General features: G+C 61.5%; 40 protein-coding genes, 2 tRNA genes and 1 other RNA gene (1 of these 43 running past the window's edge). 36 read left to right on the plus strand and 7 right to left on the minus strand.

The window, feature by feature from the left end:
* The 5 genes in view from DKW65_RS14240 to DKW65_RS14260 are tightly spaced (at most 1 nt apart) and all read left to right on the plus strand, a layout consistent with a single transcriptional unit that may run on beyond the window.
* Positions 1-252: the 3' portion of a response regulator gene (locus DKW65_RS14240; protein ID WP_111658086.1), read on the plus strand. Its footprint begins 141 nt before the window's first position; the window shows 252 of its 393 coding nt (coding positions 142-393); its start codon lies off the left edge, out of view; it ends in the stop codon at positions 250-252.
* Between the two features lies 1 nt (position 253).
* Positions 254-655, plus strand: a complete 402-nt coding sequence (locus DKW65_RS14245; protein ID WP_245932525.1) for a response regulator transcription factor — start codon at positions 254-256, stop codon at positions 653-655.
* Positions 652-1,863: a YaiO family outer membrane beta-barrel protein gene (locus DKW65_RS14250; protein WP_111658088.1), complete on the plus strand. Its 1,212-nt coding sequence runs from the start codon at positions 652-654 to the stop codon at positions 1,861-1,863. The genes DKW65_RS14245 and DKW65_RS14250 overlap by 4 nt, the downstream gene beginning before the upstream one ends.
* Positions 1,820-2,902 carry a HEAT repeat domain-containing protein gene (locus tag DKW65_RS14255; protein WP_111658089.1) on the plus strand — a complete coding sequence of 361 codons (1,083 nt, stop codon included), beginning with the start codon at positions 1,820-1,822 and terminating at the stop codon, positions 2,900-2,902. Before DKW65_RS14250 ends, DKW65_RS14255 begins: the two co-directional genes overlap by 44 nt.
* Positions 2,902-4,371 (plus strand): glycosyltransferase family 2 protein, encoded by a 1,470-nt coding sequence (locus DKW65_RS14260; protein WP_111658090.1) that lies wholly within the window; start codon positions 2,902-2,904, stop codon positions 4,369-4,371. The genes DKW65_RS14255 and DKW65_RS14260 overlap by 1 nt, the downstream gene beginning before the upstream one ends.
* Here the strand turns inward: DKW65_RS14260 and DKW65_RS14265 are convergent.
* From DKW65_RS14265 to ssrA, 3 genes are all read right to left on the minus strand, one after another.
* A complete protein-coding gene (locus DKW65_RS14265) occupies positions 4,326-5,309 on the minus strand; it encodes an LLM class flavin-dependent oxidoreductase (RefSeq protein WP_111658091.1) in 984 nt (327 codons plus the stop codon). The two genes, DKW65_RS14260 and DKW65_RS14265, sit on opposite strands and share 46 nt — an antisense overlap.
* 40 nt (positions 5,310-5,349) lie before the next feature.
* Positions 5,350-6,492: a Fic family protein gene (locus DKW65_RS14270; RefSeq protein WP_245932526.1), complete on the minus strand. Its 1,143-nt coding sequence runs from the start codon at positions 6,490-6,492 to the stop codon at positions 5,350-5,352.
* 305 nt (positions 6,493-6,797) lie between these two features.
* Positions 6,798-7,154, minus strand: a transfer-messenger RNA (tmRNA) gene (gene ssrA, locus DKW65_RS14275).
* Between the two features lie 240 nt (positions 7,155-7,394).
* Between ssrA and DKW65_RS14280 the strand changes: the two genes are divergently transcribed.
* On the plus strand, positions 7,395-7,655 hold the full coding sequence (locus DKW65_RS14280) for a hypothetical protein (RefSeq protein ID WP_111658093.1): 261 nt from the start codon (positions 7,395-7,397) through the stop codon (positions 7,653-7,655).
* Between the two features lie 60 nt (positions 7,656-7,715).
* Here DKW65_RS14280 and smpB read toward each other — a convergent pair whose 3' ends face one another.
* The gene (smpB, locus tag DKW65_RS14285; protein WP_111658094.1) at positions 7,716-8,192 is read right to left on the minus strand and encodes an SsrA-binding protein SmpB; all 477 of its coding nucleotides are present in this window, start codon (positions 8,190-8,192) and stop codon (positions 7,716-7,718) included.
* 146 nt (positions 8,193-8,338) lie between these two features.
* Between smpB and DKW65_RS14290 the strand changes: the two genes are divergently transcribed.
* Positions 8,339-9,832 (plus strand): sodium-dependent transporter, encoded by a 1,494-nt coding sequence (locus DKW65_RS14290; protein WP_111658095.1) that lies wholly within the window; start codon positions 8,339-8,341, stop codon positions 9,830-9,832.
* A complete protein-coding gene (locus DKW65_RS14295; RefSeq protein ID WP_111658096.1) occupies positions 9,825-10,121 on the plus strand; it encodes an RnfH family protein in 297 nt (98 codons plus the stop codon). The genes DKW65_RS14290 and DKW65_RS14295 overlap by 8 nt, the downstream gene beginning before the upstream one ends.
* Before the next feature lie 23 nt (positions 10,122-10,144).
* Here DKW65_RS14295 and DKW65_RS14300 read toward each other — a convergent pair whose 3' ends face one another.
* On the minus strand, positions 10,145-10,639 hold the full coding sequence (locus DKW65_RS14300; protein ID WP_162925889.1) for an outer membrane protein assembly factor BamE: 495 nt from the start codon (positions 10,637-10,639) through the stop codon (positions 10,145-10,147).
* A 101-nt stretch (positions 10,640-10,740) separates the two neighbouring features.
* On the opposite strand from DKW65_RS14300, the gene fur reads away from it, so the two are divergent.
* Positions 10,741-11,148, plus strand: a complete 408-nt coding sequence (gene fur, locus DKW65_RS14305; RefSeq protein ID WP_111658098.1) for a ferric iron uptake transcriptional regulator — start codon at positions 10,741-10,743, stop codon at positions 11,146-11,148.
* A 12-nt stretch (positions 11,149-11,160) separates the two neighbouring features.
* On the opposite strand, the gene recN is transcribed toward fur, so the two are convergent.
* Positions 11,161-12,840 (minus strand): DNA repair protein RecN, encoded by a 1,680-nt coding sequence (gene recN, locus DKW65_RS14310; protein ID WP_111658099.1) that lies wholly within the window; start codon positions 12,838-12,840, stop codon positions 11,161-11,163.
* Positions 12,841-12,966: 126 nt separating this feature from the next.
* Here recN and hrcA point away from each other — a divergent pair, with 126 nt between their 5' ends.
* The 8 genes from hrcA (at position 12,967) to greA (ending at position 23,954) form a co-directional block, all read left to right on the plus strand.
* Positions 12,967-14,019, plus strand: coding sequence for a heat-inducible transcriptional repressor HrcA (hrcA, locus tag DKW65_RS14315; RefSeq protein WP_111658100.1), 1,053 nt, complete (start codon positions 12,967-12,969; stop codon positions 14,017-14,019).
* A 97-nt stretch (positions 14,020-14,116) separates the two neighbouring features.
* Positions 14,117-14,728, plus strand: coding sequence for a nucleotide exchange factor GrpE (gene grpE / locus DKW65_RS14320; protein ID WP_111658101.1), 612 nt, complete (start codon positions 14,117-14,119; stop codon positions 14,726-14,728).
* A 132-nt stretch (positions 14,729-14,860) separates the two neighbouring features.
* Positions 14,861-16,783 (plus strand): molecular chaperone DnaK, encoded by a 1,923-nt coding sequence (dnaK, locus tag DKW65_RS14325; protein WP_111658102.1) that lies wholly within the window; start codon positions 14,861-14,863, stop codon positions 16,781-16,783.
* 98 nt (positions 16,784-16,881) lie between these two features.
* Positions 16,882-18,015 (plus strand): molecular chaperone DnaJ, encoded by a 1,134-nt coding sequence (dnaJ, locus tag DKW65_RS14330; protein ID WP_111658103.1) that lies wholly within the window; start codon positions 16,882-16,884, stop codon positions 18,013-18,015.
* Between the two features lie 26 nt (positions 18,016-18,041).
* The gene (gene dapB, locus DKW65_RS14335; protein WP_111658104.1) at positions 18,042-18,845 is read left to right on the plus strand and encodes a 4-hydroxy-tetrahydrodipicolinate reductase; all 804 of its coding nucleotides are present in this window, start codon (positions 18,042-18,044) and stop codon (positions 18,843-18,845) included.
* A gap of 217 nt (positions 18,846-19,062) precedes the next feature.
* Positions 19,063-20,193, plus strand: coding sequence for a glutamine-hydrolyzing carbamoyl-phosphate synthase small subunit (gene carA / locus DKW65_RS14340; protein ID WP_111658105.1), 1,131 nt, complete (start codon positions 19,063-19,065; stop codon positions 20,191-20,193).
* A 42-nt stretch (positions 20,194-20,235) separates the two neighbouring features.
* Positions 20,236-23,478, plus strand: a complete 3,243-nt coding sequence (gene carB / locus DKW65_RS14345; protein WP_111658106.1) for a carbamoyl-phosphate synthase large subunit — start codon at positions 20,236-20,238, stop codon at positions 23,476-23,478.
* Positions 23,478-23,954, plus strand: a complete 477-nt coding sequence (gene greA / locus DKW65_RS14350; protein WP_111658107.1) for a transcription elongation factor GreA — start codon at positions 23,478-23,480, stop codon at positions 23,952-23,954. Before carB ends, greA begins: the two co-directional genes overlap by 1 nt.
* Before the next feature lie 17 nt (positions 23,955-23,971).
* Here greA and yhbY read toward each other — a convergent pair whose 3' ends face one another.
* Positions 23,972-24,286: a ribosome assembly RNA-binding protein YhbY gene (yhbY, locus tag DKW65_RS14355; protein WP_111658108.1), complete on the minus strand. Its 315-nt coding sequence runs from the start codon at positions 24,284-24,286 to the stop codon at positions 23,972-23,974.
* Positions 24,287-24,333: 47 nt separating this feature from the next.
* On the opposite strand from yhbY, the gene rlmE reads away from it, so the two are divergent.
* From rlmE to DKW65_RS14450, 19 genes are all read left to right on the plus strand, one after another.
* Positions 24,334-24,957, plus strand: a complete 624-nt coding sequence (gene rlmE, locus DKW65_RS14360) for a 23S rRNA (uridine(2552)-2'-O)-methyltransferase RlmE (protein ID WP_111658109.1) — start codon at positions 24,334-24,336, stop codon at positions 24,955-24,957.
* 59 nt (positions 24,958-25,016) lie between these two features.
* The gene (ftsH, locus tag DKW65_RS14365; RefSeq protein ID WP_111658142.1) at positions 25,017-26,969 is read left to right on the plus strand and encodes an ATP-dependent zinc metalloprotease FtsH; all 1,953 of its coding nucleotides are present in this window, start codon (positions 25,017-25,019) and stop codon (positions 26,967-26,969) included.
* 16 nt (positions 26,970-26,985) lie between these two features.
* Positions 26,986-27,840, plus strand: coding sequence for a dihydropteroate synthase (folP, locus tag DKW65_RS14370; protein WP_245932527.1), 855 nt, complete (start codon positions 26,986-26,988; stop codon positions 27,838-27,840).
* A gap of 5 nt (positions 27,841-27,845) precedes the next feature.
* Complete coding sequence (gene glmM, locus DKW65_RS14375) at positions 27,846-29,183, plus strand: phosphoglucosamine mutase (protein ID WP_111658110.1); 1,338 nt, start codon at positions 27,846-27,848, stop codon at positions 29,181-29,183.
* 48 nt (positions 29,184-29,231) lie between these two features.
* Complete coding sequence (tpiA, locus tag DKW65_RS14380) at positions 29,232-29,981, plus strand: triose-phosphate isomerase (protein WP_111658111.1); 750 nt, start codon at positions 29,232-29,234, stop codon at positions 29,979-29,981.
* An 18-nt stretch (positions 29,982-29,999) separates the two neighbouring features.
* Complete coding sequence (gene secG, locus DKW65_RS14385; RefSeq protein ID WP_111658112.1) at positions 30,000-30,428, plus strand: preprotein translocase subunit SecG; 429 nt, start codon at positions 30,000-30,002, stop codon at positions 30,426-30,428.
* 14 nt (positions 30,429-30,442) lie between these two features.
* Positions 30,443-30,528 (plus strand) — tRNA-Leu (locus DKW65_RS14390).
* Between the two features lie 132 nt (positions 30,529-30,660).
* Positions 30,661-30,737, plus strand: a tRNA-Met gene (locus DKW65_RS14395).
* A 106-nt stretch (positions 30,738-30,843) separates the two neighbouring features.
* On the plus strand, positions 30,844-31,314 hold the full coding sequence (rimP, locus tag DKW65_RS14400; RefSeq protein ID WP_111658113.1) for a ribosome maturation factor RimP: 471 nt from the start codon (positions 30,844-30,846) through the stop codon (positions 31,312-31,314).
* Between the two features lie 28 nt (positions 31,315-31,342).
* Positions 31,343-32,848, plus strand: coding sequence for a transcription termination factor NusA (gene nusA / locus DKW65_RS14405; protein ID WP_111658114.1), 1,506 nt, complete (start codon positions 31,343-31,345; stop codon positions 32,846-32,848).
* Between the two features lie 177 nt (positions 32,849-33,025).
* Positions 33,026-35,761 (plus strand): translation initiation factor IF-2, encoded by a 2,736-nt coding sequence (gene infB, locus DKW65_RS14410; protein ID WP_111658115.1) that lies wholly within the window; start codon positions 33,026-33,028, stop codon positions 35,759-35,761.
* 13 nt (positions 35,762-35,774) lie between these two features.
* A complete protein-coding gene (rbfA, locus tag DKW65_RS14415; protein WP_111658116.1) occupies positions 35,775-36,212 on the plus strand; it encodes a 30S ribosome-binding factor RbfA in 438 nt (145 codons plus the stop codon).
* Positions 36,213-36,252: 40 nt separating this feature from the next.
* The gene (truB, locus tag DKW65_RS14420; RefSeq protein WP_111658117.1) at positions 36,253-37,173 is read left to right on the plus strand and encodes a tRNA pseudouridine(55) synthase TruB; all 921 of its coding nucleotides are present in this window, start codon (positions 36,253-36,255) and stop codon (positions 37,171-37,173) included.
* 66 nt (positions 37,174-37,239) lie between these two features.
* Positions 37,240-37,509, plus strand: a complete 270-nt coding sequence (gene rpsO, locus DKW65_RS14425) for a 30S ribosomal protein S15 (RefSeq protein WP_111658118.1) — start codon at positions 37,240-37,242, stop codon at positions 37,507-37,509.
* 138 nt (positions 37,510-37,647) lie between these two features.
* The gene (pnp, locus tag DKW65_RS14430) at positions 37,648-39,741 is read left to right on the plus strand and encodes a polyribonucleotide nucleotidyltransferase (protein WP_111658119.1); all 2,094 of its coding nucleotides are present in this window, start codon (positions 37,648-37,650) and stop codon (positions 39,739-39,741) included.
* Between the two features lie 716 nt (positions 39,742-40,457).
* Positions 40,458-41,240: a hypothetical protein gene (locus tag DKW65_RS14435; protein ID WP_162925890.1), complete on the plus strand. Its 783-nt coding sequence runs from the start codon at positions 40,458-40,460 to the stop codon at positions 41,238-41,240.
* 67 nt (positions 41,241-41,307) lie between these two features.
* A complete protein-coding gene (locus tag DKW65_RS15965) occupies positions 41,308-43,920 on the plus strand; it encodes an NB-ARC domain-containing protein (RefSeq protein ID WP_162925891.1) in 2,613 nt (870 codons plus the stop codon).
* A 616-nt stretch (positions 43,921-44,536) separates the two neighbouring features.
* A complete protein-coding gene (locus DKW65_RS15970; RefSeq protein ID WP_162925892.1) occupies positions 44,537-45,256 on the plus strand; it encodes a hypothetical protein in 720 nt (239 codons plus the stop codon).
* Positions 45,257-45,575: 319 nt separating this feature from the next.
* Positions 45,576-45,818, plus strand: a 243-nt coding sequence (locus DKW65_RS14450) for a transposase (RefSeq protein WP_111658123.1), incomplete at its 3' end; no start/stop codon positions are given.

Raw genomic sequence — 45,818 nt, forward strand, 5'->3', positions numbered from 1 at the left:
TTTGCGCCGCAGTTGATGATTCTGGACGTGATGATGCCCGGCATGGATGGGCCGACCACGCTGGCGGCGTTGCATGAAGTGCCTGCGCTGGCGACGGTGCCCGCCGTGTTCATGACGGCCAAGGTGCAACCCGATGAAGTGAGCCAGTTGCTGGCGCTGGGGGCGCTGGAAGTGATTGCCAAACCGTTTGATCCCATGCAGCTGGCCCAGCGCGTACGCATTATCTGGGATGCGCATCAGTTGGGGAGATAACGTGACGGAACCGTTGGTATTGCTGGTGGAAGATGACCCGCTGGTAGGCGAGCTGCTGGAGTATCTGCTCGGGCGTGAGGGGTTTGCTGTCCACTGGTCGCGGGATGGGCGCGCGGCCCATGAGCAGATTGCCTCGGGCCGGGCATTCGCCGGCGCCGTCCTGGATGTCATGTTGCCCTACGTGGATGGCTACTCGCTGGTGCGTCAGTTGCGTGACAGCGAGGCGCACGCGGGCATACCGATCCTGATGCTGACAGCCCGTGCCCAGGAACAGGATGTGGTACGGGCACTGGATCTCGGCGCGGACGATTATCTGGTCAAGCCGTTCCAGCCCGGCGAGCTGACCGCACGACTCAGGCGCCTGATGAAGCGCCGTGACACGCCAGGGAGACACGCCACATGAAACAGTGTCTGGCAGTGTTGCTGCTGTGTGGGTGGTCGGCGCTGGCGCAGGCGGCCTGGCAGGCGCAGGTGCGTGACACGGTCGCCGATCATGATCTGCATCGGGCGCGCGCTCAGGTGGAAGCGGTGTTGCGGGCGCGGCCGGACGACCCGGCAGCGCGTCTGTGGCAGGCGCGCATCGATGCCCTGCTCAACGATCATGCGCTGTCGCGCGCCCGCTTTGACGCCCTGCTCGCGGACTATCCCGAGGATGTGGATATCCGCTTTGCTTCCGCGCAGCAGTATGCCTGGCAGGGCAATACCGACGCGGCGCTGGACGAGTTGGCCGTGGCCCGTTCGCTGGCGCCGGATTACGCCAGTGTCTGGGCGTTCGAACTGCAGGTGTTGCAGGCGCGTGCCCGTGACACGCGCGATCCGGCCCATGTCAGCGCCTACGCCCGGCGACATCGCGAGGCCCGCGAGCGGGTGCCGGAAGTGGCCGAGGCCTGGCCCGAAGAGGCGCTGCCGCCCTTCAGCTGGCGCCGCCGCCGGGTGCTGGATATCGGCTATGAAGAAGATTACCTCAGCGGCGACCGTGATGACTGGCGTGGTGCGGACATCGGCCTGCAATGGCAGGACAGCCGTGATCGGCTCTGGTACACCCGGGCGCGGCACACACGGCGTTTTGATCAGGACGACATGGAGGGCAACCTGGGGGTCTATCTGCCCATGGGGCGCCAGCGCCAGTTGCAACTGGATGCCACCTACAGCGACACAGCCCGCATCCGCCCGCAATGGTCTGCCTACGCTGGCTTCTACTGGATGCCACATCCGCGCTGGGGAGTGCAGCCGGGCATGCGGCGCACCCATTACGAGGACAGCGACAGCACCACGGCCAGCCTGCTGACCGAGCATTACCGGGGACAATGGCGTTACGCCTACACTTTTTTCTTCACCCGGCTGGATGGCGGCGGCACGGCGCCCGCGCACGTACTGGATGCGCGGCGTTATTACCGTGATACCAGCCATGTGGGGGCCGCCGTGGGCATCGGCAAGGACATCGAATCCCTGCCAACCGGGGAGCTGGTCACCGATGTGCTCGGCGTCTCTGTCTTCGGTGAGCATTTTCTTGACCCGGACTGGAGCGTGACCTGGCGCCTGGGCTGGACAGAACAGGGAGATCTGTATGAGCGCAGCGGCTGGCGGCTGGGGCTCCGCTATCGGTTCTGACCCGGCATTGCTGGCCGTGCTGCTGGCCGGGGCGGGGTTGCTGTCCAGTACCCTGCTGATGCTGCTGGCGACGGTCTGGTTGCACTGGCGGCACGGCCGCCAGGATGCCCGCACCGCCGCCCTGCGCCGTGACTGGACCCCTCGTCTGTTCAACCTGTTGACGGCCGCCCCTGGTCAGCGTCAGGCGCCGTTGCCATCCGTGGCCAGGCGTGATTTGCCCTTGCTGGTTGGTCTGTGCAATGCCCTTCAGGACACGGTGCGCGGCGTGTCCCTCGATCCGCTGCATGATCTGGCCCGTCAGCTTGATCTGCTGCCGCACCTGCGCCGCTGGCTGCGCAGCGGCAACACGGATCGTCGTCTGGATGCCCTGACCTGTCTGGGTCATCTGCGCATTCATGACGCCTGGCCCGATGTGCTGCAATATCTCGATGACCGGGACAGCGTCATGAGCCTGACCGCCGCGCGGGCGCTGGTCGCCATCGACGCCGAGCGCGGGCTGCCGGAAATCCTCCAGCGACTCAATCGCCCCGACTGGTCCAAGAGCCGGGTCAGCGCACTGTTGAAAGAAGTGCCCGCCAATGTTCTGGCACGTCACCTGGGCGCGCGGTTCGAGCGCCTTGATGCGGTGGCACTGCGCAAGCTGATTCGCATTGCCGACAGCCTGCAGCCCGGCCAGGTCGACAGCCTGTTGCGCCAGGCCTGTGAACGCTTTCCCGAGGACCCGGAGCTGCGCAGCGCCGTATGCGCCTGCGCGGACGGCCCGCAGTGGCTGGGCATGATTCGCGCCGCCGTGACCGACCCGGTATGGATCGTGCGCGTGCAGGCGGTGCAGGCGCTTGGCCGTCTTGGCGATACCCGCGACCGGGCCCTGCTGGCGACGCGCCTGAGCGATCCGGTCTGGTGGGTGCGTTACCGCGCCGCCCAGGCCCTGCTGGCGCTGCCGGGGGCCGAGCGCCGTGATCTGGAAACCCTGGCCGCGGCGCATGACCAGCCGCAGGTGCGCGAGATACTCGCCCATGTCCTGTCGGAGCCCGACTGATGAGCCTGTTTGAAGACCTGCTTGCCGCACTGCCGGGGGACCGCCTCATCGTCTGGGCGCAGTGGTTCTTTCTGAGCTACTTCATCGCGCTGGCACTGGGCTACCTGATGCTCAACCTGATGGCGCTGTCGGCCATCGGCAAGCACACCCGCGCGGCCCGCGCCGAGTACCTGCCACGCCCCTATCATGCCTTCCTGCCACCGATATCGGTGCTGGTGCCCGCCTATAACGAAGAGGCCAACATCACCTCGTCCGTGCAGGCCATGCTGCAACTGGCCTATCCCGAGCACGAAGTGGTGGTGATCAACGACGGCTCGCGGGACAACACCCTGGCGGTCCTGCAGCGGGACTTTGATCTGTACAAGGTGCCGGAAACCGCCGATGCGTCGTTGCAGACCGCTATGGTGCGCGGCGTCTACCGTTCACGAAGCCAGCCCCTGCTGCGCGTGATCGACAAGGAGAACGGCGGCAAGGCCGATGCCCTGAATGCCGGCATCAATTACAGCCGTTACCCGCTGTTCTGCGGCGTGGATGCCGACTCCATCATCCAGCGCGACAGCCTGCTGCGCATCGTTCGCATGTTTGTCGATGATCCCGACACGATCGCGGCCGGTGGCACCGTGCGCATTGCCAACGGCAGCGAGGTGGACGCCGGCAACCTGTTGCAGGCGCGGCTGCCGAAGCGCTGGTTGCCGCTGATGCAGATCATCGAGTACCTGCGCGCCTTCATGTTTGGCCGCCTGGGCTGGGAGCCCCTGAATGCCCTGCTGATTATCAGCGGGGCCTTTGGCGTGTTCCGCAAAAGCGTGGTGGTGGAAGTGGGTGGCTACCGGCACAAGTCCATCGGCGAAGACATGGAGCTGGTGGTGCGCCTGCACCGGCACATGCGCCTCAACCGGCGCCGCTACCGGATTCATTTTCTGCCCGACCCGGTGTGCTGGACCGAAGCCCCCGAAGACCTGGCGACATTGCGTTCGCAGCGCATTCGCTGGCAACGCGGCTTGCTGGAAAGCCTGTCCGCCAACAGCACGCTGTGCTGCCATCCCCGTGGCGGCACCGTGGGCTGGCTGGCCTTTCCGTTCATGCTGATCTTCGAGGCCATCGGCCCGTTACTCGAGCTGGGCGGCTATCTGTTTGTGATCGTCATGGCATTGACCGGCGCCTTGAGCCCGGCCTGGATCATTGCCTTTTTACTGGTGGCTATCGGCCTGGGCATCCTGATGTCCGTGCTGGCCCTGCTGCTGGAAGAGCTGTCATTCCGCATCTATCCCGGCAAGCGCTCCATCCTGCGATTGTTCGGGGCTGCCCTGGCGGAGAATCTCGGCTATCGCCAGCTCAACACCTGGTGGCGCGTGCGCGGCACCTGGCAATGGCTGCGCGGCAAGCAGGCCAAATGGGGCGACATGAAACGCAGCGGCAGCCTTCAGCGCGCTGCGATCAACTCGAAAGAGCGCAACCGCGACGCATGATCGTAAATGTCGGACACGATCATCAATTCATCGGCCTGCGTTTCCGCGGCCAATGCATCGAGCCCGGCATGCACGGTCTCCGGCGTGCCAATGATCGAGCGCGCCAGCATCTGGGCGGCCTGCATTCTTTCCCGCGGTGACCAGTACTGATCGATGTCATCAATGGGCGGCTGACTCAGCAAGCGCGCACCGCGCAACAGGTTGGTGAACGACATCTGCTGCGTGGTGGCCAGCCGACGTGCTTGCTGCTCCGAATCCGCCGCAATCACATTGACGCCGACAATGGCGTAAGGCTCGGACAACTGCGCGGAGGGCTTGAAGCGGTGGCGATACAACGCCAGCGCCTCCATCAGCTGCTGCGGCGCAAAATGCGACGCGAAGGCATAAGGCAAACCGAACTCCGCCGCCAGCGCCGCACCAAAGGTGCTGGAGCCGAGAATCCACAGCGGCACCTGCGTGCCCGCGCCCGGCACCGCCTGAATCGCTTGCCCGGGTTGCGTCGGCCCGAGCAATGCCTGCAGCGCCTGCACATCCTCCGGAAAACGGTCCGACGCGGCCGGCGTGCGGCGCAACGCATGCAGCGTATTCTGGTCCGTCCCCGGCGCCCGCCCCAGCCCCAGATCAATCCGGTCCGGGTAGAGGTGCGCCAGGGTGCCGAACTGCTCCGCAATCACCAGCGGCGAATGATTGGGCAGCATGATGCCGCCCGCACCGACACGAATATGCCGGGTGCCCGCCGCCACATGACTGATCACCAGCGACGTCGCCGCACTGGCGATACTCTCCATATTGTGATGCTCGGCCACCCAGAAACGCTGGTAGCCCCATTGCTCCGCATGAGCCGCCAGATCCCGGGCATTGTCCAGCGCCTGCCGCACGCTGCCGTCTTCGGTGACGCGGACCAGGTCGAGGATGGAAAGGCGGGCAGGGTGGGGCATTGGAGTCTCCGTCAATTCAGTGAACCAGCTTGCGGGGGCATCAGCGTTCCGGCAGTTCCGTTCCCCGGTTCATGATGTCCACGTACTCATGGTAGCTGAACAATCGGTTGCGCTTCTGCGCAGTGAGTTCACGTACCACACCCAGCCTTTCGAGGTTGGCCAGCGACTTGTTGACGGTGGCAGGCGTCAGGCCGGTTTTCTCTACCAGCGAGTTCGAGGTGGCGAGCGGATGCTCCATCAAGGCCCGGTGGATCTGCAGGGCAGAAGATGCGGCGCGGCCCAGTGTGTTGATCCGGTCGCGGTCCTGCTTCGACAGGGCCACGAGTTGTTGCGCGGTCTCTACGGCCTGCGTGGCGGTGACGATCACTGCCTCAGCGAAGAAATCGAGCCAGGCTTCCCAATCGCCCGTCTCGCGAACCTTGTTAAGCAGTTCGTAGTAGTAGCGGCGGTGTGTCTTGAAGTAGAGACTCAGGTAGAGCATCGGCTCGCGCAGCACCTGCTGCTCGCACAGCAGCAACGTGATCAGCAGACGTCCCACACGACCGTTGCCGTCCAGGAAAGGGTGGATGGTCTCGAACTGGACATGGGCCAGCGCCGCCTTGAGCAGCACCGGGGTGGGTTCCGGCTGATCATTCAGGAATCGTTCGAGTTGGCTCATGCATTCCAGTACCGCCTCAGCTGGCGGCGGCACGAAGGCCGCGTTGCCGGGTCGGGTGCCGCCGATCCAGTTCTGACTGCGCCGGAACGCCCCCGGCGTCAATGTGCTGCCGCGGCCCCTGGCCAGCAGGGTGCCATGCACTTCCCGGATCAATCGCAGTGATAGTGGCAGCCCGTCCTTCAGCAGTTGAAGGCCGTGGTTGAGGGCGGCCACGTAGTTGCTTACTTCGCGCACGTCATCCAGCGGTGCGCCGGGAGCTTCGTCCAGTTCGAACAGCAGAAGGTCGGACAGTGAGGATTGGGTGCCTTCGATCATTGACGACAGCACCGCCTCCTTGCGCACGTACATGTAAATGAACAGCGAGGTATCAGGCAGCAGCACGGATACGCTGTCCAGTCGGCCCAGTGCCAACAGCGCCTGATCGAACTTGTTGCGCAGTTCCGGCGTCCAGTCGACAGGCGGGGCAGGAGGCAACGGAGCAGGCACGAAGGCCCGCGCCCTCTCACCCACCGTCGAAATGGTCACGTATTGTCCCTGGATATCCCGTCTCATCTGCGTAGTGGCAACCTAAAATAGGGGTGTTTTTAATTATACCATAACCCAATAAGGTAAAATAAGGTGCGCTCTGGATGCAAGGCAAACCCGTATGCGTTCCAGCTTCATGCGTGGGTAGATGCCCCGTTTATCTCCATCATCAAGAACACGGGCGAGGGCATCTCGCGCTTCCTCTGGTGCCGAGAAGTCATCGGTGACGTGATCCGTCATTGAATAGGTGCGGCCTGTTTTCAGGCAACAAAAAAGCCGTCTTGCGACGGCTTTTTTGTTTGGTTTGGTGGAGCCGGCGGGAATCGAACCCGCGTCCGTCAGCAATCCACCTGCAGGTCTACATGCTTATCCCAGTTTATTGATTTGAGTGACTGCAGCCCAACGGGCAGGACGCAGACACCGAGCCCCTAAAGGTTTTAACAGCGCAATCCGGGGCGGACGTTGCTGCGATCCCGTGTAGCTATGCCGGTCGCGCTTCCCCACGGGCTGGGTCGCTTGACCGTTGGCAGGCCTTAGGCCGCCAGTGCGTAAGTATCGTCGTTTGCGATTACTTTAGTTTGTCACTAAGGATTTACGAGAATCGTGACCTTCTCGGCATGCACCACAGGATTCATAACCGGCGTCGAAACCTTGTCGGCCCCTGTAAGCGTCATTGTACAGGAATATGGGGCCATGGCTCGGGATTTCCAGCCCCGTGGCCCGGGATATTTTGACCTGGATCATCGTGTCATCAACGACTGTAAATTTGGCCCGATATGTTGTCGGACAATCTGACCGAAAAAAGGTGACAAAGTCGATTTCTATCAGATGATACCTTTCGTAACACGCCGGGTAACACCGGACGTAACAGGCAAACGCCATCCTCAATGGAGGAAACAACGATGAAAGCGTATGACAATGTAGAACGTGTGATGAACCGCTGGCCGCTGCTGAGCCGCACCCTGGGCCTGATGCTGGCTCTGGTGGCCTACGCGGCGGGTCTGCTGGCTGTGGATGCCGCCACCGGCGATGCGCGCATGCCGATCGTCCTGTTCGCGGTCTTCTTCCTGCCTGCGGTACTGCGGGCCTGGTTGCTGGTGTACTGGCAAGTGCGGGACGACCTGCGCGGGCGCTTCAGCCGCCTGGATCGCGGCAACGCCTGAAGGCGGGTAGCGCCTGAAGTGAGCTGAGCAGACGGCAGTGCTGTGGTCTCTTGCAGTGACCTAGCGCTGCCGCATGATCCGCTGCTTCTGGCGGTTCCAGTCGCGCTCTTTCTCGGTGGCGCGCTTGTCGAACTTCTGCTTGCCCTTCGCCAGGGCAATTTCCAGCTTGGCGCGGCCCCGGCTCCAGTACAGGCTCAGGGGCACGCAGGTATAACCTTCCTTTTGCACGCCGGCAAAGATGCGGCCCAGTTCGCGCTGGTGCAGCAGCAGCTTGCGCAGGCGCAGCGGGTCCGGGTTGATGTGCGTGCTGGCGGTGCCCAGCGGCTCGATCCGGCAGCCGAACAGCCACGCTTCCCCGTCTTTCAGGGTGATATACGCCTCTGACAGGTTACAGCGGCCGTCACGCAGGGATTTTACTTCCCAGCCTTCCAGCACCAGTCCTGCCTCGAAGCGGTCATCCAGATGATAGTCGTGGCGCGCCTTGCGGTTGACCGCAATATTGGCAATGCCCGACTTGGCTTTTTTCGGTGTCGTCATGGGGGCGGCAGTATACCTGATTGACACGGAAATGCTGCTCCCCTCTCGGGTGGGCAGGGGGTTGGCCTGGTGTTTGCTTGGTGTTTGCTTGAGCCGCCGGGGTAAAGTCGGGAAAATGGCCGCTTTCGCGCAAGCAGGAACAGGGCATGACGAAGGACTACAAGCCAGTGCACGGCATCTGGGCCAGCCGCTGGGTATTCATTCTGGCGGCCACCGGTTCGGCGGTGGGGTTGGGGAATATCTGGAAATTTCCCTATATGGCCGGAGATAACGGTGGCGCGGCCTTTGTACTGATCTACCTGGTCTGTATCGCGCTGGTCGGTGTGCCGATCATGATTGCCGAGGTCATGCTGGGGCGCCGTGGCGGGCTCAGCCCCATTCACTCCATGGCCAAACTGGCCCGCGACGCGGGGGTCAGCCAGCGCTGGAGCGCGGTGGGCGGCCTGGGCGCGCTGGCCGGTTTCTTCCTGTTGTCCCTGTACACGGTGATCGCGGGCTGGGCGCTGTTCTATATCTGGGAAATGGCCAGTGGCGCGTTGCAAGGCGCAGACGCCGCCCGGGTGACGGACACCTATGACGGGCTCAAGGCCAATGTCTGGGTCATGGTGGGCTGCCACACGGCGTTCATGTTCATGACCATGGCGGTGGTCGCGCGCGGGGTGAACAAGGGGCTGGAGGCGGCGGTGCGCATCCTCATGCCGCTGTTGTTCGTGCTGCTGCTGGTCCTGCTGGTCTACTCCGCCACCACCGATGGCTTCATGCCAGCAGTGAACTTCCTGTTCCGGTTCGATGCGTCCGCGTTTTCGGTGACCGCCATACTGCTGGCGCTGGGGCATGCGTTCTTCACGCTCAGCCTGGGGCTGGGCGCCATCATGGCCTACGGTGCCTACATGCCCCGCGAGGTGACCGACAAGCGCACGGGCCAGCGCAAGCCGGTTTCCATCGGCTCCACGGTCTTTACCATCGCCGGGCTGGATACGCTGATTGCGCTGGTCGCCGGTCTGGTGATCTTCCCGATCGTGTTCGCCAACGGCCTGGCGCCGGATGAAGGGCCGGGGCTGATGTTTGTGACCCTGCCGCTGGCGTTCGCCAATATCCCGTTCGGCATGTTGCTGGGCACCGTGTTCTTTGTGTTGCTGGTGTGCGCGGCCTGGACGTCATCGATCTCCCTGGGGGAGCCGCTGGTGGCCTGGATGGTCGAGAACGGCTGGAAGCGCTGGACCGCCAGCCTGACCATCGGTGCCTCGGCCTGGTTCCTGGGGCTGGGCACGGTGCTGTCGTTCAATCACTGGGCCGAGGTCACGCTGTTCGGGCGCACCTTCTTCGGCAATCTGGAATTCCTCACCATCAATATCATGCTGCCGCTGGGCGGCCTGCTGATTGCCATCTTTGCGGGCTGGATCATGAAGGAGACCCATGCGCGCAAGGAGCTGGCCATGAAGCGCTTCGGCCTCTATATGGCCTGGCGCGCCATGATCCGGATCTTCGCGCCGCTGGCGGTGATCGCGATCTTCATCTTCGTGGCGCTGGTGCAGGACGACGACAGCGACGAGACCGAGGGCGATCCGGTGGTCGAATCGGTCGAGGTGGTGGAGATCATCGAGCCCCCGGAGCAACAGGAGGGCGCTGCCGATGAGTGAAGCGCTGATACAGGTCGAAGTGGCCTATGCGCTGCCGCACAAGCAGCGCCTGATCAGCCTGCGGGTGCCGGCGGGCACCACGGTCTATGATGCTGCGCGCCAGTCCGGTATCGCTGAGGACTTCGAGGCGCTGGATCTGGAGCGGGCGCAGATGGGCATCTTCGGCAAGGTCGAGCCGAACCCGCGCAAGCGGGTGCTGCAGGAGGGCGAGCGGGTGGAGATCTACCGGCCGCTGACGGCGGACCCGAAAGAAACCCGCAAGGCGCGGGCAAAAAAAACGGCCCGTTAAGGGCCGTTTTCGGTATGTGCTGATCAGATGGGCGGCATGCCCGGATCAGTGGGTATCGGGCCAGGCCCTTGCTCAGGCGGCTGGCCGGGCACGGTTTGTGGTCCGTCCTGTTGGGCTTCGCGTTCCTGTTCGCGCAGCTGCTGTTCCAGGTCGCGGTCCTGCTGGCCGGTGACCTTGCTGCGAAAATCCTCGATCACGGCGCCTTCGTGGCGAACATACTGGTCATTCTCGAAGTGCACCACGATCCGCTGGCTGACCTTTTCACCCCGGCCCGGCCGGTACACCATCGGGTAGTACCAGGTGTCCGCCGTAAAGGGGTCACGCAGCGTGGGCTGGCCGAGCACATAGCGCACCTGGTCTGGCGTCATGCCAGGCTCCAGTTGGGCCAGCATGTCCTCGGTCACGAAATTGCCCTGCGGGATATCAATGCGGTAAACCCCGGGAAAACGCAGGGTTTCGCAGGCGCTGAGCAGCAGGGTGCCCGCGAGCAACAGGGTGAAGACAGTTTTATTTCGCATGCTTTTTGGATTTCCCATAAGTTCGGGCGATAATACAGACTTGTTTCGGGGACACAAGGTTCCTGCCCGCGCCCCGGCGCTTCGCACCAAGGAGAAAGACGTTGGACAATCATGATCTGCGAAAGGCCGGCCTGAAGGTCACTCTGCCCCGGGTAAAGATCCTGCAGCAGCTCGAAGGGTCGGCAGAGCGCCATATGAGCGCCGAAGACATCTACAAGGCACTGATGGAAGCCGGTGAGGATGTTGGCCTGGCCACGGTCTACCGGGTGCTGACCCAGTTCGAGCAGGCCGGTATTGTCATGCGCCACAACTTCGAGGGCGGTTCGGCCGTATTCGAGCTGGCCGACGAGGGCCACCACGATCACATGGTCTGCCTGGATACCGGCACGGTCATCGAGTTCCTGGACCCGGAGATCGAGAAGCGCCAGAAAATCATCGCCGAGGAACAGGGCTATGATCTGGTCGATCACTCCCTGGTGCTTTACGTTCGCCCGAAAAAGAAGCAGTAGCCCCGTCCCGGGTCAGGCGTCGTGACTGGCGCGCTGGCCGTTCTCCAGCATTTCGCGGGCATGTGCCAGCGTCGAATCCGTGATCTCCACACCGCCGAGCATCCGCGCCAGTTCGCTGGTGCGGTCATCGTGCGCCAGTGACTGGATGCGCGTGCGGGTGTCCTTGCGGGTCTGTTGCTTGTGCACATGCCAGTGCTGGTGCCCCAGTGCCGCTACCTGCGGCTGGTGGGTAATGCACAGCACCTGGGCATGGCTGCCGAGTTCACGCAGCAGGCGGCCGACGATTTCGGCCACACCGCCACCCACTCCGACATCCACTTCATCGAACACCAGGCTGGGCACGGTCAGCGCGCGGGCACAGATCACCTGAATGGCCAGGCTGATGCGCGACAGTTCCCCGCCCGAGGCCACCTTGGCGAGCGGGCGCAGCGGTTGCCCCGTGTTGGCGGTAAACACGAACTCGACCGTCTCGTTGCCGTCCGGCCCCGGCTCGCCCGGGGTCAGCGGGATCTCCAGACGCGCGCCGCGCATGCCCAGCGCTTTCAGGTGGCTGATCACACCGGTGGCCAGTTCCGGGCCTTTGCTGCGGCGCAGGTCGCTGAGCTGACGCGCGGCCGCATCGTAGTGGCTGCGCGCCTGCTGTTCGGCCTGTTCCAGAGCGGCCAGGTGATCGTCGTAGTGCGCCAGCGTATGCGCTTCCTCGCGCAACTGCTGGTGCCGCTGCCAGAGTTCTTCCGGCCGCACGCGGTGCTTGCGCGCCAGGGTGTAGACCTGGCTCAGGCGCTCTTCGACCTGCGCCAGACGCTCCGGGTCTACATCCAGCCGGTCCAGATAATGACGCAGGTCGTCGGCGGCGGCTTCCACTTGCAAGCGCGCCGATTCCACGGTGCTGAGCACCGTCGCCAGGCTGCTGTCTTCATGGCTGGCGTCGCCCAGCCAGCCCAGGGCCTGGCCAAGCTGGTCGTTGATGGTGCCTTCGTCGTGTTCATACAGCAGCGCCAGGCTCTGCTGGCACAGGCGAATGAGTTCGTCTGCACTGCCCAGGCGCTTCTGTTCGGCTTCCAGTTCGCCCAGTTCCTGCTCGCCCAGAGAGAGCGCCTCAAGTTCTTCCAGTTGGAAGCGCAGCAGTTCCTCGCGTTCGTGCTGCTCACGGGACTGGCCCAGCGCCTCCTCATGGGCGCGGCGCGCCTTCTGCCAGTGGCGCCAGCTGCGGCGCACGTCGCTGGCGGCCTCGCTGGCGCCGGCATAGCTGTCCAGCAGGTCGCGCTGGGCCTCACGGCGCAACAGGGCCTGGTGCTCGTGCTGGCTGTGAATGCTGATCAGCAGATCGCCCAGGGCGCGCACTTCCTGCAAGGGCATGGCGCTACCGTTGATGAAAGCGCGCGAGCGGCCATCAGGGCGCACAGTACGGCGCAGCAGGCAGTCGTCGCCGTCGTCCAGTTCACGTTCCGCCAGCCAGGCGCGGGCAGCCGGGTTGTCGCGCAGGTCGAAGGTGGCCTGCACCTCGGCGCGCTCGGCGTCGGGGCGCACCACGGCGCTGTCGGCGCGTTCACCCAGCGCCAGCCCCAGCGCGTCGATAATGACGGACTTGCCAGCGCCGGTCTCGCCGGTGATGACGGTCAGGCCCTTGCCGGGTTCCAGCTCCAGGCTGTCCACGGTGGCAAAGTTGACGACATTGAGGTGCGTGAGCATGGGCGGCTCCCTGGGCTATGATGTTGGCCTGCGATGCGGGCCTGCACGATTGATAGTACTGTCCGCAAGGACAGTGGTGATAATAGGCAATTCCGGGGCGCTTGATAAGCCCCTATGATATGAGCCATGCCTGAATACGAACTGAACGAGCGCAAGCAACGCCTGCTGATGGCCCTGGTGGAGCGACACATCCGCGAGGGCCAGCCCGTGGGCTCCAAGACGCTGGCCGCCAGCGGCTCGCTGACCGGCAGCCCGGCGACGATCCGCAACATCATGGCCGAGCTCGAGGATCTGGGGGTGCTGTACAGCCCGCACACCTCTGCCGGACGGGTGCCCACCGAGCTGGGTTACCGTCTTTATGTGGACGCCCTGCTGCGCTCCGCGCCCATGAACCAGCCACAGAACAGCACCCTGAAGCAGGAGCTGGAGCAGATGATTCGTCCGGATCAGTCGCCCCAGGAACTGGTGCATCGTGCGTCGCGGGCCCTGGCCGAACTGACGCGCATGGCCGGGGTGGTCGTGGTGCCGCGCCGTGACGTCAGCACCCTGCGTCAGGTGGAATTCCTGCCGCTCTCGGGGGACCGCGTGCTGGTAGTGCTGGTGGTCAACCGGGCTGAAGTGCAGAACCGGGTCATTCATACCGACCGCGCCTACACCCAGGAAGAACTGCGCCAGGCGGCCAATTACATCAATCGCACCTATGCCGGCTGCAACCTGGACCAGATCTGCGATGGCCTGCTGTCGACCATGGGCAGCGACAAGGACCAGATGGATGCGCTCATGCAGACGGCCATGGATGTGGCGGCCAAGGCGCTCAAGCCGGAGGCCGCCGACGACGGCGATTACGTGGTCTCCGGCGAGGCCAATCTGCTCGGCATGGCTCAGGCCGACAATCTGGACAAGATGCGCGACCTGTTCGATGCCTTCAACCGCAAGCGTGACATCCTGCACCTGCTGGAGCGCAGCATGCGGGCCGACGGGGTGCAGATCTTCATTGGCCGCGAGGCCGGCTTCCAGGTGTTCGACGAAGTGTCCATGGTGTCGGCGCCCTATCAGGCCGATACCGGAACGGTCGGCGTGCTGGCGGTGGTCGGTCCTACGCGCATGGATTACGAGAAAGTCATCCCCACCGTGGACATCACCGCGCGTATCCTGTCGGCCACTCTGGGCAAGTTCTGAGGCGCCATCGATCCCGGTGCCCTTGAATCCCGCGCTCGAGTTCCCATATCGTTGCCACCCTTTCAAGACCTAGTCCGTTAAGAAATCGGAGCATGTGATGAGTGACCAGGACAGATCCCCGAATCCTGAGCAGGACGCCGCGCAGAAGCAGGCGGAAGAGGTCGCCCGCGAGGCGGTAGAGCAGGCCCGCGCCGACGAGGTGGAGGCGGCCCCCGAGGAGGCCTCCGGGCGTGATCCGGAGGCCGAGCTGGCAGCGCTGCGCGATGAGCTGGCGCAGGCGCGCAAGGCACTGGGCGAGGCTGACCTGCGGGCTCAGGCCGAGATCCAGAACATGCGCCGACGTGTCGAGCGCGACGTGGAAGCCGCACACAAGTACGCCCTGGAGAAGTTTGCCGCTGAGGTGATTACGGTGGCCGATTCCCTGGAGCGGGCGCTCACCAGCCTGGATGCGGACAACGAAGCGCTGGCCCCGGCCCGTGAAGGCACCGAATTGACCTTGAAGGTGCTGCTGGACGTGTTCGGTCGCTTCAATATTGCCCAGATTGATCCGAAGGGTGAGACCTTCAATCCGGAGCAGCACGAGGCGATGGCCATGGTGCCGCAGCCCGAGGCGGCCCCGAACAGCGTGATCGACGTGCTGGAAAAGGGCTACACCCTGAATGGACGCCTGCTGCGCCCGGCACGGGTGGTGGTGGCCAGGGCCGAGTGACGGACTGAAAAACCCTTCTTCAGGCAAGGTCTCTTGAAATGAGCACAGAGGCCTCAATATAGCGGATTGAGACGAGTTCAGCTGCACCGGTTGCCTGCGGGGGCCGGAAGCAAGTGTGAGGAGATGAGGAACATGGCAAAGATCATTGGTATTGACCTGGGTACGACAAACTCCTGTGTCGCCATCATGGAAGGCGACAAGGTCAAGGTTATCGAGAACAGCGAAGGCGCGCGGACCACGCCGTCCGTGATTGCCTACACCGACGATGAAACGCTGGTGGGCCAGTCCGCCAAGCGTCAGGCGGTGACCAACCCCACCAACACCCTGTATGCGATCAAGCGCCTGATCGGCCGTCGCTTCAAGGATGATGTGGTGCAGAAAGACATCAAGATGGTCCCCTACAAGATCGTCGAGGCGGACAACGGTGACGCCTGGGTCGATGTGAAAGGGGAGCGTCTGGCGCCGCCGCAGATCTCGGCGCAGGTGCTGAAGAAGATGAAGAAGACCGCCGAGGATTATCTTGGCGAAACCGTGACCGAAGCGGTAATCACGGTGCCGGCCTATTTCAACGACGCCCAGCGTCAGGCCACCAAGGACGCGGGCCGCATTGCCGGTCTGGACGTCAAGCGCATCATCAACGAGCCGACAGCGGCCGCGCTGGCCTACGGCATGGACAAGAAGGGTGGTGACCGCACCATCGCGGTCTATGACCTGGGTGGCGGCACCTTCGACGTGTCCATCATCGAGATCGCGGAAGTGGATGGCGAGCACCAGTTCGAAGTGCTGGCCACCAACGGCGACACCTTCCTGGGCGGTGAAGACTTCGACCTGATGCTGATCAACTACCTGGCGGATCAGTTCAAGAAGGATTCCGGCATTGATCTGGGCGGCGACGCCCTGGCCATGCAGCGCCTGAAGGAAGCGGCCGAGAAAGCCAAGATCGAGCTGTCTTCCGGCGAGCAGACGGAAGTGAACCTGCCGTACATCACGGCCGACCAGACGGGCCCCAAGCACCTGGTGGTCAAGGTGACGCGCGCCAAGCTGGAATCGCTGGTGGAAGATCTGGTGAACCGCTCCCTGGAGCCCTGCAAGACGGCGCTCAAGGACGCCGGCCTGCAAACCTCCGAGATCACCGACGTGATCCTGGTGGGCGGTCAGACCCGTATGCCGCTGGTGCAGAAGAAAGTGGCCGAGTTCTTCGGCAAGGACGCCCGCAAGGACGTCAACCCGGATGAAGCGGTGGCCATCGGTGCGGCGATTCAGGGCGCGGTACTGGGCGGCGACGTCAAGGACGTGCTGCTGCTGGACGTGACCCCGCTGACCCTGGGTATCGAAACCATGGGTGGCGTGATGACGCCGATCATCGAGAAGAACACCACGATCCCGACTAAGGCATCGCAGGTCTTCTCCACCGCAGACGACAATCAGTCGGCGGTGACCGTGCATGTGCTCCAGGGTGAGCGCAAGCAGGCAGGCCAGAACAAGTCGCTCGGCCAGTTCAATCTGGAAGGCATTCCGGCGGCGCCGCGCGGTGTACCGCAGATCGAAGTGACCTTCGATATCGACGCTAACGGCATCCTGCACGTGAGCGCGAAGGACAAGGCCACCGGCAAGGAACAGAAGATCCAGATCAAGGCATCTTCCGGTCTGACGGATGCCGAGATCGACCAGATGGTGAAGGATGCCGAAGCCCATGCGGACGAAGACAAGAAGTTCGAAGAGCTGGTGCAGACCCGTAACCAGGCGGATCACCTGATCCACGCCACCCGCAAGACCCTCGAAGAGGCCGGTGACAAGGCGACCGACGAGGAGAAAGCGGCGATCAACAAGGCGGTCGAAGAGCTGGAAGCCGTGCTGAAGAGCAACGACAAGGCCGAGATCGAGGCGAAAACCAAGGCGCTGACCGAGGCGTCCGGCGCGCTGGCCCAGCGCATGTATGCCGAGGCGGCCCAGCAGGCTGGTGGCGAAGGCGCTGAGGGTGCAGCGGACGGCAGCAGCGCGGCGGATGACGCGGTGGATGCCGAATATGAAGAAGTGGACGACGACAAGAAGTAAGCCCGGTCGTCGAACAACCGCGGTCGCAAGACGGCAGCGGACAAGTGACGCCGGGCTCTGCCCGGCGTCATGCGTTACATCGAACGGGTAAATGAGCCATGTCGAAACGTGATTATTACGAGGTGCTGGGGATCGAAAAGGACGCCTCGGCCCAGGACATCAAGAAGGCCTATCGGCGCCTGGCGATGAAATATCACCCGGATCGCAATCCGGGCGATACCGTCGCCGAAGACCATTTCAAGGAGGCCAAAGAGGCCTACGAAGTGCTCTCGGATGAAGAGAAGCGGCGTGCCTACGACCAGTTCGGCCATGCCGGGCTGGGCGGGCAGGGCGGCTTCGGCGGCGCGGGCGCCGGTGCGGCGGGGGCCGGCTTCTCCGATATCTTCGGCGATATCTTCGGCGATATTTTTGGCGGTGGCGCAGGCGGCCGTCGCCGTGGCCCGGCGCGTGGCGCTGATTTGCGCTACACGCTGGAGCTGACTCTGGAGCAGGCGGTGCGCGGCACCACCGAGAAGATCCGGGTGCCCACCTGGGCGACCTGTGAGGTGTGCGACGGCTCCGGCGCCAAGAACGGTGAGAAGCCGGTCACCTGCGGCACCTGCGGCGGCATGGGTCAGGTGCGCATGCAGCAGGGGTTCTTTACCGTGCAGCAGACCTGTCCTACTTGTGGCGGCAGTGGCCAGGTGATCCAGAACCCCTGTGACAACTGCCATGGGCAGGGCCGGGTGCAGACCACCAAGACCCTGTCGGTGAAGATTCCGGCAGGTGTCGATACCGGCGACCGCATCCGCCTGGCAGGCGAGGGCGAGGCCGGGGCGCATGGCGCGCCTGCGGGCGACCTGTATGTGCAGGTGGCGGTGCGCGAGCATGATATCTTCAAGCGCGACGGCAACGACCTCTACTGCGAAGTGCCCATCGCCTTTGTCGATGCGGTGCTGGGTGGCGAGCTGGAAGTGCCGACCCTGGACGGCAAGGTGAAATTGAAGGTGCCTGCCGAGACGCAGACCGGCAAACTGTTCCGGCTGCGCGGCAAGGGCGTCACCTCGGTGCGCGGCGGCCCGCCGGGCGACCTGCTGTGCCGGGTGGTGATCGAGACCCCGGTCAGCCTGAACAGCGAGCAGAAAGACCTGCTGCGCCAGTTCCAGGATTCCCTGGACAAGGGGGGGAACCGCCACAACCCGCGTAACACCAGCTGGTTCGAGGGCGTGAAACGCTTTTTTGACGGCCTCTGAGGTCGCGCGAGAAGAGAGACAGGCAGATGAAAGTAGGCATTATCGGCGCCGCCGGGCGCATGGGGCGGACCTTGATCGAAGCGGTGCAGGCCTTTGACGGCCTCACCCTGGGTGCCGCCGTGGACGTGCCCGGCAGTTCCCTGATCGGCGCCGACGCCGGTGAGCTGGTGGGGGCGGGCAAGCTGGGCGTGGCGCTGGCGGACGATCTGGCCAAGGTCGTGCAGGATGCCGATGTGTTCATCGACTTCACCATTCCCGAGGCCACCATGGCCAATATCCGCACCTGCCGCGCGGCGGGTCGCCGCCTGGTGATCGGCACCACGGGGCTGACCGACGAACAGAAAGCCGAGTTGCGCGAGGCCAGCGGTGATATGGCCATCTGCTTTGCGGCCAACTACTCGGTGGGCGTGACCCTGTGCCTGAAGCTGCTGGATACCGCCGCCCGGGTGCTGGGTGATGAGGTGGACATCGAGGTGATCGAAGCGCACCACCGGCACAAGATCGATGCCCCGTCGGGCACAGCGCTGGCCATGGGCGAAGTGGTCGCCGAGGCCCTGGGGCGTGACCTCAAGGCGTGCGCGGTATACGGGCGCGAAGGCCGCACCGGCGCCCGCGAGCGCCAGACCATCGGTTTCGAGACCATTCGTGCCGGCGATATCGTCGGCGAACACACGGTCATGTTTGCCGCCGACGGCGAGCGCGTGGAGATCACGCACAAGGCCACCAGCCGCATGAACTTCGCCCGCGGCGCCGTGCGCGCTGCGGCCTGGCTGGCGGCGCGCGACCAGGGGTTGTACGACATGCAGGATGTGCTCGGCCTGCGCGAGTGAGCGATTGACCGGGCAGTCCTGTCATGCGGCGTGACACCAAGGTCAATTGGGCCTAAAATACGGCCCTGCCCTGAGGGGCTTCGCAGGTGGCGCACGCAAGCAGCAAGCAAGAAAGCGGATCTGAGCGAGGTGGAGGTGTCCATCTCGCTTTTTTGCGCGCGCGGGGTGCCGCCTGAGGCCCTTCCCCTGAACCTGGCACTGAATTCTGGAGGTTGCGTTGACGGTACCGGCCATACTGGCGCTGGAAGACGGCAGCATCTTCCGGGGCGTCTCAATCGGCGCATCCGGCAAGACCGTTGGCGAGGTGGTGTTCAATACGGCACTCACCGGCTATCAGGAGATCCTGACCGATCCTTCCTACGCGCAGCAGATTGTCACCCTCACTTACCCGCATATCGGCAATACCGGGGTCAACCCGGAAGACGAAGAATCCGGACGTGTCTGGGCCGCTGGCCTGATCATCCGCGATTTGACGCTGACCGTGAGCAGCTGGCGCGCGAAGCAGTCCCTGCCGGAATACCTTGAGGCGAACCATATCTGCGCCATCGCGGATATCGACACCCGCCGCCTGACCCGCATCCTGCGCGAAAAAGGCGCCCAGAACGGCTGCATCCTGGTGGGCGAGCACGCCGACGAGGCCGAAGCCCTGGCGGCAGCGCGCGGTTTCCCGGGCCTGAAGGGTATGGATCTGGCGAAAGAAGTGACCGCCGATAGCGCTTACGCCTGGAGCGAAGGCGTCTGGCAGTGGGGCGAAGGCCACCGCGAGCAGGGCGACACCCCGTTTCACGTGGTGGCCTATGACTACGGCGCCAAGCGCAACATCCTGCGCATGCTGGCCGAGCGCGGCTGCAAGCTGACGGTAGTGCCCGCCCAGACCCCGGCCAGCGAGGTGCTGGCCATGAAACCGGATGGCGTCTTCCTGTCCAACGGCCCCGGCGATCCGGAACCCTGTGACTACGCTATCCGTGCCATCCGCGAGATTGTCGACACCGGCCTGCCGGTCTTCGGTATCTGCCTGGGGCACCAGTTGCTGGCCCTGGCCAGCGGTGCAAAGACCATGAAGATGAAGTTCGGGCACCACGGGGCCAACCACCCGGTGAAAGACCTGGACAACAACACCGTGATGATCACCAGCCAGAACCACGGCTTCGCGGTGGATGAAACGACCCTGCCGGACACGCTGCGCGCGACGCACGTCTCGTTGTTCGACGGTTCGCTGCAAGGTATTCACCGCACCGACAAGCCAGCGTTCAGCTTCCAGGGTCATCCGGAAGCCAGCCCTGGCCCGCACGATGCGGCGGGGCTGTTCGATCACTTTATTGAGCTGATGCAGGCGCGCCAGGGCTGAGCCCCGGTGCGCATCACCACAGAATCCGACGGTTAGCGAATTATGCCCAAGAGAACCGACATCCAGAGCATCCTCATCATTGGCGCCGGGCCCATCGTCATTGGCCAGGCCTGTGAGTTCGACTATTCCGGCGCGCAGGCGTGCAAGGCCCTGCGCGAGGAAGGCTACCGGGTGATCCTGGTGAACTCGAACCCGGCCACCATCATGACCGACCCGGCCATGGCGGATGCCACCTATATCGAGCCGATTACCTGGGAAACGGTTGAGCGCATTATCGAGAAAGAGCGCCCCGATGCCCTGCTGCCGACCATGGGCGGCCAGACCGCGCTGAACTGCGCGCTGGACCTGGATCGTCACGGCGTGCTGGAAAAATACGGCGTGGAAATGATCGGCGCCAACGCCGACGCCATCGACAAGGCCGAAGACCGTAATCGCTTCGACAAGGCCATGCGCAGCATCGGCCTGGAGTGCCCGCGTGCCTCCATTGCCCACTCCATGGACGAAGCCTACAAGGTGCTGGAAGACATCGGTTTTCCCTGCATCATCCGGCCCAGCTTCACCATGGGCGGCTCCGGCGGCGGCATTGCCTACAACCGCGAGGAATTCCAGGAAATCTGTGAGCGCGGCCTGGACCTGTCGCCCACCAAGGAGCTGCTCATTGATGAGTCGCTGCTCGGCTGGAAAGAATATGAAATGGAAGTGGTGCGCGACAAAAAGGACAACTGCATCATTGTCTGCGCCATCGAAAACTTCGACCCGATGGGTGTGCACACCGGCGACTCCATTACCGTCGCCCCGGCACAGACCCTGACGGACAAGGAATACCAGATCATGCGTAACGCCTCGCTTGCGGTGTTGCGCGAGATCGGCGTGGAAACCGGCGGCTCCAACGTGCAGTTCGGCATGTGCCCGGACACCGGCCGTCTGGTGGTCATCGAAATGAACCCGCGCGTGTCCCGTTCCTCCGCGCTGGCCTCGAAAGCCACCGGCTTCCCGATTGCGAAGATCGCCGCCAAGCTGGCGGTGGGCTACACCCTGGACGAATTGCAGAACGATATCACCGGCGGCAAGACCCCGGCGTCGTTCGAACCGTCCATCGATTACGTGGTCACCAAGATTCCGCGCTTCAATTTCGAGAAATTTGCCGCCGCCGATCCGGTGCTGACCACGCAGATGAAGTCCGTCGGCGAAGTGATGGCCATTGGCCGCAACTTCCAGGAATCGGTACAGAAAGCCCTGCGCGGTCTGGAAACCGATTCCAACGGTTTCGATCCGAAACTGAATCCGGAAGACGGCGACCTGCGTCAGCAAGTCATCGAGTCGCTGGCCGCGCCGGGCCCCGATCGCATCTGGGTCATTGGCGATGCTTTCCGCGCCGGCATGACCGTGGACGAGCTGTACCAGCTGACCAAGGTAGACCGCTGGTTCCTGGTGCAGATCGAAGACCTGGTGAAGGAAGAACAGGCGCTGGCGCAGAGCACTTTTTCGGCGCTCACCCGCGACAGCCTGTATCGCCTCAAGCGCAAGGGTTTCTCCGATGCGCGCCTGGCGCAATTGCTGGGCGTCAAGGAAGGCGATGTGCGCGGCAAGCGGCACGAGCTGGACATTCATCCGGTGTACAAGCGCGTGGATACCTGTGCGGCGGAATTCGCCACCAGCACGGCTTACATGTACTCCAGCTACGATGAAGAGTGCGAGGCGCAGCCTTCGGACCGTGACAAGATCATGGTCATCGGCGGCGGGCCGAACCGTATCGGTCAGGGCATCGAATTCGATTACTGCTGTGTGCACGCCGCGCTGGCCATGCGCGAAGACGGTTACGAGACCATCATGGTCAACTGTAACCCGGAAACCGTGTCCACGGATTACGACACCTCCGACCGTCTCTACTTCGAGCCGGTGACGCTGGAAGACGTGCTCGAAATCGTCAACAAGGAAAAGCCCAAGGGCGTGATCGTGCAGTACGGCGGCCAGACGCCGCTGAAGCTGGCGCGTGCCCTGCAAGCCGCTGGCGTGCCGATTATCGGCACCAGCCCGGACGCCATCGACGAAGCGGAAGACCGCGAACGCTTCCAGCAAATGGTCAACAAGCTCGGCCTGAAACAGCCGCCGAACCGCACTGCCCGCAGTATCGAAGACGGCGTGCGCCTGGCGGCTGAAATCGGTTACCCGCTGGTGGTGCGCCCTTCCTATGTGCTGGGTGGTCGTGCCATGGAAATCGTCTTCAATGAAGACGAGTTGCGCAGCTACATGAAAAATGCCGTGTCGGTATCCAACGAATCGCCGGTGTTGCTGGATCGCTTCCTGGACGACGCGGTAGAAGTGGACGTGGACGCCGTCTGCGACGGCACGCAAGTGGTGATCGGCGGCATCATGCAGCATATCGAACAGGCGGGCGTGCACTCCGGTGATTCCGCCTGCTCGCTGCCGCCGTATTCGCTGCAGAGCGATGTGCTGGACGTGATGCGTGAGCAGACTGCTGCCATGGCGCTGGAGCTGGGCGTAGTGGGCCTGATGAACGTGCAGTTTGCGGTCAAGGGCGATGACGTCTACGTGCTGGAAGTGAATCCGCGCGCCTCGCGTACGGTGCCTTATGTGTCCAAGTGCATCGGCGTGTCACTGGCCAAGGTGGCGGCGCGTTGCATGGCCGGCACCTCGCTGGCGGCGCAGCACTTCACGAAAGAAATCGTGCCGCAGCATTTCAACGTCAAGGAAGCGGTGTTCCCCTTCGCCAAGTTCCCGAAGGTGGACCCGATCCTGGGCCCGGAAATGAAATCCACCGGCGAAGTGATGGGCGTGGGCGCCACCTTTGCGGAAGCCTACGGCAAGGCCTCCCTGGCGGCAGGCGAGCGCTTGCCGCGTAGCGGTACCGCCTTCATTTCGGTGCGCGAAGTGGACAAGGAAGCTGCCGTTAAAGTGGCGCGGGAATTGCAGTCGCTGGGCTTCAAGCTGGTGGCCACGCGAGGCACCGCCGCCCGGCTGGCGGAAGAGGGCATCAGTGTCACCCCGGTGAACAAAGTGCTTGAAGGCCGCCCCCATGTGGTGGATATGATCAAGAATGACGAGATCAGCATGATCATCAACACCACCGAGGGCAAACAGGCGGTACGCGACTCCTTCACCATTCGTCGCTCTGCGCTGCAGCACAAGGTGTATTACACCACGACCATTTCCGCCGCCTGGGCTGTATGCCAGGCGCTCAAGATCGACGACGATCTGCAGGTGCGACGCCTGCAGGACATGCATGCGGCCCTTCTGGCGGCCGCCGGCAACGGAGGTAAATGATGCAACGAGTGCCCATGACTGTTGAAGGGGCGGAAGCGCTTCGCGAGGAGTTGCAGCGCCTCAAGATGGTCGAGCGTCCGCGCATCGTGCAGGCCATTGCGGAAGCCCGCGAACACGGCGATCTGAAAGAGAACGCCGAGTATCACGCTGCGCGTGAAGAGCAGGGTTTTTGCGAAGGCCGTATCAACGAGATCGAAAGCAAGCTGAGTGCGGCGCAGATCATTGATGTGCGCGCCATCACGCCCACCGGCAAGGTGCTGTTTGGCACCACCGTGACCATCATCAACGTCGATACCGACGAAGAGAAGGTCTACAAGATCGTGGGTGACGACGAGGCCAGCATCAAACTGGGCAAGATTTCGGTGAATTCACCGATTGCCCGTGGCCTGATCGGCAAGGAAGAGGGTGACGTGGTACAGATCGAAACCCCGGGCGGTGTCGTCGAGTACGAAATCGACAAGATCGAACACCTCTGAGGCGCGCGCGCCCGGTATCAGCCTTGCTGGGCGCGCAGAATGTTGGACAGTTTCGGGCTGGGCTTTTTCGCAGCCCGGTACAGCAAGGCGATATTGCCGATCCGCTGCACCAGTTCGGCGCCGGAGGTCTCGCACAGGGCCTCGACCACGGCACTGCGATCATCCCGGGTCTCGGCATTCACGCGCACTTTGATCAACTCGTGATCTTCCAGGCGGCGGTTCAGCTCTTCGACGAACGATTCCGTCAGGCCTTGGCCGCCGAAGATCAGCACCGGCTTGAGGTGGTGACCAATGGTCTTGAAGCGGCGCTTGTCTTGCTGGCTCAGGGGCATGTCGGGTCTCCGGGTTCGGGCGGCCATTCTACACAGTAGAGGCGGATATGGGCAGATCAAAAAGCAGTAGCCGCTGGCTCCAGGAGCACTTCAACGACCAGTGGGTGGCCCGTGCCCAGGCAGAGGGCTACCGCTCGCGCGCCAGCTTCAAGCTGCTGGAAATCCACGAGAAGGACAAGCTGTTCCGCCCCGGTATGCGGGTGCTGGACCTGGGCGCGGCCCCGGGCGGCTGGTCGCAGGTGGCGGCCCGGCTGATGGGCAGCAGCGGCCGTATCCTGGCCAGCGATATCCTGGCTATGGACGCGATAGCCGACGTCACCTTCATTCAGGGTGATTTTCGTGAAGAATCGGTGTTTACCCAGTTGCTGGCGGCGCTCGATGGCGCCCGGGTGGACCTTGTAATGTCCGACATGGCCCCCAATATGAGTGGTACCAGGGCCGTGGATCAGCCGCGTGCCATGTATCTGGCCGAACTGGCGCTGGACATGGCAGACCGGGTGCTGGCACCCGACGGCCGTTTTCTGGTCAAAGTGTTTCAAGGCGAAGGGCTCGATGCGTACCGGCGCGATCTTCACGAGCGCTTTGCCAAAGTGGTGACACGGAAGCCTGCCGCCAGCCGGCCGCGCTCCCCGGAAGTGTATCTGCTGGGGTCGGACCGCAAGATGGTGTAATGTATCAATGAGTTAGCGGGCGCGCCCGCGTCAGCAGGGAGAGGTGTCCCTTGAACGACATGACCAAGAATATCATCCTCTGGATGGTGATCGCCGGCGTCCTTTACGTGGTGCTGCAGAACGTCAATCACGAGCCTGCGGCGCGTACCATTGACTATTCCTCCTTCATTTCCCGTGTGGAAGGCGGTGAAGTGGCGCGGGTGGAAATCCAGGACTACCGCATTCGCGGTGAGACCCGCGACGGTCAGCGTTTCGAAACCGTGAAGCCGCCAGTGTCCGACCTGGACCTGATGCCGACCCTGATCCAGAACCGTGTCGTGGTGGAAGGCAAGGAGCCCGAGCGTCAGAGCTTCCTGACCCAGCTGTTCCTGTCGATCCTGCCGATCCTGCTGATTCTCGCCATCTTCATCTTCTTCATGCGGCAGATGCAGGGCGGCGGCAAGGGCGGTGCCGGGCCGATGACCTTTGGCAAGAGCAAGGCGCGCCTGCTGTCTGAAGACCAGATCAAGACCACCTTCGCCGATGTGGCCGGTGTGGAAGAAGCCAAGGAAGAAGTGGAAGAGCTGGTCGAGTTCCTGCGTGATCCGGCCAAGTTCCAGCGGCTGGGCGGCAAGATTCCCCGTGGCGTATTGATGGTCGGCTCACCCGGTACCGGTAAGACCCTGCTGGCGAAAGCCATTGCCGGTGAAGCCCGCGTGCCCTTCTTCTCCATTTCCGGTTCCGACTTCGTCGAGATGTTTGTCGGCGTGGGTGCGTCCCGCGTGCGCGACATGTTCGAGCAGGCCAAGAAGCACGCCCCCTGCATTATCTTTATCGACGAGATTGATGCCGTGGGCCGCAGCCGTGGCGCGGGCCTGGGTGGCGGTCACGACGAACGTGAACAGACCCTGAACCAGCTGCTGGTGGAAATGGACGGCTTCGGCGCCAATGACGGCATCATCGTGATTGCCGCCACCAACCGTCCGGACGTTCTGGACGCCGCCTTGCTGCGCCCGGGCCGCTTTGACCGCCAGGTGGTGGTGCCGCTGCCCGACGTGCGGGGTCGCGAACAGATCATCAAGGTGCATATGCGCAGCGTGCCGGTGAACGACGACGTCAATCCCAGCTTGATTGCCCGTGGCACGCCCGGTTTCTCCGGTGCTGACCTGGCCAACCTGGTGAACGAGGCGGCCCTGTTTGCCGCCCGTGCCAACAAGCGTCTGGTGGGCATGGAAGAATTCGAGCGCGCCAAGGACAAGATCCTGATGGGGGCCGAGCGCCGCTCCATGGTGATGAGCGAGAAAGAAAAGCTCAACACCGCGTATCACGAGGCCGGCCACGCCATTATCGGCCGCCTGGTGCCCGAGCACGATCCGGTTTACAAGGTGTCGATCATTCCCCGTGGCCGCGCCCTGGGTGTGACCATGTACCTGCCGGAAGAAGACAAGTACAGCCAGTCCAAGCGCGCCATCGAGAGCATGATCTGCTCCCTGTTCGGCGGCCGTCTGGCGGAAGAGATGATCAACGGCTTCGACGGTGTCACCACCGGCGCCTCCAATGACATCGAGCGCGCCACCAAAATGGCCCGTGCCATGGTGACCAAGTGGGGCCTGTCCGAAAAAATGGGCCCGCTGGCCTATGAGGAAGAAGAAGGCGAAGTCTTCCTCGGCAAGAGCATGTCCCAGCGCAAGCAGGTGTCCGAGCAGACCGCGGAAGAAATTGACCGCGAAGTGCGCGCCATCATCGATCGCTGCTATGAAAAGGCGCGTGTGATTCTGGACGAGAACCGCGACAAGCTCGAGGCCATGGCCCAGGCCCTGATGCTGTACGAGACCATCGACGCCGACCAGATCGAGGACATCATGAACGGCCGCACACCGCGCCCGCCGAAAGACTGGCAGAATCCGGGCAGCGGCACCGGCACCAAGGTCGCTGATGCCGAGGGCGGCGACGCCGACGCGGACGCGAGCGCAGACGCCGGCGACAAACCCAAGGGTGATGGGCCAATCGGTGGCCCGGCCAACACCCACTGAGCACTGACGGCAGTTGATGACTGAACTGAACTGCGGGGCGCGGACACTGACACTGTCCGCGCCTGTCGTTATGGGGGTGCTCAATGTGACCCCCGATTCCTTTTCTGATGGCGGCCGCTTCAGCGGCCGTGATGCGGCCCTGCGCCGTGCCAGCGAGATGCTGGCCGACGGCGCCGCGATCATCGATATCGGCGGCGAATCCACCCGCCCCGGTGCCGCCCCTGTGAGCCCCCAGGAAGAGCTGGACCGGGTCATCCCCGTGGTCGAGGCCATTGCCGCCGAGCTGGACGGGGTCATCTCCCTGGACACCAGTACCCCGGCGGTCATGACCGAAGGCGCCCGTGCCGGGGCGGGCCTGATCAACGATGTGCGCGCCCTGCAACGCCCGGGAGCCCTGGCGGCTGCGGCCGCCAGCGGCCTGCCGGTGTGCCTGATGCATATGCAGGGCCAGCCGGACACCATGCAGAAGGCGCCGCAGTACGAGGATGTGGTGGCCGAGGTCAGCGCGTTTCTGGCAGATCGGGTCATGGCCTGTGAGGCGGCGGGTATCCCGCGCGAGCGCCTGCTGCTGGATCCGGGCTTCGGTTTTGGCAAGACCCTGGCGCATAATCTGCGCCTGTTGCGCGAACTCGACCGGCTGCATGCCCTCGGGCTGCCCCTGCTGGTGGGGATGTCGCGCAAGTCGATGATTGGTCAGGCCCTGGATCGCCCCGTGGACGAACGCCTGGCGGGCGGCCTGGCACTGGCCGTGATGGCGGTGGAGCGAGGCGCGCAGATCGTGCGGGTGCATGATGTGCGCGAGACCGTGGATGCCCTGCGGATGGCCTGGGCGGTGCTGCATGGCGACAGCACCCACGACAAGAGGATGTGACAGCAATGACGCGCAAGTATTTTGGCACCGACGGCATACGCGGTACCGTGGGTGAGTACCCCATTACTCCGGATTTCGTGCTGCGCCTGGGCTGGGCCGCCGGGTCGGTGCTGGCCGAGCAAGGCCAGAGCAAGATCCTGATTGGCAAGGACACCCGCATTTCCGGCTACATGTTCGAGTCGGCCCTGGAGGCCGGCATTTCCGCCGCGGGCGTGGATGTGCTGCTGCTCGGCCCCATGCCGACCCCGGCCATCGCCTACCTGACCCATACCTTCCATGCCCAGGCGGGCATCGTGATCTCCGCCTCGCATAACCCCTACACCGACAACGGCATCAAGTTTTTCGGCGCCAACGGCCGCAAGTTGCCGGACGCCATCGAGGCTGCCATTGAGGCGCGTCTGGATGAAGAGATGCGCATGGTCAATGCCGATTCCCTCGGCAAAGTGCGGCGCATCAATGATGCCCGCGGCCGCTATATCGAATTCTGCAAAAGCACGGTCCTGGCGCGCCTGAACCTGCGCGGCCTGAAGATCGTGGTGGACTGCGCCAACGGCGCCGCCTACCACATCGCCCCGGACGTGCTGGACGAGCTGGGCGCCACCGTGATTTCCCTGGCCGCCCAGCCCGACGGCCTGAACATCAATCGCGACTGCGGCAGCACCCATCCGGAAGCGCTGGTGGCAGCGGTACGGCAGCACAACGCCGATCTGGGCATCGCCTTCGACGGCGACGCGGACCGCGTCCTGATGGTCGACGACCAGGGCAATCTGGTTGACGGCGACCAGCTGCTGTATATCCTTGCCACCGATCGCAAGCGCCGTGACCTGCTGGAAGGGGGCGCGGTGGGCACCCTGATGTCCAACTTCGGCCTGGAGGTGGCCCTGCAGCGCGAGAAGATCCCGCTGCTGCGCGCCAAGGTGGGCGACCGCTACGTGATCGAAACCATGGACAAGCACGGCTGGCTGCTGGGCGGTGAATCCTCCGGCCATATCATCTGCCTGGATTGCACCACCACCGGCGACGGTGTGGTGTCGGCCCTGCAGGTGCTGGCGGCCCTGCAGCATCGTGGCTGCAGCCTGCGCGAAGCCTGTGCCGGCATGGAGAAGATGCCCCAGGTGATGATCAATGTGCGCGGCGCCAACCGTGATGGCGCGGTCGAGCGTGACAGCGTGCGCCAGGCCGTGGCGGCGGCGGAACAGCGCCTGGCTGGCAAGGGCCGCGTGCTGCTGCGCCCCTCTGGCACCGAACCGCTGATCCGGGTGATGGTCGAGGGTGAAGACGCCGCGCTGGTACAGAGCGTATGCGAAGACCTGGCGGCGGTGGTGCAGCAGGACATCGCCTGAGCGTCATCAACAATCCTGCATCAACAACACCACAACAAGGAGATCGGCGTGCGTACCCCGTTAGTAGCCGGTAACTGGAAAATGCATGGCCGACTGGATATGGCCCGCGAACTGGCCGCCCGCATCGCAGCGGGCGCGCCACACGGTGTGGAGCTGGCCCTGTGCCCGCCCTACCCGTATCTGGGCGTGCTGCAGCAGACGCTGACCGGCACGCCGGTGGCTCTCGGTGCGCAGAATCTGGCGGAGCAGGCAGAAGGTGCCTTCACCGGCGAGGTGGCGGGCGAGATGCTGGCGGAATTCGGTTGCCGCTATGTGCTGGTGGGCCATTCCGAGCGCCGCAGCCTGTATGGCGAGACCGACGCCGTGGTGGCGACCAAGTTCCAGCGCGCCCAGGCGGCCGGGCTGGTGCCAGTGCTGTGTCTGGGCGAAAGCCAGGCCGAGCGCGAGGCCGGGCAGACCGACAGCGTGGTGGGGCGGCAGCTTGATGCGGTGCTGGAGACGGCGGGCGTGGCGGCTTTCCACCAGGCCGTGATCGCCTATGAGCCGGTCTGGGCTATTGGCACCGGCCTCACCGCCAGCCCCGAACAGGCCCAGGCGGTGCATGCTTTCATCCGCCAGCGGCTGGCGCGACAGGATGCCGGGGTGGCTGCGGCCACGCGCGTCCTTTACGGCGGCAGTGTAAAGGCGGATAATGCCGCCTCTTTGTTGGCCGAGCCCGATATTGATGGCGGCCTGATTGGCGGGGCGTCACTGGACGCAGACAGTTTTCTGGCCATTTGCCAGGTGGCATCTCTCTAGCGCAGTAGCAGACTTTTTATGGATATAGTTCTTCACATTGTGCACGTGCTGACGGCCCTGGCCCTGATCGGCCTGGTACTGATCCAGCACGGCAAGGGCGCCGACGCCGGCGCTTCGTTTGGTGGTGGCGCCTCCTCGTCCACGGTCTTTGGCAGCAGCGGTTCCTCCAGCTTCCTGACCCGGACCACGGCGGTGCTGGCGACCGTGTTCATGCTCACCAGCCTGGCCCTGGCCTGGCATGCGCGCCAGCTGTCGTCTGACGACGGTTCGGCCCTGCCGGTGCTTGAGCGCATCCAGCAGGAAGAGTCCGAAGTGCCGGACTGGGCCCGTGATCTGGACGGCACCATTCCGGAAGGCATTCCTGAAGGTGACGTGCCGGGCGCAGAAAGTGCTACAGACTCGCTGGTGCCTGAGGTAGAATCCCCGGCCCCGGAAGAGCGGCAGTAAGCCGGGACGGTTTTGCCGAAGTGGTGGAATTGGTAGACACGCTATCTTGAGGGGGTAGTGAGCCTAGCTCGTGCGGGTTCAAGTCCCGCCTTCGGCACCATTGTTTGTTTTCTCGGTGCGCACGCGCACCGGCCCGGTTCGGGCGGCAGTAAACGGAAAGTTTTATGTCAAACTTTCGTGGAATCGTTTGACATAAGTGCCAATAATCATTAGGATTTGCGGCCAGTTTTGATGCGGGGTGGAGCAGTCTGGTAGCTCGTCGGGCTCATAACCCGAAGGTCGTAGGTTCGAATCCTGCCCCCGCTACCACTTAACAGACAGGCCTGTGGCTGCTCGCAGGTTCTGTAACAGAAAGCCCCTCTAGCAGGGGCTTTTTGTTTGGTGCCGCCGCAGGGTGGCGCGCATGAGGATGACGATGTCGCGAAAGGCGGAACAATTGCACAGCCTGCTTGCTCCCACGGTGGAGGGGATGGGCTATGAGTTCTGGGGCCTGGAATATATTCAGGGTCGTGGAGCCGTGCTGCGCCTGTACATCGACACCGATCGTGAGCAGGGCATCACGGTGGATGACTGCGCGGCAGTCAGCCATCAGGTGAGCGGCGTGCTGGATGTGGAAGACCCGATCAGCGGTGAATACACCCTGGAAGTGTCGTCCCCCGGCATGGAACGCCCCCTGTTTACACTGGAACAGTGGCAGCGCTATATCGGCGAGCGGGCGCAAGTGCGTTTGCTGGCGCCGGTAAAGAACCGCCGCAAACTCACTGCGGAAATCACCGCCGTGAGCGGGGACACCCTGAGCCTGACCGTGGATGGTGAGGTATTGGACGTTCCTTTCGCACAGGTCGACCGGGCGAACATCGTGCCCGATTTTGATCTGAAAGGATGACACTTACAGTCTTTGTAAAGGCCCGGCCATGAACAAAGAGATTTTGCTGGTAGCGGAAACAGTCTCCAACGAGAAAGGCGTCAGCCGTGACGTCATCTTTGAAGCGATCGAGCTGGCGCTGGCGGCAGCGACCAAGAAGCGCTTCAAGGAAGAAGATGTCGAAGTGCGCGTGCACATCGATCGCGTGAGCGGCGACTACCGCACCTATCGCGTCTGGCATGTGGTGCCCGACGAAGAGCTGTATGAATTCGGCCGCCAGCTGACCCTCGACGAAGCCCACGAGCAGGACACCTCGTTGCAGATCGGTGACACCTGGGCCGAGGAAATCGAATCCGTGGCCTTTGGCCGTATCGCTGCCCAGACCGCCAAACAGGTGATCGTGCAGAAGGTACGCGAAGCCGAGCGCGCCCAGATCATCGAAGAATACCGTGACCGCATTGGCGAGCTGATCAGCGGCACCGTCAAGAAAGCGACCCGCGACAGCATTATTCTGGACCTGGGCGGCAACGCCGAGGCGCTGATTACCCGCGACCAGATGATCCCGCGTGAAGCCGTGCGCCAGAACGACCGCATCCGCGCCTGGTTGTCCGGCGTGAACCCGGAAAACCGTGGCCCGCAGCTGTTTGCCAGCCGCGCCGCGCCGGAAATGCTGATCGAGCTGTTCAAGATTGAAGTGCCGGAGATCGGTGAAGAGCTGATCGAGATCAAGGGCGCGGCCCGCGATCCGGGTTCGCGCGCCAAGATCGCCGTGAAAACCAACGACCAGCGGATCGACCCGGTGGGCGCCTGTGTGGGTATGCGCGGTGCGCGCGTGCAGGCCGTGTCCAACGAACTGGCCGGTGAGCGGATCGACATCGTGCTGTGGGACGACAACCCCGCACAGCTGGTGATCAACGCCATGCAGCCCGCTGAAGTGGCCTCCATTGTGGTGGACGAAGAGCGCCACGCCATGGACGTGGCGGTGGAAGACGAATCGGCACTGGCTCAGGCCATCGGCCGTGGCGGCCAGAACATCCGCCTGGCCTCCGAGCTGACCGGCTGGGAACTGAACGTGATGACCCTGGACGCCGCCCAGGAGAAACAGCTGGCGGAAAGCCAGGAAGCGCTGGAGCGCTTTATGGCCGATCTGGACGTGGACGAAGACGTTGCCGGTGTGCTGGTGGAAGAAGGCTTCAGCACGCTGGAAGAAGTGGCCTATGTGCCGATGGAAGAAATGCTGGCCATCGAGGGTTTCGACGAGGATATCGTTGAGGCACTGCGCCAGCGCGCCAAGGACGTGCTGCTGACTCGGGCGCTGACGTCCGAAGAGCAGCTGGAAAACGCCGGACCGGCAGAAGACCTGCTGACGATGGAAGGCATGGACCGCGAGCTGGCCATGAAACTGGCGGCTCAGGGCATCGTGACCATGGAAGACCTGGCCGAGCAGGCCGTAGACGACCTGCTGGACATCGAAGGTCTGGACGAAGAACGCGCCGCGCAGCTGATCATGACCGCCCGGGCGCCCTGGTTTGCCGAGGAAAACGCTGGCAACTGAGGTGGCTACCGCAACAACGGGCGCACCACGCCCGCCCGGTTGGCGACAATAACCGGGGTCAGTCATGGCGCGTAATGAATTCCCGGATGGCGTTGAGGCTGTTCGGGCCGCGACACCGGCAGCAGGCACAGATGCCGCGCCGGTCTCGCCAGGCGGACAGGAGATGGGTTGGCTGATATGGCAGAAACGACCGTAAAGAAATTGGCAGAGATCGTCGGGACACCGGTAGATACCCTGCTCAAGCAGATGAAAGAAGCGGGCTTGCCGCATGGTGGTGCGGAAGACGCCGTGTCCGATGACCAGAAGCAGACGCTGCTGGCGTTCCTGCGCCGCGCACATGGCACCCCGAGTGCCGAACCCCAGAAAATCACCCTCAAGCGCAAGAGCACCAGCACCATCAAGACCACGGGCGCGTCTGGCAAGGCCAAGACCGTGGCGGTGGAAGTGCGCAAGAAGCGTACCTATGTGAAGCGCTCTGTGATCGAAGAGCAGGAACGCGAGCGCGAAGAGCAAGAGCGTGCCGAGCGCGAGCGCCTGGAAGCAGAAGCCGCTGCCCGCAAGGCCGAGGAAGACGCCCGCAAGAAAGCTGAAGAAGAAGCGATCGCCCGCCGCGAAGCCGAGCGTGCTGCCGCGGAGGCGCAAGCCGCCCGCGAAGCCGGTGGCGAAGAGCCCGAGGCCGCTGACGCCAGCGCCGACAAGAAAGCGGACGACAAGAGCAAGCGGGTCTCCGTGCCCAAGGGCAGCGTGAAGAAAGCCGAGCCGCCGAAGGACGAAACCCCGGAAGAACGCGCCAAGCGGGAGGAAGAAGAACGCCGCAAGCGCGAAGCGGAAGAACAGCGCCGCAAGCAGGAAGCCGAAGCCCGCAAGAAGGCTGAGGAAGAAGCGGCACGCCGCACGGCGGAAGAAGCCCGCCGCATGGCCGAAGAGCTGGAAAAGCGCGGCCAGCAGGAGCCCGAGAAGGCGCCTGAAGAAATCGAGACCGGTTCCGGCATCGTCACCGAGGCGATGGAAGCAAGCTGGCGTGACGAAGAGCGCACCACCAAGCGCCGCCGCCGCCGCCCGGGCTCCCAACAAACCCGCAATGTCGTGGCACACGGCCAGATGAAGAGTTCCTTCCACAAGGAACACGGCTTCAAGAGCCCGACGGAGAAAATGGTGTACGAAGTTGAAGTTCCGGAAACCATTACGGTGGCCGACCTGTCCCAGCGCATGAACATCAAGGCGCGGGAAGTGATGCGCACGCTCATGAAGATGGGCGAGATGGCCACCGTGAACCAGCATATCGACCAGGAAACGGCGATGCTGCTGGTGGAAGAAATGGGCCACAAGCCGAGAGCCGTGAAAGGCGAAGAGCAGAGCCTGGAAGACGATCTGGCCAACCTGGTGCAATACACCGACGAGCCGCAGCCGCGCGCCCCGGTGGTGACCATCATGGGCCACGTTGACCACGGCAAGACCTCGCTGCTGGATTACATCCGCCGCGCCAAGGTGGCCGAAGGCGAAGCTGGCGGCATTACCCAGCATATTGGTGCTTACCACGTAGACACCGACAAGGGCATGATCTCGTTCCTGGATACCCCCGGCCACGCGGCGTTTACCGCCATGCGGGCACGCGGTGCCCAGGCCACCGACATCGTGGTGATTGTGGTGGCCGCCGACGACGGCGTGATGCCGCAGACCGAAGAAGCCATTAATCACGCCAAGGCCGCCGGTGTGCCGCTGATCATTGCCGTCAACAAGATGGACAAGGAAAGCGCTGACCCGGATCGCGTCAAGAACGACCTGTCGCAGCTCGGCATCATCTCGGAAGAGTGGGGCGGCGATTACCAGTTCCAGTATGTGTCCGCACATACCGGCCTGGGCGTGGACGATCTGCTCGACGCCATCCTGCTGCAAGCCGAACTGCTCGAACTGAAAGCCGTGCCGGTCGGCCCGGCGCGGGGTGTCGTGATCGAATCCCGCATCGAGAAAGGCCGTGGCCCGGTGACTTCGGTGCTGATTCAGGAAGGCCGCCTGAAAGTGGGCGACATGGTGCTGGCGGGCGCGCATTTCGGCCGCAACCGTGCCATGGCTGACGAGAACGGCAAACCGATTACCGAAGCCGGCCCCTCCATTCCGGTGGAGATCCTCGGCCTAGACGGCGCGCCAGAATCCGGCGAGCAGTTCCTGGTGGTGGCTGACGAGAAGAAAGCCCGCGAAGTGGCCGAGTTCCGCCAGATTCGCGATCGCGACCTGAAGCTCAAGCGCGCACAGGCCTCGAAACTGGAAAACCTGTTCGAGACCATGGGCGAGAAAGAAGCCAAGCAGGTCAATATCGTGCTCAAGACCGACGTGCGCGGTTCTCTGGAAGCCCTGCTGGGCGCCCTGAGCGACATGAACACCGACGAAGTGAAGGTCAACATCGTGACCGCAGGCGTTGGCGCGATCAACGAATCCGACGTCAACCTGGCCATGACCTCCGAAGCGGTGCTGCTGGGCTTCAATGTGCGTGCTGATTCCGCCGCCAAGAAATTGTGCGAACGCGAAGGCATGGACCTGCGTTACTACAGCATCATCTACGAGCTGATCGACGACGTGAAGAAGGCCATGAGTGGCCTGCTGGACCCGGAACACCGCGAAGAAATCGTCGGGGTGGCCGAGGTGCGCGACGTGTTCCGCAGCTCCAAGTTCGGTGCCGTGGCGGGTTGTATGGTGGTGGAAGGCACGCTGCGCCGGAACCTGCCGATCCGCGTACTGCGCGACGACGTGGTGGTGTTCGAAGGCCAGCTGGAATCCCTGCGCCGCTTCAAGGAAGACGTGCCCGAAGTGCGCAACGGCATGGAATGTGGTCTGGCAGTGAAGAGCTACAACGACGTGAAGGAAGGCGACAAGATCGAAGTCTTCGAAGTGCGTGTTGTAGAGCGTTCACTGTAAGGGTGCTGCATTCATGAGCCGGCATCGTCGCCCGCAGGGCTTTCAGCGCACCGACCGCATTGGTGACTATATCCAGCGTGAGCTGGCCGAAGTGATCCGCCGCGAGGTCAAGGACCCGCGGCTGGGTCTGGTCACCGTGCAGCAGGTGCGCGTGGCCCGCGATCTGTCCTGGGCCGATGTCTATTTCACCCTGCTGGGCCAGGACGCCGAAGACGGCGCCCAGGCCGAAGCCGTGCTCGGCAACGCCGCAGGCTTTCTGCGCAGCCAACTGGCGAAAGACCTGAACACCCGGACCACGCCACGCCTGCGTTTTCATTACGACAAGCTGCCGGAACAGGCCAGCCGCCTGTCCAGCCTGATCGACCAGGCCCGCGCCGAAGACCGCGACCTGATCCAGGACCCGGCCGACGACCAGAACGATAACGACAGCGACGCCGATCCGCAGCGCTGATTCAGGTACGCCAGCCCGCACACGATAAGGAGCCCCGCCCGTGGCCAGAAAACGCCGTGGACGCGACATCAATGGCATTCTGCTGCTGGACAAGCCCCCCGGCGTGACCAGCAACGGCGCCCTGCAAGTGGTCAAGCGCCTGTTTGCCGCCGCCAAGGCTGGCCACACCGGCAGCCTGGACCCGCTGGCCACCGGCATGTTGCCCATCTGCTTCGGTGAAGCCACCAAGTTCAGCCAGTACCTGCTGGACGCCGACAAGTCCTACCGCGTGACCGCCCGCCTGGGCGTGACCACCGACACCGGCGACGCCGATGGCGAAGTGCGCGACACCCGCCCGGTGACCGCCGACGCCGCCACCGTGGAACGCACCCTGATGACCTTCCTGGGCGACATCGAACAGATTCCGTCCATGTATTCCGCCATCAAGCACCAGGGCCAGCCCCTTTACAAGCTGGCCCGCCAGGGCATCGAGGTGGAGCGCCAGCCGCGCCAGGTGACCATTCACCGCCTTGAGGTGCTGGGCCAGGACGGCGACGACCTGCATTTCGAAGTGGACTGCACCAAAGGCACCTACGTGCGCAGCCTGGTGGAAGACCTGGGCGAGGCCCTGGGCTGCGGCGCCCACGTGACCCTGCTGCGGCGCCTGTCCGCCGGGCCTTATCCCACCGACGGCATGCTGACCCTGGACGAACTGGGCAGCCTGAAGGAAGAGGGCGGCTTCGAGGCCCTCGACGCCCGCCTGCTGCCGGTAGAAACCGCCGTGGCTGACTGGCCCCAGGTGAAGCTGGGCCGCGACGCGGCCTTCTACCTGTGCCAGGGCCAGCCCGTGATGGCCGCCGACCGCCCCCGCGACGGCATGGTGACCCTGTATAACGCCGAATCCGGTGCATTTCTGGGTGTCGGAGAGGTACAGGAAGATGGTATGATCGCCCCTCGCCGACTGGTCGCCCAGACGGCATAACCCGGCGGCAGCTATAAATATGCATGGCTGACCGCGACTCGATATTGCGCATATTTGGAGAGAGACATGTCACTGACTGCTGAGCAGAAAGCCCAGATCCTGAAAGAGTATGGCCAGAAAGACGGCGATACCGGCTCCCCTGAAGTCCAGGTTGCCCTGCTGACCGCCAACATCAACGGCCTGCAGGACCACTTCAAGAGCCACAAGAAAGATCACCATGGCCGCCGCGGCCTGATCCGCATGGTAAACCAGCGCCGCAAGCTGCTGGACTACCTGGCGAAGAAGGATCTGACGCGCTACGCGCAACTGATCGAGCGCCTGGGCCTGCGTCGCTAAGACCGGACCCACGCCACGATGGTGTTCTCGACAAAAGCTCGGTAGCCCCGGGCTTTTGTTGTTTATACGGGGTGCTGGCGCTGGTTGTTGGAAGCTGTTGAACGTTGTTGAGAAGAGACGAGAGAAGAGACGAGAGATATGTTTAAAACTGTACGCAAGGAATTCCAGTATGGCCGTGACACGGTCGTGCTTGAGACGGGCCGCCTGGCTCGCCAGGCTACCGGCGCTGTCATGGTCACCATCGGCGACACCGCTGTGCTGGTCACCGTGGTGGGCAAGAAAGAAGCTGACCCGAGCAAAGGCTTCTTCCCCCTGACCGTCAACTATCAGGAAAAGACCTACGCCGCAGGCCGCATTCCCGGTGGCTTCTTCAAGCGCGAAGGCCGCCCCTCTGAAAAAGAGACCCTGACCTGCCGCCTGATCGATCGCCCGATCCGCCCGCTGTTCCCGAAAGGCTTCATGAACGAAGTCCAGGTGATCGCGACCGTCATGTCCACCGACAAGGACGCTGATCCGGATATCGCCGCCATGCTCGGCACCTCTGCCGCCCTGGCCATTTCCGGCATCCCCTTCGCAGGCCCGATTGGCGCCGCGCGCGTTGGCTTCCGCAACGGCATGTACGAACTGAACCCGCGCTACTCCGAACTGAAAGAGTCCGAGCTGGACCTGGTCGTCGCCGGCACCGAAGCCGCCGTCCTGATGGTGGAATCCGAAGCCAAAGAACTGACCGAAGACCAGATGCTCGGCGGCGTCCTGTTCGGCCACATGGAAATGCAGACGGCGATCAAGGCGATCAATGAATTCGCCGCCGAAGTCGGCACCCCCAAGTGGGAGTGGACCCCGGCCCAGACCAACGAAGCCCTGTATGCCCAGATCAAGGAGCGCTTCAGCGCCCCCCTGGCCGAGGCCTACACCATCACCGACAAGATGGCCCGCTACACCCGCGTGGGTGAGCTGAAAGCCGAAGCCGTGGAAGCCTTCGCCACCGGCGAAGAAGGCGCCCCCGAGAAAGGCGAAATCAGCAGCCTGTTCGGCAAGCTGGAAAAAGCCATCGTGCGCGAAGCCATTGTGTCCGGCAAACCGCGTATCGACGGCCGCGACCAGAGCACCGTGCGCGCCATCGACGTGGCCGTAAAAGCCCTGCCGAAAGCCCACGGCTCCGCCATCTTTACCCGTGGCGAAACCCAGGCCATCGTGGTCGCCACCCTGGGCGGCATGCGCGACGCCCAGTTGATCGACGCCCTGGAAGGTTCACGCCAGGACCGCTTCATGCTGCACTACAACTTCCCCCCGTACTGCGTGGGCGAAACCGGCATGGTCGGCTCCCCCAAGCGTCGTGAAATCGGCCACGGCCGCCTGGCCCGCCGCGGCGTGCAAGCCGTGCTGCCCAGCGAGACCGACTTCCCCTACGCCATCCGCGTGGTGTCGGAAATCACCGAGTCCAACGGCTCCTCCTCCATGGCCTCTGTGTGCGGCACCTCCCTCGCCCTGATGGACGCTGGTGTGCCGATCAAGGCCCCGGTGGCCGGTATCGCCATGGGCCTGGTGAAGGAAGAAGACGGCCGCTTCGCCGTGCTGTCTGACATCCTGGGTGACGAAGATCACCTCGGCGACATGGACTTCAAGGTAGCCGGTACCGAGAAAGGCGTGACCGCCCTGCAGATGGACATCAAGATCCAGGGCATCACCGAAGAGATCATGGAAACCGCCCTGAACCAGGCACGCGATGGCCGCCTGCACATTCTGGGTGAAATGAACAAGGTGATCAGCCAGTCGCGCACCGAGCTGTCCGCGAATGCACCGACCCTGCTGACCATCAAGATCAACCCGGACAAGATCCGCGACGTGATCGGTAAAGGCGGCGCCACCATTCGCGCCCTGTGCGAAGAGTTCAACGCCAATATCGATATCGAAGACGACGGCTCCGTGAAGGTGTACGCCGAAACCCGCGACCTGGCCGCCGCTGCTGTGGCCAAGATCGAAGGCCTGACGGCGGAGCCGGAAGTGGGCGAGATCTACCAGGGAAAAGTGACCCGCACCGTGGACTTCGGCGCCTTCGTCGAAATCTTCCCGGGCACCGAAGGTCTGCTGCACATTTCCCAGATCGCCCAGGAGCGTGTGGAGAAAGTCACCGATTACGTCAAGGAAGGCGACGTGATCAAGGTGAAGGTGCTGGACGTGGATCAGCGTGGCCGCATCAAGCTGTCCATGAAAGAGGCCGCTGAAGCGTAAGTAAGCGCTTCTTCAGCCCCAAGCGAGAACGCCACCTTCGGGTGGCGTTTTTGTTTGTGTGCTTGCCATCACATTTCCGGCGAGGCAGTATCAGTGCAGGGTTACTGGCATGCCGGACAAGCGCCCAATAGAGGCGCCGCCCGCTACGCTATCAAAATGCTGAAAAAATCATGATGCTCGCCACTGCATGGGATGATGCGTGGGATGTCGGGTAGGGCGGTAGCGTGCGTGAGGTTTAGGGTGTGTATTGGGCGGGCGATTTCACTTGCATCAAGACCAGTAAGGGATCGCCTTGCTAGACAGTGGTAGTCGATCTGATCAGTCGCCGACTTGTGAGCTGGTAGCCGAGCTAAAAGCTCCCCTGTGAACTGACCAAGAGCGCGCTGCGCATGGTGTTGCTGCGCGGAAGGCTGTCACCTGATTGTTTCTTCCATTTTGATCAAGATATCAAGTACGCCGCGCATGGTTACAGATGTGCTCAACACAGCGGGTGGGGGGCGCAGCATGAGCTGGAAGGGCAATCCACTCAATGTGCGATAGTGGAAGCCTTGTTTCATACGATGAAGGTGGAGCTTTGCCCACCAGAAAAATTTTGAGAGTACCCCCTAAGAGTGCCCCCTAGTAGTAGCGAGAATCGTGGAGCTTGTCGAGCTTTATCGTCGCGATAGACTCCCTCCAGGGATTGGGCATCAGAGCCCGAAGTATCCACGAATGGGGTGGCAGACATCCACCTGGCACTGGAGCCACTTCGTGTGCCGCTGCGAGATTTCTTCTGTGGAACTGACGATATCGATGGTGAATCAATGATTTTTGATGATGAGTTCATTAAGGCTGCTGAGGACAATCCAATTCAGGGGATTGTCGACGTGGCTAATGAAGCTATTGAATATATAGAGCGAACACCGCCAGATGATGGCTGGGAGAAGCACCACTTACAAATCCTTATTGAAGCGTCGGCGCTTATTGAGGCACTGATAGAAGCCAAAGGGCTTCTTTCACATTTCCAGATCAAGGAGCAGTCTGGCGACATCCAGGCCAACTCCGCTAGCCTTTTCGAATTCATCCATAATGTGAAATATGAGTTTGAGGGGCACGCAACACAGATAAAGATCGACTCTTTCAAGAGCAAATATAAAGTTGCGCTGAATGCGACTTTCTGCTTCGAGTTCAGCCAGGGAGACTTGGATAGAATCCAGTCGCTAGTTGACGAGCTTAGAAAAGAAATATCAGCTAACCAAATTTTAGAAGAGGAGCATAAGCAGCGCTTGCTTAAACGCTTAGAGAGGCTCCAGTCTGAACTGCATAAGAAGGTATCAGACCTGGACAGATTTTGGGGCATGATTGGGGATGCGGGGGTCGTTCTGCGCAAGCTTGGAGAGGATGCGAAACCAATTGTCGATCGGGTCAAAGAGATTACAGAGATAGTCTGGAGGACACAGGCAAGAACTGAAGAATTGCCTAGTGATTCACAGAATCCATTAATCACAGATGAAAGTTAGTCAAGTGGATATGTGTCTTCGCCCTAGAGGCTTTGAGCATAACTTTATAGTTTTAGGAGATTGCTGAATGAGTGCGGGACCACTAAGAGAAAAGATTCGCTCCCGTGTCGCCTTTGATATGGATGAGGGCGATATAGCTTACTACTACGCCTTGCTGTTTGAAATAGAATACATAACAAAAATAGTGGTTTCAGGTGTCATGTCCTGTCTAGGCGACGATGCAGACCGTAACCGCTATTCTCTCGAATATGCTCTAGTTCGTGCAAATGGTATTGGCGAGTGGGTTGGTGTACTGCAATCCACATTGACAGGGCCTTCGGCACAATTTTTTCGTCCTCAAACCCTGCATGTTACACGTGACCTTACAGAGCGTGTACAGGAAGGAGATTGGCGATTCTCTGTGGTGAAGAGAATTTCAACTATTGCAGAGAGGTTGGGTTTACCCGCAAAAATTGGCAACAAGGTTGCGCTGAGACAATTCTTCGAATTCTTTGTGGCGGTTCGGAATCGAACTAGGGGGCACGGAGCAATTACGACCGAGACATGTAATGAAATATGCCCAATTCTAAATGAAGTAATAATTTTGCTTTGGGATAATTGCGAAATATTCAAGTGTGACTGGGTGCACTTGTATCAAAATCTTACTGGAAAATACCGCGTATCCCCCATGATGGGTGAGGGGCTGCAATTTGAGCATCTGAAGAGGTCGAAAGATATCCTTCTTCCAGGCGGTGTATATATATATATCGACGGATTTCATTGCGTGCCGCTTGTTTTTAGTGGTCCTGGGGTTGAAGATATATTTTTGCCAAATGGAAATTTTAAGTCTGATGAGTTTGAAGTTTTGTCGCTAATAACGGATGAGGTTTCGCGGAAATCCGGATCTGCTTGGTCAAGCCCGCCTGGGCGGTTGCCTGCTAGTCATACAGAGGGAAATGAAAAGCTTGACCAACTTGGAAATACTTTTACCAATTTGCCTGATCTAGCGCGAGGCCATATTAAACGTGAAGAGCTCGAGAAATTATTACGGGAGCAATTGCTAAAGCTAGAAAGGCATCCAATTATTACCCTGACTGGGCCGGGGGGGATAGGAAAAACCACATTGACGCTGGTTGTTGTTGAGTCTCTCGCGAAATCTGAAGAGTGTCCATATGACGTAGTGCTTTGGATGAGTTCTCGTGATGTTGATCTTCTTGACAATGGACCAAAGCCTGTCAGGCCGAAAGTCGTGACAAAAGAATCTATTTCAAGATCTATAGTAGAGTTGATGGAGCCTCCAGAGTATCGCCAGAAGGGGTTTGAGCCGCAAAAATTTTTCGAGCGATGTCTCGCTGAAGGCGCAGCAGGAAAGACTCTTTTTATTCTTGATAATTTTGAAACCGTTGAGGATCCAGTTGAAATTTTTCGATGGGTTGATACGCATTTAAGGCACCCAAACAAAGTGCTAATTACTACCCGATTTAGGGAATTTCATGGCGATTTCCCAATTGAGATAACCGGGATGAGCGACTCAGAGGCAAGACAGTTAGTGGTGCAGGAGGCAAGACGTCTGGGGATATCAGACATAGTCAGTGATGCTTATACCCAGAAGCTTATTGATGAATCGGACGGGCATCCCTATGTAATAAAGATTTTGCTTGGGCAAGTTGCTAAGGAAGGGCGCGCGGTAACGCCAGAGCGAATTATTGCGGGCGCCGACCAATTGCTGCTCGCATTATTTGAAAGAACGTATGCCGGGCTGAGCCCATCCGGGCAAAGAATATTTCTCCTTCTTTCTAGTTGGCGAGCATTCGTTCCATCTATTGCTGTGGAAGCGGTAGCCTTGCGGCCTGACAACGAACGATTCAATGTCTCGGGTGCGATTGATGAGCTTCGAAGATATTCGCTAGTTGAGGAAGTCGTGAATAAGGAGGAAGAGCAAGCATTCATCGGTGTGCCTTTGGCGGCCGCAAGCTTTGGTCGTCGAAAGTTAGAGGTAAGCCCATTCAAAGTCGCCGTGGAGCTTGATCGAAAGCTGTTGATGGAGTTCGGTGCTGGAAGTCGTGACTCTTCGCGACATGGGGTGATGCCCAGAATTGACAGGCTGGTTGCTGCGGCGGCTTCGCGGGCGAGCGAAGACCCCGGGGCACTTGAATCTTTCTTGCCAGTTTTAGAATACCTTGGGACAAGGGTCCCTAAGGCATTTTTGAGGGTCGCGACCCTTCTGTCGGAGCAGAAAAATCCAGATAATAGCCGTGTGAAGAGTTACATTCGACGCTATCTCGAGAGTTCTGAAGCGGCAGAGAAGGAGTATGCTTGGTATTGGCTGGCAGATATTTGTCATGCGGATGACGACCCAGTAGGCGAAGTTCATGCTCTTAGCGAAGTGGCCATGCTTCCTATGGCTACTCCTGAGACATTCGGCGTAGTTGCTAATCGAATAAATAACAATCTCAAAGAATTGAAAGGGCGTGGCGTCGAGAAATCTTGGTCGAATGAAGTCCAGCAACTTATCGAACGAGTTGCAGAGGAAATGAGACGTCATATTTTTGATCTCGATGCCACCAACTGCTCCAAGTTGGCTTGGCTCTATCTGAATATAGGAAATCAGGATCTAGCCTACGATATAGCAAAGCAAGGTCTATCTAAGGACTTGGGCGACGAGCATTGTGTCCGGCTCATTGAACGTCTGGAAAGATGATGCCCAATATGGCTAACCGATGCGGCAGTTTTTCGTGACAGCTTTTGTTTACTCTATGGCGCTTTCGCTTTCAAGCACTTTCTTTGGATGGGTGCTATTTCCCGCCGCGGAAATCTATGGGAGAAGGTCCCTCATCTCCCACTAAAGTTTTCCCTTTGGGGAATTAGAGGCCAATCTCTGGAGTCAGGTCTCCCAATTTCCACTCAAAATTTTCCTTTGGTAAATGGGAAGCCTAGCCCCAATGACTTTGCTCTGCCGATCCGTCGCCGACGATCGCTTGGATAGATAAGCGCACAGGCGGTACGGTGCAGAATATCAAGCAAGAATGGGCTTAATTGGGTTTGGAAACAATAAACAGACCAAAATGGCATCAGGCCAAGGTTGTTTGATAACTTATGGCTATATGTCGATGTGAGATCCGGTGATAGAGGAAAATACGCGCGGATGTGCGCCTAAATGAGTGCCCACTTTTAATAGGTGAGATCAGCCCATCGAGGCGCCGCGGCGGAAGTTAATATCATGAATTCGTGAGTGTCCCCGATTGTGCTGGGCATCGGGTAGGTGGGTTCGCCGGACGCATATGTTCAATTTACCAATTGGCAGATGAGGGGAATCAATGATAATTCGTATAACACTGGCAATACTGCTAGGGGCGATCCTTGTTGCATGTGAGAAGAATGAGGAATTTCGAACAGATGAAATTTCTGCATTAGGGGTGTCTACTGCAGTTTTAGACTCTTCGGAGGGTGGGGGGTACGAGCTTGCGCAAGTGATCGTATGGGCGATGGGGCCTGGGAAGCCAACTGAGACCCTATCTGGAGATGCTCAGGACTACAATCGCTTCAAGGGTGTGGTTAAAGATATAGAAAGATCGACGGCCCAGGGGGCTGAATACGAAGGAACAATACTCCTTTTGGCCGACGGAGAAAGGACTGTTGCAGAAAACATTCAAGACGAATACAGCTGGGAGGTCTTTATTAGAGGTCCTCGAATTGGCGCGTCTTCGATTGAATTCCAGAGTGCTAGAAGCGTTTCCCCCAGTCTTGACCTAGGTCCGAGATATCTGCGCCGTCACGGCCTGGACTTGACGGCATTGTCTTGCTTCAGTGCGGGAAATTCATCCGCCAATGCTGAGGCTCTTTACTTGGTTCGAGCCGATAGGATGAATCCTGCTCTGCTCCTTATTAGCATTAGTACAGGATCTGCGGGCACTTCCTATTCTTATAAATTGCATTTTACAGGCATTGAATGGGGTGATATCCCTGGAGCAGCTAGAGCAAACTACAGAGGAGACTACCAGCCATTCGGACACTGTCCCTATCCGGAATTGCAATGAATAAGTCTGGGTGCTATGCACATATTCTTCGTGCCGGTAAGGATGAGTGTTTTGGTCTTCAAACGCTTTTTTGCGTCGTAATTGGGCGGATCGTTTAGGATGCGGACAGAAGATCTGGGAAAGGTACTAATTGTACGAAGGTAGGTAGGCGGAGCACCTGGTTTATTTCAATACTGCAAGGGGAGAGATTGTCCTGCCCATTTTATCCAGTTTCTGTCCTTGATTTAATTTCTATGCTACGTAATTTAAAGGGGCGTTATGAATCCGAGTTCCCCAAGAAAAGTAGACACCTAATCCCCACTTAACGGAGGGTGTCATTATGACCAGAAAGACCCGGAACAAGTACAATCACTACACTGAAGATTTTCGACGCGAAGCGGTACGCCGTGCCGATGATCCCAATACCAGCGCCGCCGAGGTAGCGAAGGAACTCGGTATTCACCCCGGCCAGATCTATAACTGGCGTCGGCAGTATAAGCGGCTGTCCGACAAGCAGTTCAATAGCGTCCAGGGGGTGGACTACTCCATGAAAGAGGAGAACGAGTTCCTAAAAAAGGCGACG

The sequence above is a fragment of the Isoalcanivorax indicus genome, assembly GCF_003259185.1.
GTDB classification, from domain to species: domain Bacteria; phylum Pseudomonadota; class Gammaproteobacteria; order Pseudomonadales; family Alcanivoracaceae; genus Isoalcanivorax; species Isoalcanivorax indicus.

Excerpts from the sequence above, each read along its gene's own strand:
- DKW65_RS14250 (WP_111658088.1), top strand. The coding sequence starts at position 652 with ATGAAACAGTGTCTGGCAGTGTTGCTGCTGTGTGGGTGGTCGGCGCTG.
- DKW65_RS14255 (WP_111658089.1), top strand. The coding sequence starts at position 1,820 with ATGAGCGCAGCGGCTGGCGGCTGGGGCTCCGCTATCGGTTCTGACCCG.
- DKW65_RS14260 (WP_111658090.1), top strand. The coding sequence starts at position 2,902 with ATGAGCCTGTTTGAAGACCTGCTTGCCGCACTGCCGGGGGACCGCCTC.
- DKW65_RS14265 (WP_111658091.1), bottom strand. The coding sequence starts at position 5,309 with ATGCCCCACCCTGCCCGCCTTTCCATCCTCGACCTGGTCCGCGTCACC.
- DKW65_RS14280 (WP_111658093.1), top strand. The coding sequence starts at position 7,395 with ATGAAAGCGTATGACAATGTAGAACGTGTGATGAACCGCTGGCCGCTG.
- smpB (WP_111658094.1), bottom strand. The coding sequence starts at position 8,192 with ATGACGACACCGAAAAAAGCCAAGTCGGGCATTGCCAATATTGCGGTC.
- DKW65_RS14290 (WP_111658095.1), top strand. The coding sequence starts at position 8,339 with ATGACGAAGGACTACAAGCCAGTGCACGGCATCTGGGCCAGCCGCTGG.
- DKW65_RS14295 (WP_111658096.1), top strand. The coding sequence starts at position 9,825 with ATGAGTGAAGCGCTGATACAGGTCGAAGTGGCCTATGCGCTGCCGCAC.
- DKW65_RS14300 (WP_162925889.1), bottom strand. The coding sequence starts at position 10,639 with ATGCGAAATAAAACTGTCTTCACCCTGTTGCTCGCGGGCACCCTGCTG.
- recN (WP_111658099.1), bottom strand. The coding sequence starts at position 12,840 with ATGCTCACGCACCTCAATGTCGTCAACTTTGCCACCGTGGACAGCCTG.
- hrcA (WP_111658100.1), top strand. The coding sequence starts at position 12,967 with ATGCCTGAATACGAACTGAACGAGCGCAAGCAACGCCTGCTGATGGCC.
- grpE (WP_111658101.1), top strand. The coding sequence starts at position 14,117 with ATGAGTGACCAGGACAGATCCCCGAATCCTGAGCAGGACGCCGCGCAG.
- dnaK (WP_111658102.1), top strand. The coding sequence starts at position 14,861 with ATGGCAAAGATCATTGGTATTGACCTGGGTACGACAAACTCCTGTGTC.
- dnaJ (WP_111658103.1), top strand. The coding sequence starts at position 16,882 with ATGTCGAAACGTGATTATTACGAGGTGCTGGGGATCGAAAAGGACGCC.
- dapB (WP_111658104.1), top strand. The coding sequence starts at position 18,042 with ATGAAAGTAGGCATTATCGGCGCCGCCGGGCGCATGGGGCGGACCTTG.
- carB (WP_111658106.1), top strand. The coding sequence starts at position 20,236 with ATGCCCAAGAGAACCGACATCCAGAGCATCCTCATCATTGGCGCCGGG.
- greA (WP_111658107.1), top strand. The coding sequence starts at position 23,478 with ATGCAACGAGTGCCCATGACTGTTGAAGGGGCGGAAGCGCTTCGCGAG.
- yhbY (WP_111658108.1), bottom strand. The coding sequence starts at position 24,286 with ATGCCCCTGAGCCAGCAAGACAAGCGCCGCTTCAAGACCATTGGTCAC.
- rlmE (WP_111658109.1), top strand. The coding sequence starts at position 24,334 with ATGGGCAGATCAAAAAGCAGTAGCCGCTGGCTCCAGGAGCACTTCAAC.
- ftsH (WP_111658142.1), top strand. The coding sequence starts at position 25,017 with ATGACCAAGAATATCATCCTCTGGATGGTGATCGCCGGCGTCCTTTAC.
- folP (WP_245932527.1), top strand. The coding sequence starts at position 26,986 with ATGACTGAACTGAACTGCGGGGCGCGGACACTGACACTGTCCGCGCCT.
- glmM (WP_111658110.1), top strand. The coding sequence starts at position 27,846 with ATGACGCGCAAGTATTTTGGCACCGACGGCATACGCGGTACCGTGGGT.
- secG (WP_111658112.1), top strand. The coding sequence starts at position 30,000 with ATGGATATAGTTCTTCACATTGTGCACGTGCTGACGGCCCTGGCCCTG.
- rimP (WP_111658113.1), top strand. The coding sequence starts at position 30,844 with ATGTCGCGAAAGGCGGAACAATTGCACAGCCTGCTTGCTCCCACGGTG.
- nusA (WP_111658114.1), top strand. The coding sequence starts at position 31,343 with ATGAACAAAGAGATTTTGCTGGTAGCGGAAACAGTCTCCAACGAGAAA.
- infB (WP_111658115.1), top strand. The coding sequence starts at position 33,026 with ATGGCAGAAACGACCGTAAAGAAATTGGCAGAGATCGTCGGGACACCG.
- rbfA (WP_111658116.1), top strand. The coding sequence starts at position 35,775 with ATGAGCCGGCATCGTCGCCCGCAGGGCTTTCAGCGCACCGACCGCATT.
- rpsO (WP_111658118.1), top strand. The coding sequence starts at position 37,240 with ATGTCACTGACTGCTGAGCAGAAAGCCCAGATCCTGAAAGAGTATGGC.
- pnp (WP_111658119.1), top strand. The coding sequence starts at position 37,648 with ATGTTTAAAACTGTACGCAAGGAATTCCAGTATGGCCGTGACACGGTC.
- DKW65_RS15965 (WP_162925891.1), top strand. The coding sequence starts at position 41,308 with ATGAGTGCGGGACCACTAAGAGAAAAGATTCGCTCCCGTGTCGCCTTT.
- DKW65_RS15970 (WP_162925892.1), top strand. The coding sequence starts at position 44,537 with ATGATAATTCGTATAACACTGGCAATACTGCTAGGGGCGATCCTTGTT.